52 protein-coding genes and 1 pseudogene (2 of these 53 cut by a window edge) are annotated in these 57,671 nt (G+C 28.6%); 4 read left to right on the top strand and 49 right to left on the bottom strand.

Features of this window, described 5'->3' with window-relative positions:
- The 4 genes from NQ543_RS00500 to NQ543_RS00485 all read right to left on the bottom strand — a co-directional run.
- A protein-coding gene (locus tag NQ543_RS00500; RefSeq protein WP_050752831.1) for a discoidin domain-containing protein crosses the window boundary here: on the bottom strand, nucleotides 1-203 show its beginning. Its footprint begins 6,280 nt before the window's first position; the window shows 203 of its 6,483 coding nt (coding positions 1-203); the start codon lies at nucleotides 201-203; its stop codon lies off the left edge, out of view.
- A gap of 658 nt (nucleotides 204-861) precedes the next feature.
- Nucleotides 862-1,227: a group II intron maturase-specific domain-containing protein gene (locus NQ543_RS00495; protein ID WP_259935716.1), complete on the bottom strand. Its 366-nt coding sequence runs from the start codon at nucleotides 1,225-1,227 to the stop codon at nucleotides 862-864.
- A 56-nt stretch (nucleotides 1,228-1,283) separates the two neighbouring features.
- Entirely contained in the window at nucleotides 1,284-2,153 is an 870-nt protein-coding gene (locus tag NQ543_RS00490) for an IS3 family transposase (protein ID WP_004610770.1), read from the bottom strand.
- A gap of 17 nt (nucleotides 2,154-2,170) precedes the next feature.
- Nucleotides 2,171-2,473, bottom strand: a complete 303-nt coding sequence (locus tag NQ543_RS00485) for a transposase (protein ID WP_004610048.1) — start codon at nucleotides 2,471-2,473, stop codon at nucleotides 2,171-2,173.
- 172 nt (nucleotides 2,474-2,645) lie between these two features.
- Between NQ543_RS00485 and NQ543_RS00480 the strand changes: the two genes are divergently transcribed.
- Nucleotides 2,646-2,987 (top strand): transposase, encoded by a 342-nt coding sequence (locus tag NQ543_RS00480; protein ID WP_004609083.1) that lies wholly within the window; start codon nucleotides 2,646-2,648, stop codon nucleotides 2,985-2,987.
- On the top strand, nucleotides 2,912-3,871 hold the full coding sequence (locus NQ543_RS00475; RefSeq protein WP_333790947.1) for an IS3 family transposase: 960 nt from the start codon (nucleotides 2,912-2,914) through the stop codon (nucleotides 3,869-3,871). The genes NQ543_RS00480 and NQ543_RS00475 overlap by 76 nt, the downstream gene beginning before the upstream one ends.
- 356 nt (nucleotides 3,872-4,227) lie before the next feature.
- Here the strand turns inward: NQ543_RS00475 and NQ543_RS00470 are convergent, their stop codons facing one another.
- The 28 genes from NQ543_RS00470 to NQ543_RS00335 all read right to left on the bottom strand — a co-directional run bounded on the left by NQ543_RS00470 (nucleotide 4,228) and on the right by NQ543_RS00335 (nucleotide 35,265).
- Complete coding sequence (locus NQ543_RS00470; RefSeq protein WP_004610772.1) at nucleotides 4,228-4,698, bottom strand: hypothetical protein; 471 nt, start codon at nucleotides 4,696-4,698, stop codon at nucleotides 4,228-4,230.
- A gap of 357 nt (nucleotides 4,699-5,055) precedes the next feature.
- Complete coding sequence (locus tag NQ543_RS00465; protein WP_004610773.1) at nucleotides 5,056-9,000, bottom strand: leucine-rich repeat protein; 3,945 nt, start codon at nucleotides 8,998-9,000, stop codon at nucleotides 5,056-5,058.
- Nucleotides 9,001-9,263: 263 nt separating this feature from the next.
- Complete coding sequence (locus tag NQ543_RS00460; RefSeq protein WP_039904779.1) at nucleotides 9,264-9,746, bottom strand: hypothetical protein; 483 nt, start codon at nucleotides 9,744-9,746, stop codon at nucleotides 9,264-9,266.
- 130 nt (nucleotides 9,747-9,876) lie between these two features.
- Nucleotides 9,877-10,353: a hypothetical protein gene (locus NQ543_RS00455; RefSeq protein ID WP_039904780.1), complete on the bottom strand. Its 477-nt coding sequence runs from the start codon at nucleotides 10,351-10,353 to the stop codon at nucleotides 9,877-9,879.
- Nucleotides 10,354-10,425: 72 nt separating this feature from the next.
- Nucleotides 10,426-11,535, bottom strand: a complete 1,110-nt coding sequence (gene nspC / locus NQ543_RS00450) for a carboxynorspermidine decarboxylase (RefSeq protein WP_004610776.1) — start codon at nucleotides 11,533-11,535, stop codon at nucleotides 10,426-10,428.
- Nucleotides 11,535-12,737, bottom strand: a complete 1,203-nt coding sequence (locus NQ543_RS00445; protein ID WP_004610777.1) for a saccharopine dehydrogenase family protein — start codon at nucleotides 12,735-12,737, stop codon at nucleotides 11,535-11,537. Before NQ543_RS00445 ends, nspC begins: the two co-directional genes overlap by 1 nt.
- Complete coding sequence (gene speB, locus NQ543_RS00440) at nucleotides 12,738-13,598, bottom strand: agmatinase (RefSeq protein ID WP_004610778.1); 861 nt, start codon at nucleotides 13,596-13,598, stop codon at nucleotides 12,738-12,740.
- On the bottom strand, nucleotides 13,588-14,439 hold the full coding sequence (gene speE / locus NQ543_RS00435; RefSeq protein ID WP_004610779.1) for a polyamine aminopropyltransferase: 852 nt from the start codon (nucleotides 14,437-14,439) through the stop codon (nucleotides 13,588-13,590). Before speE ends, speB begins: the two co-directional genes overlap by 11 nt.
- Nucleotides 14,439-15,896, bottom strand: a complete 1,458-nt coding sequence (locus tag NQ543_RS00430) for an aminotransferase class I/II-fold pyridoxal phosphate-dependent enzyme (protein ID WP_004610780.1) — start codon at nucleotides 15,894-15,896, stop codon at nucleotides 14,439-14,441. The genes speE and NQ543_RS00430 overlap by 1 nt, the downstream gene beginning before the upstream one ends.
- A gap of 9 nt (nucleotides 15,897-15,905) precedes the next feature.
- The gene (speD, locus tag NQ543_RS00425; protein WP_004610781.1) at nucleotides 15,906-16,691 is read right to left on the bottom strand and encodes an adenosylmethionine decarboxylase; all 786 of its coding nucleotides are present in this window, start codon (nucleotides 16,689-16,691) and stop codon (nucleotides 15,906-15,908) included.
- Between the two features lie 537 nt (nucleotides 16,692-17,228).
- On the bottom strand, nucleotides 17,229-20,048 hold the full coding sequence (locus NQ543_RS00420) for a LamG-like jellyroll fold domain-containing protein (RefSeq protein ID WP_004610782.1): 2,820 nt from the start codon (nucleotides 20,046-20,048) through the stop codon (nucleotides 17,229-17,231).
- Nucleotides 20,049-20,223: 175 nt separating this feature from the next.
- Nucleotides 20,224-21,540 carry an FIVAR domain-containing protein gene (locus NQ543_RS12085; protein WP_004610783.1) on the bottom strand — a complete coding sequence of 439 codons (1,317 nt, stop codon included), beginning with the start codon at nucleotides 21,538-21,540 and terminating at the stop codon, nucleotides 20,224-20,226.
- Nucleotides 21,541-21,558: 18 nt separating this feature from the next.
- Nucleotides 21,559-22,044 (bottom strand): hypothetical protein, encoded by a 486-nt coding sequence (locus NQ543_RS00410; RefSeq protein WP_004610784.1) that lies wholly within the window; start codon nucleotides 22,042-22,044, stop codon nucleotides 21,559-21,561.
- Nucleotides 22,045-22,062: 18 nt separating this feature from the next.
- Nucleotides 22,063-25,257 carry a glycoside hydrolase family 88 protein gene (locus NQ543_RS00405; RefSeq protein WP_004610785.1) on the bottom strand — a complete coding sequence of 1,065 codons (3,195 nt, stop codon included), beginning with the start codon at nucleotides 25,255-25,257 and terminating at the stop codon, nucleotides 22,063-22,065.
- Nucleotides 25,258-25,505: 248 nt separating this feature from the next.
- Nucleotides 25,506-25,904, bottom strand: a complete 399-nt coding sequence (gene atpC, locus NQ543_RS00400; protein WP_004610786.1) for an ATP synthase F1 subunit epsilon — start codon at nucleotides 25,902-25,904, stop codon at nucleotides 25,506-25,508.
- Nucleotides 25,897-27,303, bottom strand: a complete 1,407-nt coding sequence (atpD, locus tag NQ543_RS00395; protein ID WP_004610787.1) for a F0F1 ATP synthase subunit beta — start codon at nucleotides 27,301-27,303, stop codon at nucleotides 25,897-25,899. Before atpD ends, atpC begins: the two co-directional genes overlap by 8 nt.
- Before the next feature lie 11 nt (nucleotides 27,304-27,314).
- Nucleotides 27,315-28,172, bottom strand: coding sequence for an ATP synthase F1 subunit gamma (gene atpG, locus NQ543_RS00390; RefSeq protein ID WP_004610788.1), 858 nt, complete (start codon nucleotides 28,170-28,172; stop codon nucleotides 27,315-27,317).
- A 6-nt stretch (nucleotides 28,173-28,178) separates the two neighbouring features.
- Nucleotides 28,179-29,702 carry a F0F1 ATP synthase subunit alpha gene (gene atpA / locus NQ543_RS00385; RefSeq protein WP_083784307.1) on the bottom strand — a complete coding sequence of 508 codons (1,524 nt, stop codon included), beginning with the start codon at nucleotides 29,700-29,702 and terminating at the stop codon, nucleotides 28,179-28,181.
- 9 nt (nucleotides 29,703-29,711) lie between these two features.
- Nucleotides 29,712-30,245 carry a F0F1 ATP synthase subunit delta gene (locus NQ543_RS00380; protein ID WP_004610790.1) on the bottom strand — a complete coding sequence of 178 codons (534 nt, stop codon included), beginning with the start codon at nucleotides 30,243-30,245 and terminating at the stop codon, nucleotides 29,712-29,714.
- Nucleotides 30,245-30,748 (bottom strand): F0F1 ATP synthase subunit B, encoded by a 504-nt coding sequence (gene atpF, locus NQ543_RS00375; RefSeq protein WP_004610791.1) that lies wholly within the window; start codon nucleotides 30,746-30,748, stop codon nucleotides 30,245-30,247. The genes NQ543_RS00380 and atpF overlap by 1 nt, the downstream gene beginning before the upstream one ends.
- Nucleotides 30,749-30,778: 30 nt before the next feature.
- On the bottom strand, nucleotides 30,779-31,012 hold the full coding sequence (gene atpE, locus NQ543_RS00370) for an ATP synthase F0 subunit C (RefSeq protein ID WP_004610792.1): 234 nt from the start codon (nucleotides 31,010-31,012) through the stop codon (nucleotides 30,779-30,781).
- 49 nt (nucleotides 31,013-31,061) lie between these two features.
- Entirely contained in the window at nucleotides 31,062-31,733 is a 672-nt protein-coding gene (locus NQ543_RS00365; protein ID WP_004610793.1) for a F0F1 ATP synthase subunit A, read from the bottom strand.
- 22 nt (nucleotides 31,734-31,755) lie between these two features.
- On the bottom strand, nucleotides 31,756-32,133 hold the full coding sequence (locus NQ543_RS00360) for a hypothetical protein (protein WP_004610794.1): 378 nt from the start codon (nucleotides 32,131-32,133) through the stop codon (nucleotides 31,756-31,758).
- Nucleotides 32,126-32,335, bottom strand: coding sequence for a hypothetical protein (locus tag NQ543_RS00355; protein WP_004610795.1), 210 nt, complete (start codon nucleotides 32,333-32,335; stop codon nucleotides 32,126-32,128). Before NQ543_RS00355 ends, NQ543_RS00360 begins: the two co-directional genes overlap by 8 nt.
- A gap of 8 nt (nucleotides 32,336-32,343) precedes the next feature.
- Nucleotides 32,344-32,967: a uracil phosphoribosyltransferase gene (gene upp / locus NQ543_RS00350; RefSeq protein ID WP_004610796.1), complete on the bottom strand. Its 624-nt coding sequence runs from the start codon at nucleotides 32,965-32,967 to the stop codon at nucleotides 32,344-32,346.
- 13 nt (nucleotides 32,968-32,980) lie between these two features.
- Nucleotides 32,981-34,219, bottom strand: a complete 1,239-nt coding sequence (locus tag NQ543_RS00345) for a serine hydroxymethyltransferase (RefSeq protein ID WP_004610797.1) — start codon at nucleotides 34,217-34,219, stop codon at nucleotides 32,981-32,983.
- Nucleotides 34,220-34,663: a ribose 5-phosphate isomerase B gene (gene rpiB / locus NQ543_RS00340; protein WP_004610798.1), complete on the bottom strand. Its 444-nt coding sequence runs from the start codon at nucleotides 34,661-34,663 to the stop codon at nucleotides 34,220-34,222. It abuts the gene before it with no gap.
- Entirely contained in the window at nucleotides 34,663-35,265 is a 603-nt protein-coding gene (locus NQ543_RS00335; protein ID WP_004610799.1) for an L-threonylcarbamoyladenylate synthase, read from the bottom strand. The genes rpiB and NQ543_RS00335 overlap by 1 nt, the downstream gene beginning before the upstream one ends.
- Before the next feature lie 276 nt (nucleotides 35,266-35,541).
- Between NQ543_RS00335 and NQ543_RS00330 the strand changes: the two genes are divergently transcribed.
- Complete coding sequence (locus NQ543_RS00330) at nucleotides 35,542-35,985, top strand: hypothetical protein (protein WP_039904784.1); 444 nt, start codon at nucleotides 35,542-35,544, stop codon at nucleotides 35,983-35,985.
- A 126-nt stretch (nucleotides 35,986-36,111) separates the two neighbouring features.
- Here the strand turns inward: NQ543_RS00330 and tnpA are convergent, their stop codons facing one another.
- The 9 genes and pseudogenes from tnpA to NQ543_RS00285 all read right to left on the bottom strand — a co-directional run bounded on the left by tnpA (nucleotide 36,112) and on the right by NQ543_RS00285 (nucleotide 46,097).
- Entirely contained in the window at nucleotides 36,112-36,624 is a 513-nt protein-coding gene (tnpA, locus tag NQ543_RS00325; protein ID WP_004610801.1) for an IS200/IS605 family transposase, read from the bottom strand.
- 172 nt (nucleotides 36,625-36,796) lie between these two features.
- Nucleotides 36,797-37,603: pseudogene (locus NQ543_RS00320) on the bottom strand (aldo/keto reductase).
- A 137-nt stretch (nucleotides 37,604-37,740) separates the two neighbouring features.
- Nucleotides 37,741-39,231 carry an LTA synthase family protein gene (locus NQ543_RS00315; protein ID WP_004610804.1) on the bottom strand — a complete coding sequence of 497 codons (1,491 nt, stop codon included), beginning with the start codon at nucleotides 39,229-39,231 and terminating at the stop codon, nucleotides 37,741-37,743.
- 242 nt (nucleotides 39,232-39,473) lie between these two features.
- On the bottom strand, nucleotides 39,474-40,892 hold the full coding sequence (ltrA, locus tag NQ543_RS00310) for a group II intron reverse transcriptase/maturase (protein WP_004608658.1): 1,419 nt from the start codon (nucleotides 40,890-40,892) through the stop codon (nucleotides 39,474-39,476).
- A gap of 433 nt (nucleotides 40,893-41,325) precedes the next feature.
- Complete coding sequence (gene cps2T / locus NQ543_RS00305; RefSeq protein WP_039904786.1) at nucleotides 41,326-42,486, bottom strand: beta 1-4 rhamnosyltransferase Cps2T; 1,161 nt, start codon at nucleotides 42,484-42,486, stop codon at nucleotides 41,326-41,328.
- Nucleotides 42,487-42,542: 56 nt separating this feature from the next.
- The gene (locus NQ543_RS00300; RefSeq protein WP_050752832.1) at nucleotides 42,543-43,253 is read right to left on the bottom strand and encodes a hypothetical protein; all 711 of its coding nucleotides are present in this window, start codon (nucleotides 43,251-43,253) and stop codon (nucleotides 42,543-42,545) included.
- 69 nt (nucleotides 43,254-43,322) lie between these two features.
- Nucleotides 43,323-44,171, bottom strand: coding sequence for a glycosyltransferase family 2 protein (locus tag NQ543_RS00295; RefSeq protein WP_004610807.1), 849 nt, complete (start codon nucleotides 44,169-44,171; stop codon nucleotides 43,323-43,325).
- A 1-nt stretch (nucleotide 44,172) separates the two neighbouring features.
- The gene (locus NQ543_RS00290) at nucleotides 44,173-45,123 is read right to left on the bottom strand and encodes a glycosyltransferase (protein WP_004610808.1); all 951 of its coding nucleotides are present in this window, start codon (nucleotides 45,121-45,123) and stop codon (nucleotides 44,173-44,175) included.
- Between the two features lie 14 nt (nucleotides 45,124-45,137).
- Nucleotides 45,138-46,097: a glycosyltransferase gene (locus tag NQ543_RS00285; protein ID WP_050752833.1), complete on the bottom strand. Its 960-nt coding sequence runs from the start codon at nucleotides 46,095-46,097 to the stop codon at nucleotides 45,138-45,140.
- A gap of 341 nt (nucleotides 46,098-46,438) precedes the next feature.
- On the opposite strand from NQ543_RS00285, the gene NQ543_RS00280 reads away from it, so the two are divergent.
- Nucleotides 46,439-47,260 carry a LicD family protein gene (locus NQ543_RS00280; protein ID WP_004610810.1) on the top strand — a complete coding sequence of 274 codons (822 nt, stop codon included), beginning with the start codon at nucleotides 46,439-46,441 and terminating at the stop codon, nucleotides 47,258-47,260.
- A 105-nt stretch (nucleotides 47,261-47,365) separates the two neighbouring features.
- On the opposite strand, the gene rfbD is transcribed toward NQ543_RS00280, so the two are convergent.
- The 8 genes from rfbD to NQ543_RS00240 all read right to left on the bottom strand — a co-directional run.
- A complete protein-coding gene (gene rfbD / locus NQ543_RS00275) occupies nucleotides 47,366-48,208 on the bottom strand; it encodes a dTDP-4-dehydrorhamnose reductase (protein ID WP_004610811.1) in 843 nt (280 codons plus the stop codon).
- Between the two features lie 14 nt (nucleotides 48,209-48,222).
- Nucleotides 48,223-50,385, bottom strand: coding sequence for a glycosyltransferase family 2 protein (locus tag NQ543_RS00270; RefSeq protein WP_230197322.1), 2,163 nt, complete (start codon nucleotides 50,383-50,385; stop codon nucleotides 48,223-48,225).
- 16 nt (nucleotides 50,386-50,401) lie between these two features.
- Nucleotides 50,402-51,175 carry an ABC transporter permease gene (locus NQ543_RS00265; RefSeq protein ID WP_004610813.1) on the bottom strand — a complete coding sequence of 258 codons (774 nt, stop codon included), beginning with the start codon at nucleotides 51,173-51,175 and terminating at the stop codon, nucleotides 50,402-50,404.
- 10 nt (nucleotides 51,176-51,185) lie between these two features.
- Entirely contained in the window at nucleotides 51,186-52,316 is a 1,131-nt protein-coding gene (locus tag NQ543_RS00260) for an ABC transporter ATP-binding protein (RefSeq protein ID WP_004610814.1), read from the bottom strand.
- Between the two features lie 198 nt (nucleotides 52,317-52,514).
- On the bottom strand, nucleotides 52,515-54,467 hold the full coding sequence (locus NQ543_RS00255; RefSeq protein ID WP_230197326.1) for a DUF6077 domain-containing protein: 1,953 nt from the start codon (nucleotides 54,465-54,467) through the stop codon (nucleotides 52,515-52,517).
- 343 nt (nucleotides 54,468-54,810) lie between these two features.
- Nucleotides 54,811-55,941, bottom strand: coding sequence for a glycosyltransferase (locus NQ543_RS00250; RefSeq protein WP_004610816.1), 1,131 nt, complete (start codon nucleotides 55,939-55,941; stop codon nucleotides 54,811-54,813).
- Complete coding sequence (locus NQ543_RS00245) at nucleotides 55,941-57,359, bottom strand: flippase (protein WP_004610817.1); 1,419 nt, start codon at nucleotides 57,357-57,359, stop codon at nucleotides 55,941-55,943. Before NQ543_RS00245 ends, NQ543_RS00250 begins: the two co-directional genes overlap by 1 nt.
- Before the next feature lies 1 nt (nucleotide 57,360).
- Nucleotides 57,361-57,671 carry the 3' end of a glycosyltransferase family 2 protein gene (locus tag NQ543_RS00240; RefSeq protein WP_004610818.1) on the bottom strand. The gene runs 682 nt beyond the window's last position, so 311 of the gene's 993 nt are visible here — the last part of the coding sequence; its start codon lies off the right edge, out of view; the stop codon is at nucleotides 57,361-57,363.

Below are 57,671 nucleotides of genomic sequence, written 5' to 3'. Positions count from 1 at the left end.
AAATCAACTTTATTGCCATCAACCACAGCAGATGTAACCGCACCTAACACATTATAACCAGCTTCATCAACCTCTAATGTACTGATTTGATCATTTAGTGCATTTTTAGCCGATAAACCAATAGTAGTTGTACTAATTGTTGAAAGTGACATCATCGCAGCTAATGACCAAACACTAATTTTGTGAAATGTCTTTTTATTCATCTTATATCCCCTTTCTCTAAATCCCATGAATTTACATTTCTCTTATAACATAGCTTTATAATAAATTTTAGTTTTTAACATCTCCTTTCTTATAATAGATTTAAGTATAGTATAAATACTTATTACATAAACTTTTATCAATAGAAAAGTGATACTTCAGTCACTGCGTTATCTTAACAGCAAACTGATGCGATAATTGCATACCTCAAATGTAATGGGTTTCATTATCCTCTATAATAATATATCAAAACTAGTGAATAGTATTTAAAATTTTTAAAAATAAATTTGCACTTTTACACAATTTAGTAAAAACGCTCAAATAATTTAACATAATTTAAATTTTTTCGATTTTTACATACATTCATTCCCATCAAAATAGTAAAATATCCTGAATATATCGTATAAAATTAGATTTAACCTATATATGAACTAATATATTATAAACATCTTGCAGTGTACATTATTTATTTACTTAATCACCTATTAATCATGCACTATTTAAGATAATAAGTATTTTCATTTATTAACTATTTAAATAAATGTAAATGATTACATTTATTTATTAAAAAATACAAATTTTTACAATTGAATAGGGGCTAAGAATTATAATCTTTCGCCCCTTTCACAACACCGTGCGTAGGGTTCCCTACACGGCGTTTCATAAGTTTATAGAGTTGTAATAATCTAGTGTACTTATAAATCCGTATATTTTTAATACCTCATTTGTTAGTGTTCTAGAGAGTATGAAGCTATTGGCTATGTGCCAGTAGCTTTTTCTTGTGTTTGCCCATTCCCATGCCTTACTTTTATTGATACCTAGCTTTTGTATATTCCTATACTTCGTTCTTACCAATTTCCATCTTTTCCAATATATCATTCTTATTCTTCGTCTTATCCATGAGTCAACTTCTTTAAGATATTTCTTCATATCAGCTATCTTATAATAATTGACCCATCCGCTTATAAACATTTCAAGTTCTTTTACAAGTTGTTTACTTGTTATTGGTCTATTTCTTTTGGTAATTTCCCTTATTGGTACTATGTCAAGAAAAAGTACCAGTTAAATAGAAATTTTTCTATTTAACTTCTACATTTGAAAAATTCTGATTCATAATTATTTGGACTCATATAACCGCAATGATTATGAATTCTTACTGTGTTATAAAATGTCTCAATATACTCAAATACTAATTGATATGTTTGTCTATAATCCATTATTTTGAATCGATTTAGCCATTCTCTTTTTATCAGTGAATGAAACGATTCTATACACGCATTATCCCATGGAGTTCCCTTTTCTGAATAGCTTCTTTCCATTTTCATCGTTATTTTTTGATATTCTTCACTTGTAAACTGCACTCCACGATCGCTATGGATCACAAGCGGTTTTTCAATATTTCTTCGTGCTTTTGCAATATTTATTGCTTCTATTACCGATTCGGCTTTCATATCTTTAGTTAATACCCAGGATATGATTTTTCTTGAATATAAATCCATTACACTTGTTAAATAAACAAAACCCTCATCATAGGTCCAGATATAGGTTATGTCTGTACACCAGAAAGCATTTGGCCTGTCTGGATTGAATTCTCTTTTAAGCAGATTTTTTAAATCTGCAGTGTAATTTTTAGAAATCGTTGTTTTTGTCCAGTGTTTTATATAGCAGGCTTTTATTCCCATCTCACGCATATAATTACTGACTGTTTTCATGCTTATCTTTATTCCTTTTTGCCGCAGGATATAGATGATTTTTGGTGCTCCATAAATTTCTTTGTTTTCATGATAAATAGTTAGAATCATTTCTTTGATTCGTTCTTTGTGCAATTGCTGATGGGATTTTTTACGATGCTTCCATGATTTAAAACCGCTTCTGGAAATATTTAATATTCTGGTTACTGCTCTAATCGAAACCTTATTAGAATCAGCATCTTTATCAATATATTCGTCCAATGCTCTATAAAGAATACTTACTGGCTGTTGAGAATGTTCATAGCTTTTTTTAATATTTCAACAGCATCTCTTAAATCCCTGTTTTCTTTTTTTAATCTTGCTAGTTCTTTTGCATCATCACTGGAATAATTACCAGAACCTCTAAATACCTTGCTTTCATCATCGCTGTTTGATGAATATTCTTTGATCCAGCGATGAATAGAACTTAATGAGATTCCAAGATTATTAGCTACTTCAGCCATGGTAAGTTCAGGATGATGCTTCCTATAATTAACAGCATCAATTTTAAATTGTTTATCGATTTGTTTCTTTTTAGCCATATAACTCTACCCCTTATTTATAATTTGATTATTGATTAATATAGGTTACATCTATTATCCGTATTAATCAATACTGTTGTTATTTTACTGACATTTCTCTATTTAACTGGACCTAAATATATTGATGCTAGAATAAAAACTGTACCAGTTAAATGGAAGAACTAGCTAGTATATGATACAATGTCATAAGCTTAAATCAAAAATAGAAAAGGGGTATATGATGATGACTAAACCAACATTTACAGATGAATTTAAACAGGGAGTTGTTCAATATGTTTTAGAACATCCTGATGAATCTAAAGTAGCTATAGCTAAACAGTTTGGTATTGCTGATAGCACTGTTCATAAATGGCTTAAAGATGCCAGTAGTAATGACGGCGTAATTAATTCAAGAGGAAGCGGTAATTATTCAAGTGACGAAGCTAAAGAAATTGCCAGATTAAAAAAAGAACTGAAAGATACACAGGATGCTTTAGAAGTCCTAAAAAAGGCTATTGGCATACTGGGCAATTAACTAAGCAGGATCTTTATAAAAGGATAAAAGAAAAATCTAAAAAAGATAAACAGACTTCAGTTACCGGTATGCTAAAAAAATTACAACTGAGTAAATCAGGATATTATGAATATTTGAAAAGAAAACCATGTAAACAAAAAATCAGAAAAGCTAGAATCACAGAAAGAATCAAGAAAATCTATAAGGATTCAAAAGAAATATATGGAGCTCCTAAAATAACTGAAATACTAAAAAAAGAGGGAGAAAAAATAAGTGAAAAATATGTAGGAAACATAATGAGGGAAAACAATATTAAAGCTCATTATATCAAACCATATACAATAACAACAAAAGACTGTGATTTTTCAAATAAACTAAAAAATATTCTAAACCGAGATTTTAATCCAAAAGCACCAAATCAGGCATGGTGTACTGATATAACATATATCTGGACAGCAGATGAAGGATTTGTATATTTAACCAGTATAATGGATCTCTATTCAAGAAAAATAATAGCATGGACATTAAGCAAAACATTAGAAGTAGATGAAGTATTAAAATGTCTGGAAACAGCTAAAAAAAGAAGAAAAAGCGCAAAACCAATAGTAATCCATGCAGATCGCGGAGTGCACTATACATCGAAGAAATACAAAAGATTAACTAAGCAGATGAAAAGAAGCTATTCACAAAAAGGAACACCGTGGGATAATGCGTGTATAGAATCATATCATGCATTGATAAAAAGGGAATGGCTGAACAGATTTAAGATTATAAATTATAATCATGCATATAAGCTGGTATTTGAATACATAGAAGGATTTTATAATACAATAAGAGTACATTCACATTGTGATTATAAATCACCTAATGAATATGAGCATGATTATTTAATTAGTATCAATTAATTAAATTTCTTACATTTATGTGGTCCGAAATCTTGACATAGTACCAACATAACACTTTCATCCCATGTACCCACTATCTTTACACCGCTTATTCCGTCGTACTATTGGACTTTGATTTGTAAAGCAATCTCATCCGATAAGCATATGCCTAAAATAGTTCGTGTTCCTTGGGTCAGGACTTTGCCTCCGACTTCCTCCCGTTCACACCTTACGGTGGATACCTTGTCTTTAGCTAGTGGTTGGTAGTACGAAACCCCCACAGTGGACTTTCACCACCTAGTCTTATGCCATGCGTGGCACACTTTTAAGAGCTAACAAACAATGATATTTGTTAGCTCTTATTTCATATCAATATTTTATTTTACAGGTATTTTATAATATGTTGTACACAACTGTGTATCTCCACCTACAGGAGCAAGAGCAAACTTTAAATATATATATCCATCATCAGAAACTGTATCTGCTCTAAGATTTGTTTCATAACTATGAGGAGATAATTCATAGGTATAGAAAGGTGTATTTCTATTTGGTAAAAAATATTTTCCTGTACTATCAGTAGCTAAATGTTCATAATAACCTCTTACTGAATGGAAAGTTTCATTAATTTTAAGATTAACTCTCCCATCATCTAGTCTAGTTGCAGAAAAATTATGCTCAATATACGATACCGAAACACCAACATAATTACTGTCTCCCTCAGACATAATAACGAATTTAGAAGAATCGATCGGTACAGATGGTTCATCTGGTTCTAAAGCTTTTGCACTAATACATGTACAACAAATCATTGCTAGCGATAAAATACACGCCATTATTTTTTTTATCATTTTTAATTTCCCCTTTTCTTTATTTTATTTAACAAATATAGCGTAGCATTAAATCTTTTTTGATATGTTGTGGTATTAGATTCCATTCTGTAATATGTTCGTAATACTTTGCCTCTCCCCTTTCTTGAATAATAGATTAAAAATAATACTTAAACATTCAAGACCAAAGTATACGCTTATATTTTGTTAACTTTGATAAATCTTTTATCAATTCTAACTTTAATTAAATTATATCATTTCTTATCAGATATGTTAATAGTTCACCAGAAATCTGGCGACTAGTTTACTTTACATTTATTATATCAATTATTTAATGAAAAAAGAGCAGAAAATAAATTCTCTGCCCCTTAATCTTAATTATTTACTTGGATCTAATCTTGCATTTAAAATTGCAATAACTAACTCTTCAGTAATTTTATTGATTTCATCTTGAGTTGCTGTTGCACTATTATTTACATCTTTAGCTCTTTGTAATAATTCTTCAAATCCTTCAACTGTTGCAGGACGATAATTATTAATATTTTCAATCATGCGATCACCAAGAGCTATTGCAGATTTTAATGATGATTTATTTACATCTGTTGTAATTTCTTTAAGATTATCAATTGCAGCTTTTAAATCTTCATTAGCTTGTTTTATTAGCTCAATATTTTTGCTTCCAGCATTTATTAAATCTTCTGCAGTTTGTAATGCATTCTTTAATGCTGTTACACTTGCTTCAGTATATTCACTTAAATCACCATTTAATATTTTTTTAGCCTCTTCAACTGTAATACCTAATTCTTTTAACGCAGAGCTTAAATATAATGCATCACTTGCTTCAGTTAATTTTTCTAAAGCTGCTAGCGCATCAGTAGCAGCTATATTATTTGGATCAGTTTTCAATAATGCTTCTACTTCAACAATGATAGCTTTTAATTGTGCAAATTCTTCTGAAGTATAGTTATCTTCCATTGCTTTACATTCATCAAGTTTAGCTGTTAATGAAGCTAATAAATCTTGAGATGCTTTTTCAATTAAGTTATCAATTGCTGTTACAATTGCTCCAGTTGCTAAATCAATATCATCTTGAGTTGCTGTTGCACTTTCAAGAACAGCTTTTCCACTTACAATTACAGTTTGTAAAGCACTGTAGCTATCTACTGTATATGTACTTCCATCAATAGCTTCTGCTCTATCAATTGCATCTTCTAAGGCAGTTGCATTTAAAACTGTAACTTTACATGTTGCTTCTTTTCCGTTTACTGTTGTTACAGTAATTGTTGCTACACCTTCTTTTACAGCTGTTACTTTTCCTTGTGAATCTACTGTTGCCACTTCTTCATTACTTGATTTCCATGTTAATGTTTTATCATCAGTTGTTTCACTTGGATTAATTGTTGCTACTAATGTTTCAGCCACACCAGTTTTTAAAGTTAAAGTTGTTTTATTTAAACTTACACTTTCGATTGGTACTGGTTTTTTTGTTACTGTAACTTTACATGTTGCTTCTTTTCCATTTGTTGTTGTTACAGTAATTGTTGCTACACCTTCTTTTACAGCTGTTACTTTTCCTTGTGAATCTACTGTTGCTACTTCTTCATTACTTGATTTCCATGTTAATGTTTTATCATCAGTTGTTTCACTTGGATTAATTGTTGCTACCAGTGTTTCAGCTTGTTGTTCTTCTAGTGTTAATGCTTCTTTGTTTAAACTTACACTTTCGATTGGTACTGGTTTTTTTGTTACTGTAACTTTACATGTTGCTTCTTTTCCATTTGTTGTTGTTACAGTAATTGTTGCTACACCTTCTTTTACAGCTGTTACTTTTCCTTGTGAATCTACTGTTGCTACTTCTTCATTACTTGATTTCCATGTTAATGTTTTATCATCAGTTGTTTCACTTGGATTAATTGTTGCTACCAGTGTTTCAGCTTGTTGTTCTTCTAGTGTTAATGCTTCTTTGTTTAAACTTACACTTTCGATTGGTACTGGTTTTTTTGTTACTGTAACTTTACATGTTGCTTCTTTTCCATTTGTTGTTGTTACAGTAATTGTTGCTACACCTTCTTTTACAGCTGTTACTTTTCCTTGTGAATCTACTGCTGCTACTTCTTCATTACTTGATTTCCATGTTAATGTTTTATCATCAGTTGTTTCACTTGGATTAATTGTTGCTACCAGTGTTTCAGCTTGTTGTTCTTCTAGTGTTAATGTTTCTTTGTTTAAACCTACACTTATAATTGGAACGTTTTCACTTGGTTTATTTACTGTTATTTTACATTCCGCTCTTCTTCCATTTACTGCCGTTACAGTAATTGTTGCAAAACCATTTTTAACTGCTGTTACTTTTCCTTCTTGATCTACTGTTGCTACTGATTCATTACTTGATTTCCATGTTAATGTTTTAGCATCAGTTGTATCGCTTGGATTAATTGTTGCTCTTAATGTTTGAGAAACTCCTTCATCCAAGGTAATTGCAGTAAGATTTAAATGAACTGATGTAATTTGACTAACTACTGTTACATTACATGTGTCAGTTAATCCATTGCTAGTTCTAACAGTAATTGTAGCATTTCCAGGCTTTCTTGCTGTTACTACTCCAGTTGAACTTACTGTTGCCACTTCGGGATTATTTGACTCCCATGTTAATGTTTTATCATCAGTTGTTTCTTTAGGCGTAATTGTTGCTCTTAGTCCTTGTGAACTATTTTTTCTAAGTTCTAAATTACTGTAATTTAATGATACATTAGTTATTGGTGCACTAATGTTTGTAACAGTTACTTCACTACTTGCACTAAGTCCATTCCCACTTTTTACAGTAATTGTTGCTTTACCTTCAGTAATACCTGTTACCACACCATTTGCATCTACAGAAGCTATACCTGGATTATTTGATTGCCATGTTAATGATGTATTATCAACAACTTTATATGGTGATAAAATTACTACATATTTAGATGCATCATTAACATTTAATTTTAATTCTGGTTTATCTAAGTTTATTCCAGTTGTAATTAGTGTAAATTTATAACCATTTCTTCTCATATAAGTATGCGCTACAGAGCCTTCAATTACTGAAGCTACTACTTTAGGGGAATTTGAGAAAACACGGCTACCAATACCATTACCTTCATTTTCTGAAGCTTTAATTGTATTTGGGAAAGTTACACTTTTTAAATTCATACAATCTGCAAATGCTGTATCATCAACAGCAATTACACCATTTGGTACTACTACTGTTTCAATACTATCACAATATCTAAATAAATTTGCACTGATACGATTGAGATTTTGTGGTAATTTTACATCTACTAAGTTACTACAATTACTAAATGTAGATGCTCCAATTTCTGTTACAGAATCTGGAATTACAATGTTCTTTAAACTAACACATCCACTAAATACATTTTCTCCTAATGAAGTAATTGTACTAGGAATATTTATTTCTTCTAGAGATGAACATCCACTAAAAGTCGCATTTCTAATACTAGTAACCTGACTTGGAATATTTACATCAGTTAATGATGAACATCCAGTAAATGCAGCATATCCAATACCGGTAACACTCTCTGGTATAACGATACTTTGTAAACTAATACAATCTTGGAATGCACTTTGTCCAATTCCAACTAATGTATTAGGTAAATTAATTTCACTTAAATTTAAACATCCTTGGAAAATTCCTGATCCAAGAGATGTTACACCTTCTGATACAGTAATACTTTTTAATCCTGTACAATTTAAAAACGCATTTCCCCCAATTGAAGTTAATGTAGTAGGAAAGTTAATATCAGCTAAAGCTCGACAATTTCCAAATACCATTCCTCCAATTGTCTTTATTCCTTCTGGAATTACAACATCTGTTAAATTAGTACAATCAAAGAATGTTGCATAAGATATCGCACTTATACCGTTAGGAATTTCTACACTTGTTAAACTACTACATCCAGCTAACGAATATTGACCTAAAGCAACTACAGAATCTGGAATAGTTATTTTAGATAATTGACTACATTGTGAAAATGCATAATCGCCTATTGTTATAATAGTTTCTGGAATCACAAGTGTTTCTATACTTTTGCATTCTGCAAAAGCACCATAACCAATTTTTTTAACTGTTTTTCCATCGATTTTACTTGGAATAGTTAAGTTTTTTTCATCACCACCATAGTTTATAATGGTAACTGAATTATCATCAATTAACTCATAAGCATAATCACCACTTATTAGCGCAGAAACTGGATTATTATCTGCAGTTCCAAAAACTATAACTGGTAAAGAAATAACTAACACTAACAGTATTTTTAATAGCTTTTTCATATGTCCTCCTTCTTCCTAAAAATCTATAGTATTTTAACTAATCAAGCATTATATCTCCCCTTAATTTTACAAAACTCAATTAGAAAATACCTATAGTCAATATCAATATACCCTCCCTTTATATTTTTGTAAACCTTTTCATTACTTTTTATAAATTATTAATTAAAAATGAAAAAATATATTTTAACATCTTTTCACATTATATTAACAAAAAAAGATAAAACAACAAATTAGACGTCATTTTATCTTAATTACTCAATAACCTATTTTAAATCCTTTTCCTTACAAGTATATCCTTGCTTTTCATAATATTCTTTAATTTTATCTAAAGAATATTCACCATTTTCTACAAAATTTTTCTGTTGTTCATCTGCTCTTAAAGCTTCTTGAATATTAACAATATTATAATCCCATTCTTCTTCAAAGCCAAAGCTTGTTTCTGTAGCATCACCTGATGCTTTCACACCTTCTAACTGCTCAATAATTGTATAGCGATTATTAAGCTCTGTTAAAATATTACCGTTTGTTTCTGTCTTAGCAATATTTTCATATTTTACTGAAAATTTACCTTTTGCTACTTTTTTGCTATCACTATCATACTCTATTATAACTTCTGATTTGAAAATTTGATCATCTACTGTACTTTCTTGATTTAAAATCATTTTTTTATCAGGGACTACTTTTGATGAACCACATCCTGTAAGTAATAGCATTAAACATAATAACAAATAAACTGTCTTTTTCACTTTACTTTCTATATCATCAATCGATGACTTTTCCTTTCATTTTTTTAAACTATATTTAATATAGCATATTTAAAATATATAAAACAACGATATTCTAAGTAAAGAATCGTAATAAATATTACGATTCTTATTATTTTTCAACAATTCCATTTTTAATTAAGAATTTTTTATAGTTTTCTAAGTTCACTTTTTCTTTATCAGAACATAGCGAATCTTTTACTTTCCCCTTTTCAACATAGTAAATAGATGGTGTTGCTGAAAAATGTCCAAATTTTTCATTAGTTATTTTTAAGTTTTCTTCTTCACTAGTGGATTCATCATCTAAAATAATATCCCATAATGTTAAACCAATTTCTTTAGTGTAATCATCTGTTTCCATAAAGAAACTTAAACATGCATTGCAATATGTTTGTGATAACATAACTACAAATGTTTCTTTGCTTTCCATTTTATCTAAAACATCTTGCATTGGTATTTTCTTTACTGCTCCTTTATTAGGATTTAATTCTACAATTGCAGCTTTATCTTTTTTTTCTTTATTTGTATTTGTTGATGTACATCCACATATTAAAAACAACGCCATTATTATAATTGTTATTTTTTTCATAAACATCCTCCTAGCATATAATTATACTTTAGTTTATTTACAAAACAATCTTTTTTTAAACAATTAGATAAATTACGACAATCTATTTTTAAAATCATCATAACCAAATTCTCTAATTACCTTTAATTTATCACCTTGTTTTAAAACAATGCTAGGTAAATTCATTCCATTAAAAGTATTATTTTTTACCATTGAATATATTGCCATATCTTTAAACCATAATTGTTGACCAATTTTTAATGGCTGATCAAAAGAATAATCACTAATAACATCACCAGCTAAACAAGTTGGACCGCCCAAACGATATGTATACTTTTTAACTCTTGGCTTATCACTATCAATAATATCAGGACGATATGGCATTTCTAAAACGTCAGGCATATGACAAGCAGCTGACGTATCCATAATTGCAATAACGATACCATTATTAATAATATCTAAAACGCTTGATACTAAAAATCCCGCATTTAATGCAACTGCTTCACCTGGCTCTAAATATACTTGTACCTGATATTTTTCTTTAATTTCATTAATTACATTAATCAATGTTTCAAGATCGTAATCATCACGAGTAATATGGTGCCCACCACCAAAATTAAGCCATTTCATCTGATATAAATATTTTCCAAATTTCTCTTCAACCGCTTTTATTGTTGTAACTAAATCATCGCTATTTTGTTCACACAAAGTATGAAAATGTAAACCTTCGATTCCATCTAATAAATCTTCTTGGAAGTTTTCTAAAGTTACACCCATTCTTGAATATTTTGCACACGGATCATAAATTTCATGACCTACTTGAGTAGAACATTCTGGATTAATTCTAATTCCGCATGAAGTGTTCGTCTTTTTAGCAAGTTCTTTATATTTAGCCCATTGATTAAATGAATTAAAAACAACATGATCACATATATTCATAATTTCTTCAATTTCATCATCACGATAAGCAGCACTATAAACATGATTTTCTTTTTTCATTTCCTCATATCCTAATTTTGCTTCAAATAAACCACTTGCTGTTGTTCCATCTAAATATTTTCTAATTAAAGGATAAACACTAAACATTGAAAAACATTTTTGAGCTAACAAAATTTTACATCCTGTTTTTTCTTTTACATAATGAAGAACTTTTAGATTTTTTTTCAAAAGTTCTTCATCAATTAAATAATACGGCGTTTTCATTAGTCCACCAATACTGGATTACGATCTTCAATCCATGGTAATCCCCATTTATTTAAAGCATCCATGAATGGATCTGGATCAAATTCTTCAACATTATAAACACCCTTTTTTTTCCATTTACCTTGTAACAATAACATAGCTCCAATCATCGCTGGTACACCGGTTGTATAACTAACTGCTTGTGAACCAACTTCTTTATAACATTCTTGATGATCACATACGTTATATAAATAATATTTTTTATATTCACCATCTTTTTTACCTTGGAAAATACATCCGATATTTGTTTTACCAACAGTACGTGGTCCTAAACTAGCCGGATCTGGTAAAACTGCTTTTAAAAATTGTAATGGAATTATTTGTTTTCCTTCAAATTCAATTGGTTCAATTGATGTCATTCCAACATTTTCTAAGCATTTTAAATGTGTTAAATAGCTTTGGCCAAATGTCATGAAGAAACGAATTCTTTTAATTCCTGGAATATTAAGACCAAGTGATTCTAATTCTTCGTGGTGTAATAAATACATATCTTTTTTACCAACTTGAGCAAAATCATATTCACGTTTAATTTCCATTGGTTTTGTTTCAACCCAATGACCATCTTCAAAGTAACTTCCATTAGCTGAAACTTCACGAATGTTAATTTCTGGGTTGAAGTTTGTAGCAAATGGATAACCATGATCACCACCATTACAATCTAAAATATCAATATAATTAATTTCATCAAACTCATGTTTTAAAGCATACGCACTAAACACACCAGTAACCCCTGGATCAAATCCACACCCCAAAATCGCAGTTAATCCTGCTCTTTCAAATTTTTCACGATATGCCCATTGCCAGCTATATTCAAATTTAGCAGTATCTTCTGGTTCATAATTTGCAGTATCAATATAATGACATCCAGCAATTAAACAAGCATCCATAATTTTTAAGTCTTGATATGGTAATGCTAGATTTAAAACTACTTCTGGTTTAAAGTCTTGCATTAATGCTACTAATTCATCAACGTTATTAGCATCAACCTTAGCTGTATGAATAATTGTTTTTGTTTTATCTTGTAATTCTTCTTTTAATTTATCGCATTTACTTTTTGTTCTTGAAGCAATCATAATTTCTTCAAATACTTCGCTATTTTGACAACATTTGTGAATTGCAACTGAGGCAACTCCACCACAACCAATAATTAATGTTCTTTTCATTTATTTCTCTCCTTTATTCATTGCTAATAATAATTCTCTTAATACTTTACAAGCTATCGCTGTTGAAGCGCCACTTGAATCATAAATTGGTGATAGTTCATTAATATCCATCGCTACTACATTTAATGAACTTACTTTAATGATTGCATCTAATAACTCATGAAAATTAACACCACCTGCTTCTGGTGTTCCAGTTCCTGGAAAAACACTAGGATCTAATACATCAAGATCAATTGTAAAATAGACTGGATACCCTTGACTTTCTTTAATTGCTAGTTCTAAATTATTAAAATTAAATTTATTTAAAAATGTATGTTCTTTAGCCCAATAAAACTCAGTTCGTTCACCGCTACGAATACCAAATTGATAAATTCTATGATCACCAACTAAATCATAAGCTCTTCTAATTACTGAAGCATGAGATAATTTTTCTCCAAGATATTCATCACGTAAATCAGTATGGGCATCAAAGTGAATAATTCGTAAATCAGGATATTTTTCGTATACAGCTTCAATAGCCCCTAAACTAACTAAATGTTCACCACCAATCATACATGGCAGTTTATTAGCATCGATAATTTTTTTAGTTGTCTCTTTAATCATATCTAAGGCTTTACGAGGATTTCCAAATGGCAATTCTAAATCACCACCATCGAAAACACTAATATCTTCTAAATCTTTATCTTGATAAGGACTATAGGTTTCGATACCAAAAGATTCCTTACGGATCGCACTTGAAGCAAATCTGGTTCCTGGGCGATAGGATGTAGTACTATCCATTGGAGCCCCAAAAATTACACAACTTGCTTCTTCAAAAGAAGCGTCTAAACCAATAAAAGTTTCAATATTTTTATTCCACATCTCTAAGTAACTCCTCAACATAATTTGGCAAAGCAAATGCTCCTACATGTATTCCGGTATTATAATATCTAGTTTGCATTCCCCGAGCATTCCATTTTGTCTTTTGAAAATCCTTGATTGGATGATATTTTTTGGAAGCAAAACCAAATAACCAATGTCCTGAAGGATAAGTTGGAATATGCGCTTGATATACTCTAGAAATTGGGAAACTTTCAACAATTCGTTTATGAGCACGTTGCATTGCAACAGCATCATCTTGATAAAATGGACTTTCATGCTGATTTACCATAATTCCCGTTTCATTTAATGCTTTAAAGCAGTTCCCATAAAATTCTTTTGTAAAAAGTCCTTCACCTGGTCCAAATGGATCTGTTGAATCAACAATAATTAAATCATATTCATTTTCTTTAGTACGAACAAATTTTAAGCCATCTTGATAATATATATTTAATCGCGGATCATCAAAACAACATGCTGTAGTTGGTAAATATTTTTTACTTACCTCAACAACTAATTCATCAATTTCTACCATATCAATTGTTTCAATTGTTTCATAACGGCATAATTCACGAATCACACCACCATCACCGGCACCTATAACTAAAACTTTTTTTACATTAGGATGTACTGCCATAGGAACATGAACAATCATTTCATGATAAATGAATTCATCTTTTTCTGTTAACATCATATAACCATCTAATGCTAAAAAACGTCCAAACTCTTTAGAATCAAATATATCAATTCTTTGAAATTCACTATGACCACTAAACAACTGACGATCAACTTTAATCGAAAACTTAACACCTTTAGTATGTCTTTCACTAAACCACAATTCCATTATTTCACCTCTTCCTTTAAAACATTAAGATTATTTATTTCCATATCTTCTGGTCCGGTCATAAAACAACCTTTATCTTTAGCATATTGAATATAATCTAAAATTTCTTTAGTTATTTTTTCTCCTGGTGCTAAAATTGGAATCCCTGGCGGATAACACATCACAAATTCACTACAAACTCGATCAACACTTTGCATTAATGGCAATGATTCTTTTTCACCATAAAAAGCAGCTTGTGGCGAAATAACTACTTCCGGATTAATATATTCATGATCAAGCATCCCACTACGGTCTTTTTTAAATCTTCTACGAATTTCTGAAAGTGCTCCAACTAAACGCTCAATATTAGCTTCACTATCTCCAACTGAAATATAAGCTAATACATTTCCAATATCACCAAATTCAATTTGGATACCATATTCATCACGCAATAAGTCATATACTTCAATACCCGCTAATCCAACATCTAAAGTAAAAATAGACAATTTAGTAACATCAAAATCATAAACACTATCACCATTGATTAATTCTTTGCAATAAGCATAATAATCACCAATCTGATTGATTTCTTCACGAGCATAATGTGCTAAACGTTTTACTTTACTAAAAATTTCTTTACCATTTAAAGCTAGATTTTTACGTGACATATCTAAACTTGCCATTAATAAATAAGAACCACTAGTTGTTTGGGTTAAATTAATAACCTGACGAACATAATCAGCATTTACATTAGGTCCCAATAACAAGAATGAACTTTGAGTTAAACTACCACCTGATTTATGCATACTAACACTTGCCATATCAGCTCCTGCTTCCATTGCTGACATTGGTAAATCATCACTAAAATAAAAATGGGTTCCGTGAGCTTCATCAACTAACGCCAACATGTTATGTTCATGAGCTAATCTAACAATTTCTTTTAAATTTGAACAAATCCCATAATAAGTTGGATTATTAACTAAAATTGCTTTAGCATCAGGATTATCAATAATTGCCTGTTTTACTTGATCAATTGACATACCTAATGAAATTACTAAACGCTTATCAACTTCAGGATTTACATAAATAGGAATCGCACCAGTTAGAATCATCGCATTAATTGCACTACGATGAACATTTCGTGGCATAATAATTTTTTCTCCGGCTTTAACACTGGCCATGATCATACTTTGTACTGATGATGTCGTTCCTCCAACCATAAAGAATGCATGGGCTGCATTAAAGGCATCAGCTGCTAATTGCTCAGCTTCTTTAATTACTGAAACTGGATGACATAAATTATCTAATGGTTTCATTGAATTAACATCAACACTCATGCATTTTTCACCTAAAAAATTAGTTAATTCAGGATTTCCTTTACCATGTTTATGTCCTGGAACATCAAAAGGTACTAAACGATCTCGTTTCATTTGCTGTAATGCCTCATAGATGGGCATTCTACTTTGATCTAATTTCATTGTAGCCTCCTAAAAAATATTACTTCCACTATAAATTTCAATCATTTCTTGACGTAAGTTATTAGTTATCTCCAACCTCACTTTTGGAGGTAATTCATATATATCTGTTTTAAATAAATAATTTTGTAAGTCAATTTCTTTAATCAACATCTTTGTATGAAATAAATTGGCTTGATACATGTTAATATCAGTTGCGTCATACTTATTTAATATTTTTGGATCAATAAATTGTTGTATTGAAGACATCGGATTATCCATAAATAATTTTTTCCCCTTAATATCTCGAGTAAAGCCACGTACTCGATAATCCATCGTAATAATATCTGAATCAAAACTACCAATTAAAAAATCTAATGTTGATAACGGTGAAATTTCTCCACAAGTAGAGACATCAATATCTACGCGAAAAGTCGCAATACTAGTTTCGGGATGATATTCTGGGTATGTGTGTACTGTAATATGACTTTTATCTAAATGAGCTAAAATAATTCGATCATCTACTTCTTCCATTTCATCCTGACGACTTTCTAACATATTATTTTCAGCTAAAAGCATGGTAACACTTGCACCTTGAGGATCATAATCTTGCTTCGATACATTTAATACATGAGCACCAATCATCTTGGCTACTTCATATAATATATCAGTCAAACGTTTGGAGTTATATTGTTCATCAATATAAGCAATATAATCTTTTTGCTCACGTTGACTTTTAGCATAACAAACATCATAGATATTAAAGCTTAAAGATTTAGTTAAATTATTGAAACCATACAATTTTAACTTCTCATTCATTTTATTTTCCCTTCTTTACAAAAAAACTCAAGCAGGTGCTCCCACTTGAGTATCAATACAATATAACAGACTAATTAAAAATATTTTTAATTCTAGAGTCTATATAGCAAGAATTACTTTTACTACTCTTATTGATTGTTTCACAAGTGTGATGCGCCTTAGCACACGGTTGTATAGTTACCAACTCAATATTTATTTCTAAATATCAACTTATAAAATTTGAACTTTCGTTCTATCAATAAGGCAACAAAGTTGCCAATCCGGCATTTGACCCAGCTGTCCGTATGGCTTTGGCTCATTTAATGAGTGGTCAAAAATTCTTGCAAAAAAATAACCTTTTGCATAACTAGATTATATATAATAAATATTTAAAAATCAATCAAAATTTTAATAAATTAAATTATTTGTTTATTTAATTAAACTTTTTTATAATGAAATCAAAATAAAAAGTATAGATTTAAAATGAGCCTCCATTATTTAGAGATCCAAATAACAGAGCTCATTTTACAATTTACACTCTTCTTTTAAGATAATTTTTTAATCCTCTTTTCGTTTTTTGCTTACAGCTAAGTATGCTAGCGCTACTACAGAAGCACCTAAGGTTGTTACACAAGTAAAATCAGTTGCATCGCCTGTTTTAACACTTGTAGTATCTCCATTATTTAATGGAGTTTTTACTGTGTTATCTACTGTTGTATTTGCTTCTAAGCTATCGATTGCTTTTTCTAATGTAGCTTTTGCACTAGCTACTTCTTCTTGAGTTGCATTTGGATTTTCATATACTACTTTTGCTTCATCTAATGCTTTTGTATAATTTGCAACATTTAATCCATTTGCTTGATTAATCAAGTCTTCTAATAGACTCTTATCTGGAACTAATCTTAAGTTCAAGAATGCTGTTACTAAATTTGTATATGCTTCATTTACTTCTGGTTGCATTGCATTTACATCTTCATATACACCATTTGCCACTACTAATGCATCATTAAATTGTGCCCATGTAGTTTCTGTATATTTAGTTAAATCTAATCCTGTAACATCATCAATAAATGCTTTTAATGCTGTTTTATTTCCTTTAAAGAATTCTAATTTTTGCATTGCACTTGCAAGTCTGTCAAATGCCACGTTTACTTCTTCTTGAGTGGCACTTGCATTATTGTAAACTTCATTAGCTTCATCTCTTGTTGCTTTGAATTCATCAACTACAACAGGAATAACATTTTCTAAATCTTTATCAGTAACTGTATTAGCTAAATCAATTGCAATCTTTAAAGCAGTTTTATTTGTTATTGGTATTAATGATAAACGTGCTTCTTCGAGTGTTTTACATGCCTGGTCAACTATTTCTTGAGTAAGTAAACTATCTTGTTCATCTAAATCTTTTTGAATATTTTTTGCATTTGATAATGCATTAATAAAATTATCTTTTTCATTACCATCTTGATATTGTGATAAATCATAATTATTTGATAAACTGATTTCTTTATCCAAATTTTCTCTATTAATTGGTTCTACTTTATCAAGGTTTTTAAATCTTTCTGTAAAATCAAATTCAAAAGTTATATTATCACTAGGATCTTGAGTAATATTTAACTTATCAAAAGGAAATAATTTTTTCTCATCATCATTTAAAATTCCATCATTTTCTATTTTATTATCTAATATATCCATTTTCTTTTGTACCCATGGTGAATAAGACTGAAAAGATATTTCTTTATTTAATTCATCAAACTGCATCAAACGAATTATTCCATTACCACCATAAGGCTCAAATTGATAATTAACTATTGTATTTAAAACAGGATGTCCATAATCATTATTAATAATCTTTGCATCACGATATGTTACATGCCCTTCTATAAACATAAATACTTGATCATATTTTTTTACAAAATCATTTGTGATATTTTTATTATTATCATCAAAGTGAGTAATTATTACTGTTGGCAAATTATCAAATGTTGTTAAAATATTATTAATCCATTCACGATCTTGATCTATTTGTTCACTATTATAAGGAATTGTAAGAAATAGATAATTGTATGATCCACCTTTAGTAATCGCATATTTTGAATATCCTGATGGTCCTGCTCCTTGATATGCTGGATTATTTTCATATCTTTGTGCCCCAAAGTATTTTAAATATATACTTGAATCATGATTCCCATCAGTTAATAAATATGATATATTGTTTTTATCAAAAATTGAATATGATTCACTAGCACGTTTAAATTCTGCTTCCGTACCATCTTGTGTTATATCTCCTACACCAAGTGTCATAGCGATATTATAATCATTGGCATTTTCTGCAATCCATTCATTTTGAGCGTCTAAAACTGCTGGCTTGTATTGCGTTGTATATTGTGGGTCTGGAATAATTGCAAAATTATAGTTTTTCTTTGTTTCTAGAAAATTTGTTTCATTATTATTTCCCACAATATTATAAGCATCATCAACAATATGCTCAGTTACTAAATAGTCGTCTGGAGCTACCAAACCTGATGATAATCGAATTTCTTGGATTTGTCCTTTAAAAATACTATCACCACAAGTTTTTTCATCAAATGTTTCACCATCACTCCAATATGCTGTTCCTACGACCCAACCTAATCCTAAATCAGCTAATCCACGTTGGTTTTGTGTAGTATTACAACGTAATACCACTATCCCATCAACAATCATAGTAGTAACATTACTATCATTTTTTACTACAATATGATGAAACTTATTTCGTTGAATTCCACCGGCATCTGACCATGTAGTTGGATTATTTTTTATCTCTGGATTATTTGTATAAAAATTCCATTGTAGCTCACCAGAACTAGATACATTCAATCCCCCATTAACTTCTGGTTCACCTCCAGTTAATTCATTTTGTTTTGCGATACCACGCTTACCAAAAATACTACTCCATCCACTAATATCATCACTTAATTTAATAATAAATTCAAACGTATATCCTTCATCAAATGTTTCGTGAGTAATAGGTGCATTTTCAACAGTTTGAAAAAATGCTCCTATTTTTTTATCATTTCCACTTGTTCCTTTAGGACTCATTAATAAACTTTCACTTTCACCATCAATGCTATCATCTACAAATTCCATGTAGTCACTTGCTGACTTTCCTGATTCAACTCTTTCAGTATTAACAATTAAATCATTTCCGTTACCACTTGCATCTTTTAAAATTAAGTTATTCTGTTCAAATGATGTTCCTTCTTGAACATAACTACTATCAAACTGCCAGTCTGATATAACTTTAGCGTTGTTATTTTTTGCAAGTACTATCAAATTACTTGACATTGCAATTGTAACTAATGCTACAATTGCAGAATTAAATATTTTCTTTAAATTCATCTACTATCCCTCCAATTAACACCCCCATTATGCCATATTGCAATTAAACTTAATTACATTATTTATTTAAATTTATGTAAAAAATTTGAAAACATATTTTGTTTAAATATAAAAAGTATAGATTATCAAACATATCTTTATCAGACATACCTGATTTTCTATACCTTTTATTTAATTATTTAATTTTACTTATTTTTTTCTTTTTTAAAAATACTATAACACTTAATGATGAAATTAATCCAAGTGTTCCTAACACACTAATATCATCACCTGTTTTAACACTTACTGTTGTATCACCATTATTTACTGATGCACTTACTGTGTTATCTGCTGGTGTATTTACATTAGCTTCTAAGCTATTGATCGCTTTTTCTAATACATCTTTTGCATTATCAACTTCTTTTTGTGATGCATTATCATCTGCTAATATGTTTTTAGCATTTGCTAAAGCATCATTTACAACTTGAACTGTTGCCTTAGTATAGCTAGCTAAGTTTAATCCTTCAGCTTTATTAATTAAGTCTTCTAATAAGCTCTTATCTGGAATTAATCTTAAATTCAAGAATGCTGTTACTAATTCTTTATATGCATTATTTACTTCTTCTTGCATTGCATTTTCATCGTTATATACAACATTAGCTTCATTTAATTCTTTTTCAAATGCTGCCCATGTATCCGTTGAATATTTACTTGAATCTAAGCCACTCACTTTATTGATAAATGCTTTTAATGCTGTTTTATCACCTTTTACAAAGTCTAACATATGCATTGCACTTGCAAGTCGATCAAATGCATTATTTATTTTTTCTTGAGTTGCACTAGTATCATTATAAACAACATTAGCTTCATCTCTTGCTGCAATAAATTCATCTGCTACTACTGGTATTACGTCTTTTAAATCTTCATCAGTAATTCCATTAGCTAGATCAAGTGCAATCTTTAATGCAACTTTATCTGTTTCTTTTGCTTCTAAATAAATATCTTCTAACCAATATTTTCCTGCTTGTTGATCATTGTTGAATAAATAAATCTTTCCGATATCCTCAGGTACTTTTGCTGTTGATCTAAATGCATAATTTACAGCTATTTGAATCTCTTCTTGTTGTGGTGGAGTTACGTATACATCATAAGTCTTTTCTTCTAGGTTTATTGATACTCGAATATGATACTTTTTATTCTTTTCAAATTCTACATTACTTTGAACATATCCTTTACCATTATACACTCCTATTTTTCCATCTTTATACATTCTAATAATAATTGGTACTTGTGAATATCCTGTATAGTTTGAATCACTGCTTCCTATTCCCACTATTACATTTGTTTGTGATGGTGATAAAACCGTTACCATATCAAATTCTACATTCACTGGATCTTTTGTACCTGGTCCAATTAATCGACTTGCTGAAATTGCTCCTGATGTATTTGCTTCTACTGAAATTAAAGCATCTTTTGATGGTTTTAAATATTCTCCTAAATAAATATCCTCCAACCAATATTTCCCAGCTTGTTAATCATTGTTGAATAAATAAATCTTTCCAATATCCTCAGGTACCTTTGCTGTTGATCTAAATGCATAATCTGTAGCTATTTGAATCTCTTCTTGTTGTGGTGGAGTTACGTATACATCATAAGTCTTTTCTTCTAGATTTATTGATACTCTAAGATGATACTTTTTATTCTTTTCAAATTCTACATTACTTTGAACATATCCTTTACCATTATATACTCCTATTTTTCCATCTTTATACATTCTAATAATAATTGGTACTTGTGAATATCCTGTATAGTTTGAATCACTGCTTCCTATTCCCACTATTACATTTGTTTGTGATGGTGATAAAACCGTTACCATATCAAATTCTACATTCACTGGATCTTTTGTACCTGGTCCAATTAATCGACTTGCTGAAATTGCTCCTGATGTATTTGCTTCTACTGAAATTAAAGCATCTTTTGATGGTTTTAAATATTCTCCTAAATAAATATCCTCCAACCAATATTTCCCAGCTTGTTAATCATTGTTGAATAAATAAACCTTTCCAATATCCTCAGGTACTTTTGCTGTTGATCTAAATGCATAATTTACAGCTATTTGAATCTCTTCTTGTTGTGGTGGAGTTACGTATACATCATAAGTCTTTTCTTCTAGATTTATTGATACTCTAAGATGATACTTTTTATTCTTTTCAAATTCTACATTACTTTGAACATATCCTTTACCATTATATACTCCTATTTTTCCATCTTTATACATTCTAATAATAATTGGTACTTGTGAATATCCTGTATAGTTTGAATCACTGCTTCCTATTCCCACTATTACATTTGTTTGTGATGGTGATAAAACCGTTACCATATCAAATTCTACATTCACTGGATCTTTTGTACTTGGTCCAATTAATCGACTTGCTGAAATTGCTCCTGATGTATTTGCTTCTACTGAAATTAAGGCATCTTTTGATGGCTTTAATTCATCTTCTGGTTTTGTATAATCAAAACGAATCGGATATTCTGGACGTTTAGGATATTTTCCTTCTGTTAATCCAATATCTAGTAAATCAATTAGTTTTGAATCTATACTAGAATTAAATAAATTTGTTTTATAACTAATGACAGTTATATTATTTTTTACAGATAATAATTTTAACTTCCCTGTTACTTGACTAAGTTCATTCATTGATAAGTAAGTTATATTTTCATAGATTATCTTATCTGTCATCTTATCAATAATATCTTGTCCATATACTTCTTCAATAAATTGCTGTGGCACATAAATTTTATTATCATTTTTTATTGTTTTTAATTCTGTACCAGTAACTAATTCTCTTATTTCAGAATTAACTACCGCATATTTTGAATCTTCTTTTACAGCTACTGCGCTAATCATCTTTTTATTTAATGCTGGTTCAACATCATCTGTTACATAACCTTGTTCAACTAATTTAGATAATTCTGATAAAAACATTACTGTTGCTGCTGGAGCATAACTTTGAGAAGATCCTATTCCCAAAGAACATTTTGGATTTGGATAAGCGCTAATTAATTCTGAACGTCCTACTAAACCATCAGGTCTAATCGCATTTGCATTTAGTCCTAAAAAAGCCTTTTTTACTGCTGGATAATAAGTTTCCTTATCCAAAAGTCCATTATTAATTCCCCAAGTTAAACCGTATGCAAAGAAAACTGTACCACTAGTTTCTGAACGAATATCATGATCATAATCATCTAAATTCATTCGCCAAAAACCATCATCTCCTTGTACTTCAATTAATGTTGCAGCCATTTTTTTAAAAACTGCTTCATATTCTTTACGGTCATCTTGACGACTATCTGGTAAGTCCTGTAAAACTTTTGTAAGTGCAGCCATTGCCCAGCCATTACCTCTAGACCAAAAAATTTTTTTACCATTTGGACTAATTTTTTGGTTATTTCCATCTCCATTTGGATCATATTGAGCATTAGGATCAAAAATATAGTTTTTATCTCGATAAAATAATCCAGTTTCTTTATCATAAAGCTCTGCTTTACGATCATCATATAATTCTCGTAACTTATCCAACCATTTTTCCTCTCCGGTTAAAAGATACATTTTTGTCCAGTTTGGTAATTCCATATAAAAGAAATCAATTCTATCCCAATATCCTTTTTCTGTTTTTAAATCATTAATATCCATTTGCTCCATTTCATTCATGATAGAAACTACGTTTTTAATTTTTTCATCATTAGGATCAAATTTCTTATCAGAGGTTATTGAAAACATATCTAGATATGTTTGAAAACTAGTATGATTATCGGGAAAATATTTACCAATTCTACTATTATCAGCTTTCGTATTCCATGCACTACCATTATAAATATTATTACTTCCCCATCGGTTTGCATAATCAGTATAGTTTTCATCACCAGTTAAATAATATGCTTCCATATTACCTGTATAAAATACAGATGGTGCCCAAAACTCACTTGTTATTGAATGACCATGATTATAATTACTCGCATCGTTTCCAGTATTACCACCTGTTTTAATCCAATAGTCATTTACTTTTTGAGCTAAATTTACTAAGTTTTTTGCCGATGGTAAAGTTGCTTGTTCATAACTAGCTTCTTTCCCCCATACTTTAAATTCAGTTAATGCAGAAAATTTTCTTCTTCCATCGACTGGTATAGTTTCTTCACTAATAGGTAAGTCTTTTAATCTTACCCATGATACTATTTTCTTTTCTGGTAATTTAATTGTTTGTGGAGAAGCTAATTTCTTCAATGTAATTGGTAACTCTGTTCCATCAGAAAATTCTAAAGTAGCACTTGACCAATTAATATCATGATCATTTGCATTATTAGGCTGAGGTAGGTTCCATTGTGCTCTTAATGTAATATCAATTTGATCAATTTCTACATATCTTCCAAATAAAACTGAAAATTCAGAATCTATTTCTTCATTTCCACACCCCCAAGACTGATATGGAAATGATACATGTGATGCATTATATTCATATCCATCAATCGCATTTCTTGGTTCAAATTCACGTTTATTATCAGTTACACGATTTGCATATGCATGTGGAAAAACATTACTATCACTTTTTTTATTTGCACCTGAAAGAGAATTATCATTTCCACGTAAGTCAAATGGGTTTAATGCTAAATTTCTTCTTGCGTTTATTTCTTCTTGTGTTGCGACTCTTGCTGTAATCACTTTTTCAGTATTACCAGATGTTGAAAATGCTCTTGAATCATAGGGCCAACTTCCACCACATAATGTAGTTCCATTAGCATCAGTTCCGCTTGTTCCTGGAATAACAAAGCGAAATTCATCATTCATTAAATAAACTAATGTTTCTCCATATTCAAGTGATGACATGTCAATTGGTCTAACTGTCCCTTCTACTTGTTCTTGTACAGCCATACCTGTTGATTTAGGTGTACCACAATATTTATCTAATTGTACCATTAAATAATGAACACCTTCTGGTGCTGTAATTACAATTTCATCCCCATTTGTTCTTGTACTTGATCTTTTATAATTTCTTGTATGTGTTAATTTATTGTATCCAGTTTCTACTGTCTTTCCATCTTGAATTAATTCAATTTTTACATCTTCACTTGATGATGATAAATTATTTGCATAAATATTAATACTAGATGTACCTATCAACATAGATACAATTAAAGTAAATAAAAATATTTTCTTTATCATTCTTCTCATAATCCTTTCCCTTTTTTTAATTTCAATTTATTAAATATTTATTTTTATATATTCTATCTTTTCCTCCCTTCTATATTACCAATTAGTAACTAATAAAATACACGCCATCAAATGTATGCGTTTACATTTATTGTAACATATATAATATACTTTTAAAATATACTCAAATATATTTAATTAAAATTTATTAAATTGATTATGATTAAATATTTTTAGAAATTAAAAAACCTAACTCTAAGAGTTAGATTTTATGAGTTTTTTACATTTATTCTTGTAATTGCTTTTTTAAGAGCAATTTCAGCTCTTTGTAAGTCAGTTGATTCACTTGAGTTTTTTATTCTTTCTTCAGCTCTTTTTTTAGCTTCTTTAGCACGATTTAAATCAATTTCTTCTTTAGATTCAATTGAATTAGCAATGATTTTTGTTTCATCATCATTAACATACATAAATCCACCACCTACAGCGAATTCATGACATTGTTTGTCAATAATATAATTCATCATCGAAATTTCAATTCCACATGCAAGTGGCATATGATGAGCTAAAATTCCAATTTGTCCAGCTGTAGATCGAATATTTAACTGATCAATTTCCACATCTTGGTAGATACCACTTGGTGTAACTATTTTAAGCTTGAATTTAGCCATTTATTAATGTCTTCGCTTTTTCTATAGCTTCTTCAATTGTACCTACATTGTGGAATGCTTGTTCTGGTAAATCATCATGTTTACCTTCAAGAATTTCTTTAAATCCTTTAATTGTATCTTTAATATGAACATATTTACCATCTAATCCCGTAAATTGGCTGGCTACAGTAAATGGCTGTGATAAATAATTACGAACTCTACGCGCACGTGCTACGGTTAATTTATCTTCTTCACCTAATTCATCCATTCCCAAAATTGCAATAATATCTTGTAATTCTTGGAATCTTTGTAAGATTTGTTGTACTCCATGAGCAACTTCATAATGTTCTTTTCCTACAACTAATGGATCAAGTGCTCTTGATGAAGAATTAAGTGGATCAACGGCAGGATAAATTCCTAATGCAGCAATTGAACGATCTAATACAACTTTAGCATCTAGATGAGCAAAAGTTGTTGCAGGAGCTGGATCGGTTAAATCATCTGCTGGTACATATACTGCTTGTACTGATGTAATTGATCCTTTTTTAGTAGAAGTAATTCGTTCTTGTAATGCTCCCATTTCTGTAGCTAGAGTTGGTTGATATCCAGCTTGTGAAGGAACACGTCCAAGCAATGCCGATACTTCTGAACCTGCTTGAGTAAAACGGAAGATATTATCAATAAATAATAATACATCTTGACCCTGTTCATCACGGAATTCTTCAGCCATTGTAAGTCCTGTTAAAGCTACTCTTAAACGAGCTCCAGGTGGTTCATTCATTTGACCAAAAACCAATGTTGTTTTTGATAAAACGCCACTTTCTTTCATTTCATAATACAAATCATTACCTTCACGGCTACGTTCTCCAACACCAGCAAAAACAGATAAACCACCATGTTGTGTTGCAATGTTGTTGATAAACTCTTGAATTAATACAGTTTTTCCAACACCTGCTCCACCGAATAATCCAATTTTACCACCTTTAATAAATGGACAAATTAAGTCAACTACTTTAATCCCTGTTTCTAAGATTTCTGTTTCTGTTCTTTGTTGTGCATATGTTGGCGCACTTCGATGAATTGGCATTTTTTTAACATCATCACCTAGTGCTTCTTTTCCATCGATTGGTTGTCCTAAAACGTTGAACATTCTTCCTAGTGTAGCATTACCTACTGGTACTGAAATCGGCTGTCTTGTATCAATAGCTTCCATCCCTCTTTTAACACCATCAGTAGGACCCATAGCAACACAGCGAACAATATCATCACCAATATGTTGTGCTACTTCTACTACTAGTAATTCTTCTCCGTTTTGGATTTCAATCGCCGTATTTAATGCCGGTAAATTATTATCACTATTAAACTGGATATCAATTACCGGCCCCTTAGCACTAATTATTTTACCAATATTTTGTGACATACGGCACCTCCTTATTGTGCATTAGCTCCAGCCACAATTTCACTAATTTCATTAGTAATTGCAGTTTGACGAGCTTGATTATATTTTAATAATAATTGTTCTGTTAGTTCATCAGCATTATCAGTCGCATTTTCCATTGATATTCTTCTTGCAGCATTTTCACTTGTTGATGATTCTATAACATAGCCATAAATTACTGCTTGTAAATACATTGGAATTAAATTATCTAATACTTCCTGTGAACTTGGTTCAAACAATGTTGCTTTTTTTGAAATTTCGATATGATCAAAATCATAAGGATCAATAGGTAATAAAGTAACAATTCTTGGTTTAAATGTTAAATTATTAACAAATTCTGTATAAACAATTTTAATCTTTCTAATTTCTTTTTCGCGGTACATTCTAGTTAACTCATTTACTAGATTAATAATATCTTTAAAATTGAAAGTTGTACTAAGACTTTCATATTTAGAATCCGTAATCCCTTGATGATTTTTAGTTAAATAACTTGTTGCTTTAGAACCAATACTATATACATAATCATCTGGTTTAATCACATTTTTAATTTCTTTAAAAACGTTAGCATTATAACCACCACAAAGACCTAAACTTGAAGCAATAACAATATATACATCTTTTTTTACATCATTATTTTCAATCAAATAAACACTATCATTATCACCTTTACAGTTTGCTAAAATTTCTGCAGTCATCAAAGCAACATTAGTATAATAGGGCTTTGATTGTTCTAATTGATTTCTAGTTTTACGAAGTTTAGATGTTGCAACTAATTCCATTGCTTTAGTAATTTTTTTAGTTGATTCAACTGATCTAATTCTTCGCTTAATTTCTTGCATTCCTCCAGGCATAGTTTACTACCCCTTTGCTTGAGTTTTTTCAAATTGACTTACAAATGCACCAATAACATCTTTCATTTCTTTTTCTAAATCAGATGTAATTTCTTTTTTATCATTTATCTCATCAATGATATTCTTTTGAGTCATTTCAATATGTTCTACTAGTTGATTCATAAAATTAGATACTTGTTCCACTGCTAATGTTTTTGTAAATCCATATTTTAATGCAAATAATGTAATTACTTGTGTTGCTACACTACGTGGAGAATATTGTGCTTGTTTCAATACTTCACGTACTTTTGCTCCATGATCTAATGTTGCTTTAGTAGCTGCATCCAAATCAGAACCAAATTGAGCAAATGCTTGCATTTCTGCATATTGAGCTAATTCTAGTTTCAATGAACCAGATACTTGCTTCATTGCCTTAATTTGTGCAGATGAACCAACACGGCTTACTGAAAGCCCAGTATCAATTGCTGGTCTAAACCCAGCATTGAACAATTCTTGTTGTAAGAAAATTTGTCCGTCTGTAATTGAGATTACATTTGTTGGAATATATGCTGAAATATCACCAGCTTGTGTTTCAATAATTGGTAAAGCAGTTATTGATCCACCACCATTTTCTTCATTTAATCGACATGCTCTTTCTAATAATCTTGAATGTAAATAGAAGACATCTCCAGGATATGCTTCACGTCCTGGTGGTCTTTTTAATAATAGAGATACAGTACGATAAGCAACCGCATGTTTTGATAAATCATCATAAACGATTAAAACATCCTTACCTTGCTCTAACCATTCTTCAGCAATTGCACAACCTGCATATGGTGCAATATATTGAACAGGAGCAAGTTCACTAGCTGAAGCACACACTACTGTTGTATATTCCATTGCACCACCTTGACGTAATTTTTCTACTATTTGGGCAACAGTTGAATTTTTTTGTCCAATAGCAACATATATACAATAAATATTTTGCCCCTTTTGATTTAAAATTGTATCAATAGCGATTGCTGTTTTACCAGTTTGTCGATCACCAATAATCAACTCACGTTGTCCACGACCAATTGGAATAATTGCATCAATTGAAGTAATTCCTGTTTGTAATGGTTGATCTACTGATTTTCTAGTCATAACACCACTAGCAACTCTTTCAATTGGACGAGTATGTGAAGTAATAATTTCTCCATTTCCGTCAATTGCTTGTCCTAAAGGATTAACAACACGTCCTAACATTTCATCTCCAACAGGAACTTCCATGATCTTTCCAGTACGTTTAACTTCATCGCCTTCTTTAATCGTACTTTCTGAACCAAGCAATACAGCACCAACACTATCTTCATCTAAATTCATAACCATTCCATAAACATCATTTGGAAAAGCTAAAAGCTCACCTAACATGGCATCATCTAAGCCGTGGATTACACTTACACCGTCACCAACAGTCATAACGGTTCCTACATCTTTTTGTTCAATCACTTCATCAAAATGTTTGATTTGCTCTTTGATTAAACTGCTAATTTCATCTGGTCTAAGCCCCACTATTTTCACCTACTTTCTTAATAGTTCTTTTTTCAATAATGAAACTTTATTTTTGATTGTTCCATCAAAAACCCGATTATTTACTTCCACTTTAATTCCACCAATTAAAGTTGGATCTTTAACAACATTAAGTTTAACAAGTTTATTTTCTACTTTTCCGATTGCTTGTTCAACTTGTTTTAAAGATTCCTGTGAAATATCATAAGAAGTATATAAAATACCTTCTTCAATTCCAAAATAATCATTACATAATTTTTTAAATTCTTTAATTATTTCTTGAAGATAGCGAATTCTTCTTTTTTTGATCAATAACTTTAAAAAATTAACTATATAAATATTAACTGTTCCTTTAAAGCTTTGATCAATTAAATTACATTTAACTTCATCATCAATTAAAACATGACTAAAAAAAGTTAAGAATTCCGGCTCGTTACTAAAGATTTCATTTATCAATAGCATATCTTTTTGATAACTATCAACTGCATTTTCATCTTTAGCTAAAGAAAACAATGAAACAGCATAACAATGTGCTACAGTCTCCATTATTTATCAATTTCCTTAATAAACTCATCTACTAACTTTTCATTAGTTTTTTGATTCATTTCCTGATTCATTATTTTACTAGCCACATCAATTGCAATATTAACAATTTCACTCTTTACTTCTGCTTTAGCTGCAAGCTTTTCTGCTTCAATTTCTTTTGATACTCGATCTAGTTTTTCTTTCGCTTCTTCATTTGCTTTTTCAATGATACTATCTCTTGTCTTACCAGCATCAATCTTTGCTTTTTCAACAATATTACGATATTCTTTAGCGGCAGCTCGTGATTGTTCTTCACTTGCTTCCATTAAAGCTTTAGCTTTTTGTTGCATGTTTTTAGCATCATTTACAGTTCCTTCTATGTAATCAGCACGCTTTGCAAAATAATTTTGCATTGGCTTCCATAAAAACTTTTTAAAAATGTATAACATTACTGCTGTTGCCAACAACTGCACTATCAAAGTCGTAATATTGGGGAATAATTTTGAGGCAATATCAATATCCATTCTTATTCCTCCTCTTAATTATTTTTGTTTTTATCCACCATATACGAATAATAATAGGAATGAAATTAATAATCCATAAATAGCAACTGTTTCTGTTAAGGCAATACCTAAAATCATTGTTGTACGAATTTTTCCTTCAGCTTCAGGATTTCTACCAATAGCTTCTACTGCTTTACTAGCACAAATCCCTTCACCAATACCAGTTCCTAACCCGGCACATACTGCAATACCTGCTGCAATAGCAATTAATCCTACGTCTGTCATATTTTTTCCTCCAATTTTTCACTTAATAATTAATATATCTTTAACTAGTCTAATCTTCACTTGCTTCTAACGAGATTAAAATACTAGATAAAGTCACGAATACTAAAGTTTGAATAAATCCTGCAAAAACATCAAAATATGCATGGAATATTGGGGCAATAACTGGTCCCAAAAAGTTAAAGTTTATAACATATTGAGATAAATACCCCGTAAAACTATAAATTAAAGATAATAAAATTGACCCTGCTACAATATTTCCAAATAAACGCATTGATAAAGAAATAAGTGGCGCCAATGTTCCTAAAATATTTGTTGGTGGCCAAATAATATCTTTAATATAAGTAAAGATACCTTTTGTTTTTAAAGCATTATATTGAATTAGCGTAAAAGTGATTATAGTAATCGCCAACGTAATTGAATAATTTGAAGTTGGTGCTTCAAATCCAAATAACCCACTTATATTTGATATAAATATATATATAAACATCATTGCAAAATAAGGATAATAGTTCTTAGAAAACTTACTTGGCATCAAAGTCTCCATATAATCTTGAATCATTTTTACTCCAGTTTCACAAACAAGAACAACACCCCTAGGTCTTTTTGTTGGATCTGCAACTTTAACCTTTCTTCCAACCAAAACAAAAAAGATTGATAAAATTGTCATAATAATTAATGAAAAAACTAGTTCTGGTTGAATGACAATATGTATATTTTCCATCACTTTCACCTCCTTTTCTAGATTAGTTATTTTTTATTTTATCTAACCTATCTTGTCGATATGTATCAATATAAATAGTTATCTTAATTATAAAATAACCAAGAAATACAGTTATAATATTAATCCAAGATACCTTTATTGCAATAAAAAAGCCTAATCCATAAATTAATAATTTTGTTAAAAATAGAATAATAACTAGACTGATTGTATTTGATGATATTGCCAAAATAAGATCACTCATTTTAATTATTATCTGAAATATAATCATACTAACAATATATCCAACGATTATTCCTAAAAAATATGAAATATCCATCAAAAGTAAACTAACTAAACCTGCTATTGCAAGAGCTACTAAAAATATATATTTAGAATGGCTCAATACTGTGTTTTCATTCATTTTTTCCTACTCCTAACAATAACTTTATTACATAAATAAAAGCTAGAATCAATAACCCAAATATCCATAAAGGACGAGAATTAAAATAATCATCTAACCATAAACCAGCTATTACAGCCAGTAAAAATACACCAATTACTTCAAATCCCAACCATAAGCAAAATATAATATCTTTTAAAAGTTTTCTTTTAACCTGTTTCATATTTAAAATCAATCAGTACCAAATAAACGATCTCCGGCATCACCTAAACCAGGAACAATATATCCTCGATCATTTAATTTTTCATCAAGCGCTGCTAATACCAATTCTACATCTGGATGATTTTCTTCAATTACTTTAACACCTTCTGGTGCACCAACTAAGCATACTAAACGAATATCTTTTGCTCCACGTTCTTTTATGTTTGTAATTGCTGCACTTGCACTACCACCGGTTGCTAACATTGGATCTACAATGATAACAATTGAATCTTCTAGACCACTTGGAAATTTAGCATAATATTCTTCAGGCATTAATGTCTCTTCATTTCTTGCCATTCCAATATGTCCAACTTTAGCACTTGGAATAATTCTTCTAAAGCCATCAACTAATCCAATTCCTGCTCTTAAAATAGGTACTAAAACAATTGGTTTTTGTAATTTTTTTCCTATCATTGAGCAAATTGGAGTTTCAATATGTTTATCTTCTAAAGGTAAATCCTTTGTTACTTCATAAGCCATCAACATAGCTATTTCATCTAAATTATCTTTAAATACAACATTATTTGTATTTTTATCACGCATAATTGTTAATTTATGATTAATTAATGCATGATTAAGGATAGTAGTCGCCATACAATTTCACTCCTTAAATGTATTTAATATCACGATACATTTCTACTTTATCAGTTAACGTTTTAACACGTCTTAAACATGCTTCTTTAATTTCTTCGGTTTCTTCATTTTTAAGACGATAAGCAATAATTTTACCTACTTCAATAAAATCTTCTTCTTTAAATCCCTTAGTTGTCATTGCTGGAGTCCCAACTCTAATTCCACTAGCTTTAAATGGTTTTTCACTGTCAAAAGGAATTGCATTTTTATTAGCAGTAATATTGATTTCATCTAATAAACGTTCAGCTTTTTTGCCTGAAATACCACAACTTGTTTTTACATCAATTAAAAGTAAATGATTATCAGTTCCACCTGCTACTAATCTAAATCCTTCTTCTTTTAATGAATTTTCTAATGCTTTAGCATTTTTAATAACTTGATTAGCATATTCTTTAAATTCAGGTTGCATTGCTTCATAAAAACACGCTGCTTTTGCTGCAATAATATGCATTAATGGTCCTCCTTGCATTCCTGGAAAAACCGCACGATCAATATCCGCTGCAAATTCTTTTTTACACATAATTGCTCCACCACGTGGCCCACGTAATGTTTTATGCGTTGTTGTTGTCACAATATCTGCATGAGGAAATGGTGAAGGATGCACTCCAGCTGCAACTAATCCAGCAATATGAGCCATGTCTACCATAAATAATGCACCTACTTCATGAGCACATTTAGCCATATATTCAAAGTCAATTATTCTTGAATATGCACTTGCTCCAGCCACTACTAACTTAGGTTTGATTTCTTGACATTTCTTTTTAAAATCTTCATAATCAATTGTTTCACTGTCTTTAGTTACTCCATAACTATAAAATTCATAATTAATTCCTGAAAAATTTAATGGATGTCCATGAGTTAAATGTCCTCCATCAGCTAAAGACATTCCTAATACTTTATCACCATGATTTAATAAAGCCATATATACAGCTGTATTTGCTTGTGCTCCACTATGTGGTTGAACATTTGCATACTCGGCTCCATAAATTTCACAAAGTCTTTCCTTAGCTAATGTTTCTACCTCATCTACAAACTTACATCCACCATAATATCTTTTCCCAGGATATCCTTCAGCATATTTATTTGTTAAAACACTTCCTGCCAATTCCATAATTTCTGGTGATACAAAATTTTCTGAAGCAATTAATTCAATATTATTTCTTTGACGATTTAATTCCCTTTCCACACTTTCAAATACAGCAAGATCTTTCATCTAATTTTCCCCCTCATATGCCATCATTTTTGCAATTCGTTGATCATGTCTTCCACCTTCATATTGACCATCTAACCATGCTTTTACAATTTCTAAAGCTAAACCTTCACCAATCACTCTTTGGCCCATAGCAAGCATATTTGTATCATTATGTGCTCGTGTTGCTTTAGCGCTAAATACATCATGGCATAATGCACAACGAATACCTTTTACTTTATTAGCTGTAATACTTACACCTATTCCTGTTCCACATACAACAATTCCTTTATCGCATGTTCCTTTAGCTACTGCTAAAGCTGCTTTTCCAGCATAATCAGGATAATCACAACTTTCTTCATTATAACAACCAAAATCTTCTACTTCATAACCAGTATCTTTTAAATATTCAACTAAAACATTTTTTAATCTAAATCCACCATGATCGCACGCTACTGCAATTTTCATTAAATTACCTCCAATATTTGTTTTTCAGAAATATCACCTACTCGTAATATTTCTACTTTTCCCTTGCTTAAATCAATAATCGTACTTGCTTTTTTACTAACACTTTCACCTTTTACAATTAATGGAATTTTACCAGAAAATACTTTCATTACTGCTTTATCATCAACAAGAGTATCTTCACCAGAAAGATTGGCACTAGTTACCAACATCGGTCCAGTTTTCTCTAATAAAGATAAAACAAATTTATCATCAGGAATTCTAATTCCAATAGTATCCAAAGATGCTGTAAAATAGTCATCAATAAATTCTCTTTTTTTTAAAATGATAGTGACCATTCCTGGCATAAAAGATTTTATAATTTTTCTAGCTTGATCATTGACATATGCGTATTTTTCAATATCCTTAGGATTATTTATCATCATTGAAATTGCTTTATGTCTATCTCGATGTTTTAATTCATATAAAGAATTTAAAGCCTCGTATGATCCAAATTTAATTCCCAAACCAAAAACAGTTTCAGTTGGAAAAGCTACAACCTGATTATCACTAACTAACTTAGCCACTTCTTCAATTGCATTCTTTTCAACTAAAACTGTATTCATGAAATCACCTCATTTGCACCCATTATACAATAAATATTTGAAAATTTGTAGACATTTTATATATTTTTATAAGATACACTTTAATAACAATCTTAACCTAATCTTTATATTATCATAACATAATCTTTAAATTATACATTTGCCATATTATTAAAAAAATAATTTTCTATCTATATTATTTCCATTAAGCAATAGTTTGAAAAAGTCAATAATTTACTTTTTATATTGTTTACTATATAATTAAATCATAATAATTGTTTAAGGATGGTTTTATTTATGAAAAAAATAGGGAAATTATTGTTAATGCTAATACTATGTTTTGGATTTGTAGGTTGTTCAAATAATAAAAATGTTGCTAATATTACTGAAAAATTTGAAGAGAAAAATTATAATATCAGCTATAATAGTGGAGATGAGCCTACAGTTACAATAAGCGAATCTAAAAATGGTAAAGATGTAAGTCAATTTATTGCTTATATCAAAGATAAAAAGGTTGAATCTATTGCATATATCAAATTACCTGATGATTCTCAAAATTATGATGATATGTTGATTGGCTTTATTTATGCTGATGAAAAAAGTGATTCAGAAGTTAATGAGAATACTAAAACAGCTGCTGTTTCTGTTTTAAAAGAATTTAATCTTACTATTGATGATTTGGTTGATTATGTTTCAGAAATTAATGAAACTGAAGGAAAAGCACTAACTAATAAATCTTAACAATCTCACTAAGGTAAAATTGTTATTTTTTATCATAACCACGCCTAAAAGACGTGGTATGCACCCGCCTGCTGTTGCGCTAGTCATTCGACCACTGAACGCCTTGACAGCCGCAACGTCATTTACTCACTGACCCTCAAAGGGTCTTTTACTTTTTTTCTTTTTCTTGTACCCTTCCACTGGTTCTCCTGTGAACGGGTCAATAAATTCTTCCATACTCATTTGATCACTCAACTTATCTTCCGCTAACTGATTTTGAATATATTCTCTCACTGTCTTCTCGTTCTTTCCTACTGTATCTACAAAATAGCCTCTTGCCCAAAATTTTCGATTTCCATATTTATATTTCATACTTGCATGACGATCAAATATCATAAGCGTTGACTTGCTTTTCAGGTATCCCATAAACTCCGCCACAGAATACTTTGGTGGTATTTCTAATAGAAGATGAATATGATCAGGACATAACTCTCCTTCTATCAGCTCTACTCCCGGTTTTCTTTCAATTAAGGTCTTTATAATTAATCTTATATCATGTCTTAATTTATTGTATATTACCATCCTTCTAAATTTTGGTACTATTACAATATGATATTTACATCTATATGATGTATGTGATAAACTTTTTGTGTCTTTCATAGACTAACCTCCTCGTTATTTTATTTGCAGCTGCCAGGCTACAATTATTATATCACGAGGAGGTTTTTTACCCAGACGCTAAAGCTTTATTGTTACCACGCGCATAGCACGTGGTTTTTGTTTCACAATAAAAAAAGAAATGATAATTAGTTGTTTATCATTTCTTTTTGTTTTAAAAGTCAAATTCTAAGGGATTATAACTAGTTCTCATATTTTGGTTCATTTGATTTAATTCATGTATATCATCTAATGAAATATCAAAATCAAATACAGAAATATTTTCTAATAATCTTGATGGATTTTTAGATTTAGGAATTGGTATAATTCCTTGTTGAATATTCCAGCGAATTAATAATTGGGCGGGACTTTTTTGATATTTTGAAGCAATTTTCATAATTCTTGGATCTTCCATGTCTCCTCGAAGTAAAGGTCCCCAGGCTATAATTTGAATATTATTTTTCTTACAAAATGAAATTAAAGTTTCATCATGCATAAATGGAGTATGTTCAATTTGATTTATCATTGGTGCTATTTCACAATTGTTTAATAAAAATTCTAATTGACTCTTTTCAAAATTACAGACACCGATTGATTTAGCTAAACCCTCTTTATATAAATATTCCAATGCTTTTCATGTATTTAACATTCTTTCTTTATTTAAACCAGGCCAATGAATTAAAAAAGAATCTAAATATTGTGTTTTTAGCTTTTTTAAAGAATCGTAAAAACTAGAAATAGTATTATCATAACCTTGATTACAATTATCTACCTTACTTATAAGAAAAATATCTTCTCTTAATATTTTATTCTTTTTTAATGCTTCGCCAAGAGCAGTTTCATTTTTATACATTTGAGCAGTATCAAATAATTTATATCCATCTTGATATGCCAAAAATATTACATCATTCATCTCTTTTTCACTTATTTTATATACACCTAAGCCAATGTCTGGTATTTCTAGATTATTCGCTAACTTCATCATCCTGCGTACCTTTCATGATTAATTTATAATAATATTATAATGTTGTTATATGCTAGTTACAAGTTACTACTCAATAATATCATCGCCTTATTATTTTAATATAAAAAGGTTCTCTATAAGAACCTTAAAAATAACTATTCTTTTAACTTAAGTATTTTTTGATTATAAAATTTTGAAGATTTTTGGACTTCATCATTCAATTTTTCAAAACCAATCTCTTCCATTAATGTTGGTTTATTAGAAAATAAGTTAGTTCCTAAACCCAATTTATCTCCTTCTATTTTTGCCCCCATTGAAGCTAAAATTGTTGGATACAAATCCATTGTACTGAATTCTCTGTTTTTATCATTTATTGGTTGTACAACACTATTTATAATGCAATTATATGGTGTTCTAATATAATTATCATCAAGTTCAGTGAAAAATTTCTCTGACATGCTATTGTGATCTCCAGTAATTACTATCGTTGTATTTTCATACCATGGTTGGCTTTTACACCATTCAATAAAATTATTTACTTGTCTAGATTGACATTCAATAACATTAGCATATTGATTTTTATGATCTTTTTTGCATAAATTACACAAATATCCATCTGGTGTATGAGTATCAATTGTTGCAATCTCCATATTAAATGGTTTTTCTTGTTTTGCTAAAAGTGTTAAATCTTTTTTTGCTAAATCAAATAATTTAGCATCTTCAATACCCCAAAATACAAAATAATCCTCAGGAATTTCACCATTTTCAACAAAACTATCATAATCGCGAATAATATAATTTCCATGCTGTTTATAGAAATTTGAAGTACCTCCAAAATCAGCTTTAGAACCACACATAAATTCATTTACATATCCATTATTTTCTAAAATCTCACCAATAGAGTAACCTCCAGGTAAAAAAGCTGTATCATTATCATAGTTATGACTTGTTAAAGGCAAAGTTAAGGGAATTCCCATATTTTGTGATACTTGTGAAGCAATAGTCCATTGCGTTCCATCAATAGTTCTGCTTCCTCCTAAATCATTACTATTTGAAAAACTAACATTTTCTTTAGCTAAATTAGTTAATTCTGGAATATAATTAGTTGTTTTTTCATCATCTATCTTAATATTTGAGTAAGTATTTTCTACAGATTCTAAATATAAATGTATCAAATTACGTTTCCCATTATTAAAACTAACGTTTACTTCACTTGGATCAACATAATATTTTTCATATAAATTAGTTTCTTCAAATATATTAAATAGATATTGAATAAGATTATAGTTATTAATTGTAAATATTAGTGAGCCCGCAATTCCTAATATTGCTATTTTAATATAATTTTTTCTTATAAATAAAAAGATTTTTTCTTTTGTTTTTTTAAAAACATGATGTAAATTAAAAATTAACAATGTTATTATACTAACAATTAATATACTAAGCGGTATTGTTGAAACAAACCAATCTAAATAAATTCCATTATCTGTCCCTTCCATCGGTACTTTTAAATGAAAAACAATTTGACTTAATGTTTTTACTGAAAATGTTCTATTTCCCCATATAACTGATGCAATTATCAGTACACTAATAAATAATAGTACTGTTGCAATTATATATTTTTTTTCTATTTTTTTATTTTTCATTTTTTAAAACCTCTTTAAATTTATTTTATTTAGATATTATATTATCACAGAGACAATATGAACATATTTTATATATCAAATATTACCAAAAAATGTATTATTAATTAAAAATTAAATTTTTATTCTAAAATATTGATACAAAGATTATTCTTTTTAAATAAAGTTAAAATTGAATAGGGGCTAAGAATTAAAATCTTTCGCCCCTTTCACAACACCGTGCGTAGGGTTCCCTACACGGCGTTTCATAAGTTTATAGAGTTGTAATAATCTAGTGCACTTATAAATCCGTATATTTTTAATACTTCATTTGTAAGTGTCCTTTTTAGTATGAAGCTATTGGCGATGTGCCAGTAGCTTTTTCTTGTGTTTGCCCATTCCCATGCCTTACTTTTATTAATACCTAGTTTTTGTAAATTTCTATACCTTGTTCTTACTAACTTCCATCTTTTCCAATATATCATTCGTATTCTTCTTCTCATCCATGAGTCTATTTCCCTTAGATGTTTACTCATATTCGCTATCCTATAGTAATTCACCCAACCTGTAATGTATTCTTTTAACTCTTTAGCTAATTCCTTACTTGATATTGGTCGGTTCCTTTTGGTGATTTCCTTTATTCTCTTTTTCATCTTTTCTTTAGATTTCTTGTGAACAGTGATTCGTACATTACCACTCTTCTCTATATAAAATCCAAAGCCCAAGAATTTTATATCAGTAATATAGGCTACCTTTGTCTTCTCTTGGTTCACTTTTACAAATAATTTCTCTTCTAAATATCTTGTCACTGTTTCTTTGACTCTCATTGCACTTCTTTTACTTTTGAATAGTATGACACAGTCATCTGCGTACCTTACAAATCGATTTCCTCTTCTTTCCATTTCTTTATCAAATTCATTAAGATATATATTTGATAATAATGGGCTGAGTGGCCCACCTTGGGGTACTCCTTTTGTAGTTTCTTCAAACTTATGTTTTACTATGACTCCTGCATTGAGATATTTATGTATGAGTGATATAACTCTTCCGTCTTTAATAGTTTGTGACAATATCTGTATAAGTCTTGAATGGTTGACTGTATCAAAGTACTTCTCTAAATCTAGGTCTACTGTATATCGATATCCTTCATTGGCGTATTCGACTACTTTTCTTACTGCTTGATGGGCATTTCTTCTTGGTCGGAACCCATAACTATTGTCACTGAATTGGGGTTCAAATATTGGTGTCAGTACCTGTACTATCGCCTGTTGTATGACCCTATCCGTCACTGTTGGAATTCCTAACTCTCTTTTCTTTCCGTTATCTTTTGGTATTTCTACTCTTTTAACGGCTTGTGGACTATAATGTCCCTCCATGATAAGTTTCTTTAGATAAGACCAGTGTTGTGCGAAATGCGTACGAACTTCTGCGACTTGCATTTTATCTACACCACCACTTCCCTTATTACTCATAACCCTTTGGATTGCCTTTTCTATATTGGCATCCTCCATAATTGTTTCAAGTAACTTCTCATGTACTACAAATCTATTGGTGTTCTTCGTATGTGATATCTCTTGTTTTGATGTAGGATACACTTCTCCACTATTGTCGTATTCCGTACTATCTTCATAGAGTAAGCCTAATGATAGTTGACAGTATCCTATTTTATCTTGAGTATCTTTCATTTCCAGTTCACCTCCTTATGTTCGGTCCTTCGCTAGATAACCATTACAGTTATCATCATCACTACTATGACCTCGGCTGACTTCCTAGGACAAACGTTTCCACCATGATTACATTTTCATCATGTTCCTAGGACCTCCCACGGTAAGACATAACACTTTCATCCTATGTACCCACTATCTTTACACTGCTTATTCCGTCGTACTATTGGACTTCGATTTGTTTAGCAATCTCATCCGATAAGCTTCTGCCTAAAATAGTTCGTATTCCTTGGGTCAGGACTTTGCCTCCAACTTCCTCCCGTTCACACCTTACGATGGATACCTTGTCTTCGGCTAGTGGTTGGTAGTACGAAACCCCCACAGTGGACTTTCACCACCTAGTCTTATGTCATGCGTGGCACACTAAAAAAATAGGCTTTTAAAAAACCTATTTTTATTTGACTTTATTTAAAAACAAATTTTCATATTTATTTATAATTAAATCCCAAGAATACCTTTGTTTAATTATTTGTTTCGCTTCATTTCCTAATTTTTGAATATATTCATTTGAAAATGTTTCTACATTATTTATGATATCTGTCAAACTATTTAATTGTTTTCCCCAATAAATTGCTGTACTATCACCAACTTCAATATTAAAATCAACATTTAACAATAAATTAATATTTGTTGTTGCCATAGCTTCTAATAATGATGGGTTGGTTCCACCAACTGAATGTCCATGAATATATGCAAATGCATTTATTCTTATTGCTTTTAATAATTCTTGATCATACACAGTTCCAACAAATTTGATTCTTGTATCTTTTTCAAAATCAGTATTTTTTTTAAGATTATCATAATATTTATTATTTTCAAGATTGGTAATGATTACTAAATCTCTTTTTGAATTTGAATTCATAAATTCTCTAATCATTATTTCAAAATTATTTTCTGGAACAAATCTTCCTACTATTAAATAATAATTATTCTTTTCTAATTTATTAGTTTTATACCATTCATTTACTTTTTTTTCATCTATTTTTGAATTATCATCTATGTTAGCACCATAAGCAATATATGTAGTATTAGGCTTGTATTTCTTATAAGTTTCTTTTATATAATTTTCGATTCCCATAGAATCACATATTGCTAAATCACAATTTTTGATCATTAATCGTTCTGACAGTTTCCAATATTTTTTTATAAAAGCATTCCATTTAGCTCTTTTCCATTCATGACCATCTGGATTCACATATAATAAACAATCTAATTTATGCAATTGTTTTTTATAATGATTTATAAATGGTCCAATTCTACACGCCAATATGTATACAATAGAACCCTTTAAATTATTTGTTCTTATATAATTTATTACTTGCTTTAATGCATAAAGGTCATATAAAACTGCTTTTGCGGGACCTATATCAGGTACACTTACTTTAAAACATCTAGCATTATTATATTCAAATTCTTCATTATTTTCACCTATACAGGCTACATGATATTTTATCTTTTTACTTTTTTTGTTTTCAGTTAACTTTTCTACGAATGTTTCAAAACCGCCATATTTTGCAGGAATGCCTTTAGATCCAATTATAAATACATTCTTCATATTTACCTCCATTTAATAAAAAGATTTGGCAAAAAGCCAATCTTTTTATTTATGTTTTATTCAGTTGGTTGAGGATATTTAATAATAAATCCTCTAAAAATTCCTTTTCTATTTTCATTACAGCAATCAAATGTATATGTGTATCCTAATGAATCACTATAATCTAATCTTCCATCTGTTGCATGTTCAGGATCACCTAAGTTATTATAGAATTTATATAAATTTGTTTTTCCATCCATTTTAAATGTATAATCTTCAGTAACTACTTCAATTGAATCAAAAACTTTTTCATAATCAAATGTAGACAAATTATCATATTTTACTTCAATTTGAGTCACTCTTGCCTCTGCTACTGGAGCTTTTTTATTTGTATCATTTTCATATCTTACTGGGAAATGTTGTGACTGACCATCACTTGTTTCAACGTTAAGATAAGCAACCATAGAAGAAATGCCATTGGCATCAATTTCTTCATCATCTACTGAATTTCCAGTATCATTTAAAGTGACAGTTCCTAATTGGCTTAAATAATTTGCATATTCACCAACAGTTTCAGGAATAGAAAAGTTTTTATCTTCAATTGTAAAATATTTAATTAAACCTTGAGATTCTTGAAAATCATCTACCGTTTTAATATTAACGCTTGTTTCTTCAATCTTATTATCTTTACTATCTGTATTGTTTCCTTTTGTTTCAGTTTTACTACATGCAGTTAACCCAAAGATAAGTCCTGCAGAAATAAACAAAGTACACAGTTTTTTTAACATTTTATTTTCCTCCATAAAAAGTAACACATCTATATATTACACTAATTTTAATTATGCGACAATCTTTTTTTATTCTAACTTCATTTTAATCAAATAATAAGTAATATCCGGATAAAGTAGCATTGCGAGGATTTTTTTTGTTTTAGACTTATTTTCATATAATCTTCGCATATTTAAACGCCGTAAATATTTTTTCTTTTCACTTTCTGATACAAAATTTTTATCATATAAAAATTCAATTACTTCTTTTGAAGAGGTAACCATTTTATCAAAATCACTTGATACATTTTTACCCGAATATGTATGAATATACAAACTCTCATCATTTATAGTTATTTTACAATTATTTTTTAACATCATAATCCATAATAATAAATCATCTGCACCATTAGTTTTTACTCTATATTCCAACCATTCTTTTGCAATCGCATCTTTTTTTATAATACATTGTCCTGGTGAAACGATCATACATCCAATTTTAAAATAATACTTTAGATTCATGCTTTTTTCTTGATGTTTTTTACTATGATAAATCATTCCATAATTTAATGGATTTTCATCAAAGCCATTTGCAACAATCATGTCATTATCTTTAATTTTTGTAAATTGGGAAACCAATGTATTTTCCTTAATTAGATCATCTTGATCAATCATAAAAATATACTTCCCATTTGAATTTAAAATACCATTAACACGAGAACTATGAATACCCATATTTTTATGATTAGTTATGATCTTTATATTCAATGATTCAAATCCATGACAATTAACTTTACAATTAGGACTATCATTGACAATAATTATTTCTACTTTTATTTCACTAGCATATTTAATAGCAGTTTGTAAGTTCGATAATAACTTTGATAATTCATTATTCCCATTGTAAAAAGGGATTATTATTGATAAATCATATTGCATATTATTTCCACCTATCTATTTTTTTATATACAATTTTTAATAATGGTCGTAAATATAAATATAAATACAGAGCATATTTATTTTTCTTTCTAATATTTGGATCTTTTAATACATCCTTACCATATTTTTTAATTATTTTTTTTGCTTTTTCAATTGCTTCTTTATATTCTGGAGTATTTGGTGCATTTAAATAAACTCGTAAAGCACCTGTTACGTTGTATGATTTTGCTGCATTTTGTAAACTAATATCTTTATCACTGGCAAATTGATTTATTTTATCACAAATATCCAAAATTACATTGTCTTTTTTTGAATACTTTTTAGTTGTGATACTATTTTCGTGATGTACATACCCATATAATTCCATTTCTCCATATACAATTTTATTACATTGATAAAATAGTTTGTGCATTATATCTACATCTTCAAAAATGATTTCTTCTGTAAATTTAGTGTTTTTAAATAATTCTTTTTTATATAATTTTCCCCAAGGTCCTGGCAAAAAGCTTTTTTGATACCAAAGTTGACATATTGCTTCATCGCGACTATAACAATGAATTTCACCAGTTTTTTTAAAATCAAATCTATCATCAAAAATATGAGTTGCATTACAAATTGAGATATCTGCATTATTATTTTTCAACATTTCAAAAAGTACCTTACATAAATCATCAGATACAATATCATCACTATCGATAAACATTAAATATTCACCGTTAGCTTGTTCAATTGCAACATTTCTTGCATTTGATACACCACCATTACTTTTATGAATAACTTTGATTCTACTGTCTTTTTCTTGCCACTTATCACAAAGAATTCCACTATTATCACTAGAACCATCGTCAACTAAAATTATTTCAATATCCTGATATGTTTGATGTATTACACTTTGTAAACATTTGTCTAGATATTGTTCAACATTGTATACTGGTATTATTATACTAATCATATTTTTCTCCTATATTATTTTCTTACTACACTTACTATATCACCTAAAAATGTTTTTAGTCTTCCAAATTCTCGATAGTTTCCACTAATATAATATTTAACTAATTTAAATATTTTTTTTGCTTCGATATATTTAATTCGATCATTCAAATATTTCTTGTTTCTTAAGCACATATTATGGTCTTGACTTGTTAAATCTAAACCTAATGCATATTCAACATTTCCTAATTCAGATTTTAAGTAACTAATTCTATCTTTTGTGCGCTTGTCTTTATTTTCAAGGAATGTTTGATCAACTTCATCTAATCCAATTGTATTAGCATCATGAATTCGATAATCAATTAATTTTTCATCATAAAAATAGCAACCATTATGTATTGAAGCAATTAAATTCAAATCCCAATCATGTGGTAATTTACTTTTAGTAACTTGTAAGTATTCTTTTACTAATTCTTTTCTTACTGCCATTGTACATCCTTGAGCAATATTACTTTTCAAAAGATATTTTAAATCAATCTTTGTTAGTTTTTCTGTTATTTTAAAATCAATTATATTATTATTTGATTTATTTATATTTTGTTTTATTTGAAATTTTTGATCATCTTGGTTTATAAAATCAAAACTTGATGAGATTGCTAGTATATCATCATTCATTACTGTTAAAATTTTTTCAACTTTATCAAGATGCCAAATATCGTCTTGATCAGCTAAAAAAATTATATCTCCACTTACTAATGATAGTCCCTTTTTAAAGTTATTCTTATATCCTAAATTTTCATTATTTATAATTAATTTCCAATTATCTAATTGATTTTCTTTTATAAATTCTTCAACTATTTCAACTGATCTATCTTTAGAACAGTCATCGATTAAAATAACTTCATCTATTTTATTAGTTTGATTATTAATTGATTGAAGTTGTTTAATTAAATATTTTTCACCATTGTATACTGCCATGATCAATGATATTTTCATAAATTCACCACACTTTATTTTTTTATAATACTAATTATATCTAATACTAGCATTTTTATTTTTAATAATCAATTTCTTTTAATATTTAGATTTTTAAGCTTTGATTAAAAGACTTAATATCAATATAAATTTCATATTTAATATGAAACCATTGTAGTATGTAAAATTAATATATCATTGTATTTAAATATTATAGAATAATTTTTACATAAACTTATTTGAATAACTTAATTCTTAATTTTATCTTAAGATTTTATTAAGAAATCGTTAGGTTTATATTTAAAAATTCTACAAAATATGATAATATATCCAATAATAACTTTTAAAAAGGGGATGAAAAAATGAAAAGAATTTCTTCTCAAGAGATTCAATCATTAGAATTAAATATATTAAAATCATTTAAAACTTTTGCTCAAAAAAATAATATAATATATTATTTATGTGGAGGAACTTTATTAGGAGCAATACGTCATAAAGGATTTATACCTTGGGACGATGATATTGATATTTGTATTCCAAGAAATTCATACAATAAACTAATAAAATTAGTAAAAGAAAATCGATATATTGAAAATACTGCTTATAAATTCTGTCTTCCATTAGATGATAATTATATTTATCCATATATTAAAATTGTCGATACAAATACTATTGTATATGAAAAAGATATAAAAAAAGAATACTGTTTAGGAGTGTGGATTGATATATTCCCATTAGATGAATTTCCAAAAACTAATACTGAAATAAAAAAAGTAGTAAAAAAACATTCAATCTATAAATTTTTTAATAAAATCTATGTATCTGGAAATTTATCAACTACTACAAAGAAAGTAATTGCTTTTTTTGCTAAAATATTCTACTCAATAATTTGTTTTAATAAAGATAATAAATATTGGGTTACTAAAATATTGTTACTTGTTCAAAATTATGATTCTAATTATATTGGCAATTTAGTATGGCCCAATCAATATCGAGAGATATTTAATAAATCAATTTATTCCACTACATTAGAATGTCAATTTGAAGACGATTTGTTTCCTATTCCTTCTGGCTATGATGAGTATCTAACTAATATGTATGGAAACTATATGGAATTACCTAAACCTGCTGATCGTGTATTTCATGATTTTGAAGCGTATATTTTAAATGAAGACAAAAAATAATACATTGCCCCATTTAACTACACATAAAATATGCGGTATTTATTTAAAAAAGCAAATACAAACAATGTACTTGCTTTTTTATTCTTATTAACATCTTAACTATACTTATTTTTCAATTTCTTTTAAATATCTTCTTAAAGCATCCTGCCATGTAGGTAAACGATCAAAACCATTTTTATCTAACATCTCCTTTGACATTCTACTATTATTAGGTCTTTTAGCTTTAGCTGGAAAAGCATTTGAATCTACAGGTGTAACTTCTACATCTAATTTAGCTTGTTTAAATATTTCACATGCAAATTCATACCAAGAACACAACCCTTCATTAGTTGCATGATAAGTTCCATATTTATCAGTTTGAATCATATCAACTACTAACTTAGATAAATCATATGTATATGTAGGTGAACCAATTTGATCATTTACAACACTTACAGCTCCTCTTTCTTTTCCTAAACGAAGCATTGTTTTGATAAAATTATTACCATTAACACCGAACACCCAAGCAATACGAACAATGAAATGTTTTTCTAAAGCTTCTACTGCTAATTCACCTTCATATTTAGTTTGACCATATACATTTAATGGATATCTTTTGTCATATTCATGCCAAGGTTGATCACCTTGTCCATCAAATACATAATCTGTAGAAAAATACATCATTGGAATATTTAACTCTTTACATACATTTGCAATGTTTTTAGTTCCATCAACATTTACTTTAGTACATGCTTCTACTTCATCTTCTGCTTTGTCTACTGCTGTCCATGCTGCACAGTGAATTACAGCATCATAATTTCCAGATTTAATAACTTCATCTACTTTTTTAGCATCTGTAATATCCATTTCCTCAACATCGACACCTATTGCATCAATATCTCTTCTTTTACATTCATTAACAATATCATATCCTAATTGGCCTTTAACACCAGTTACTAATAATTTCATTGCCTGTTTTCCTCCTATTTTCTATCTAACACAAATGCTTTTTTTAAACTAAGATTTGGATTATAAAACTTATCATTGTATAAGATATTTGACCATTTATCTTTCATATAATCATGTTCGGAAACAAATCTTTTGTATTTTTCACTTGTAGTATCTAAACCTCTAGATTTTGATTCATGATGATATAACTCTACATGATTTAAACATACATTATAGTAACCTTTTTCTAATAATTTCAAATTGAAATCAATGTCATTGAAAGCTACTTGTAAATATTCTTCTAAACCACCAACTTCGTTAAATTTATCCTTTGCTACCATCAAACAAGCAGCAGTTACTGCACTATAATTGAATGGTACTGATAATCTTCCATAAAATCCGGGATCTTCTTTTGCACATCCAATAAATGTATGTTGCGCAATTCCACCAATTCCTAAAATTACTCCAGCATGTTGTACTGTGTTATCAGGATATAATAATTTAGCTCCTACTGCACCAATATGTGGTTGTATAGCATAACCTACCATTAATTCTAACCAATTAGGAGTAATAATTTCAGTGTCATTATTTAAAAGTACAATATATTCTCCATTAGCTTCTTTTACACCTTGATTATTTATTTTAGAATAGTTGAATTCGTAATTTGCATCAATTACTCTAAAGTTACTATGCATATTTTTGTATTTATCAAATAGAGCAAATGTTTCTGGTTTTTGACTGTTATTATTCATTACAATAACTTCGAAATTTGTATATGTTGTTTTTTCATATAAAGATTTTAAACATTGCTCAGTTACATCAGCATAATCTTTTGTTGGTATAATGATTGAAATCATTGGCTCAATTTCATATTTATACTCAACTATATAATATGGTACCCTTGGATGAACTTTTACATCAGCATTTATACCTCTACGTTCCATCGCGTCTGCAACAGCTTGGCGTCCTCTTTCAATTGCATAACCCTTGTTATCAATCTCTGCAGCTGTTGAACCTTCAATCATTCGCCAATGATAAAGTACTTTAGGAATATGATAGATTCTTTCTGGCGTTGTTTGTTCAAAAAAGCGTAAGAATATATCATAATCTTGAGCACCTTCTAATCCTACTCTAAATCCACCAATTTTATCAACAATGCTTTTTCGCATGATTTCAAAATGACATATATAATTACTTCCTAAAATACTATCAGGTGCAAAATCTGATTTAAAATGCGGATCTCTTCTTTTTCCTGCTAAATCAATTTTATCTTCATCACTGTAAATAAAATCTAAATTAGGATTTTCATTTAATACTTTTACACATTCATATAGTGCGTTTTTAGTAAGTAAATCATCATTATCCATTAAACCAATAAATTCACCAGATGCAATTGCTAGAGCATCATTGGTTGCTTTGGAAATATGGCCATTTTCTTTTCGATGAAATACTTTAATTCTGTTATCCTTTTTTTCATATTCTTCTAATGTATCTAATGTTTCTTTTAGTGTTGAACAATCATTAGATAAACAAATCTCAAAATTTTGATATGATTGTCCAAGAATAGAATCCAAACATTCAGATAAATATTTTCTTTCAACATTGTAAACAGGAATACAAATGCTAATTAATGGATTATAATCAAAAGATAATATCTCTTTGTCTTCTTTTTCATTAACTTCTAACCATTCTAAATAATCTTCTTGTTTCATAAAATTATAGAATGTTATTTCTAATTCTAAACGGCTTAAATTATACTTAATTCTTTTTATACTACCTTTAACCGTATGATTTTTTAATATAAACTTTAATTCATTAAATAATACACGAATTATATATTTTAATTTTCTAAGTCGATGTGCCATATTTCCAAATACTTTACGCAAAATTACTCGTATCTTAGATTTTATTCTTTTCATTCTCGTATTTTCTCTAATACAAACCAATTGTCTTTCATTATTAGCTATTAAATATACTTCTACAAGTTTATCGCTATTATTTAACGGAACAATTAATTCATAATTATCAGATGCTAAATCTGGTTTAAACTTAACCTTTCTTTTAATCCCATCAACTTCTACTTCAAAATCATATTTTTCTAAATCACAATTTCCATACATAATAAATGTTGGATTAATAATTCCATGTACATGGGCATCTCTAACATTTATATAATCTATATCAATAATTTTTTTCATAATCAATCCACCAAATTTAAATTTCTTCTGCAAATCCTTTTTCTAATTTTCTAAATATTTTTAAACCAATATAAAAACATATTCCAGCGATAACTAATACATAAATAATACTAGTAAGTGATGGCAGTGTATGGTACATAAACAAATCTCGATATGCATTTACAATTTGTGAAAAAGGATTTAAATTTAAAACCCATCTAATTACTTTTGGAAATTGTTCTGGAGGATATAATATTGGTGTAGCATAAAATAACATATTGATAATAAATTGAACAATATATTCAGTATCTTGAACATAAACATTGACTGCACTTAATCCTAATACTAAACCTGTTGTAATTAAAAATTGAATTATTGCAATAAACGGTACTAAAATTATATGCCAACTTATCCCTAAACCTCCAAAAACACAAAACAAAATAATAATAATGCATGCAATAAAGAAATTCACAAGTCCACTTAAAGATGCCGATATCGGTAAGATTTCTCTTGGAAAGTACACTTTATTAACTATACCAGCATTATTTTTAATACTTCCCATCCCTAATCCCATTACTGTTGTAAAGAAATTCCATGGGATAACCCCACAGATTAGATATTGTAAATAATTATCTACTTTAATTCTCATAATATATGGAAAGACAATTGCATATACAACAACCATTAATAAAGGGTTCAAAAAAGACCAAAGTACTCCTAAAAAAGAGCCTTTATATTTACCTCTAATATCCTTTTTTACATTTGTTTTTAGTAATTCACGATATTCATATAAATCTTTTATCAGTTTCATTTTTCTACCCCTATACGATATTTACCTTTAAATCTTTTTGAGAAATTATCTTACCTTTATTATCTATTAATTGTGCTACTATTAAATGTTCTCCTATTTTACAATCATCTATATCCACAACATAAGTAAAACCGCATTCATCTTCATTTGTTCCATAACCACCATATTTTTCTTGATATGCCATTAATACATCTTCACGCTTTACTAAGTGATGTAATGGTATTTCTTTATCATCAAAAAATACTTTTAATTTTCGATCAATGCAGTCGCTTAAACACCATCCTGAAATTGCAAATCTATGTGTTTTAGAATCTATTTCTTCAAACGATTTAGGAACATCTAAAACAATAATTCCATGATAATTACCATCATCCTTTTGTTTCTTTTTTGCTTCTTCTTTATGATCTATTTTAACCTGTTTTAAATATTCATCAATAACATAAACTGGATCTCCATCTAGCCTAAATTCACCCTTATAAATCCATACTGCTCGATTACATAAATCTTTTACCGTATCTAAGCTATGGGAAACAATTACAATTGTTTTTTCACTATCACGTAATTCTCTTAGCTTATCAAAACATTTATCTTGAAAATGTTGATCACCAACTGCTAAGATTTCATCAATTAATAATATCTCAGCATCTACGTTTATTGCAATTGAAAAAGCTAATCTCATATACATACCTGACGAATATGTACGGATTGGATTATCAATAAAATCGCCTAATTCAGAAAATTCAATAATATCATCTACACGCTTTTCTATTTCTTTTCTAGTTAATCCAAATACTGCCGCATTAAAATATATATTTTCTCTCCCAGTAAAATCCGGATGAAAACCTGCTCCTAATTCTAATAAAGACGTTAATTTTCCATTTGTTTCAATTGTACCTTCATTTGGATAAATAATTTTTGTCATCAATTTCAAAAGAGTTGATTTACCACTACCATTTGTTCCAATTAGGCAAACACTTTCTCCTTTTCTTATATCCAAATTAATATTTTTTAAAACAGTATGTACCTCTCTTTTATTCTTTCTAGAAGATACTAGTCTTTCTTTTAATGTATGTGCTTTATCATATTCCATTTTGAAATATTTGGTCATATTTCTAACTTCGATTGCATTATTCGTATTCATAAGTCCTCCACTTTTTATACGTTCGTATTATATCATAGTTGTATATAAAATCAAATTTATCAGTAATATTGTACCATAATAAAAGGCAAAAACCATTATTCTGTTACCCATTCTTTCAATATTATTCTAATATGCTTAAAAGAGTCAATTTTAGTACTTGACTCTTTTGATTTAAATATATTAAATAAAATTATTTTATTAATTCAATTTCATTAAATAATAATTATCTTGTTTATAAACCTGTTTTGATCCATTATTTTCTAATTCATCAGCTTGCTTTTTTGAAAAAGTTAAAACATAGCTATCCTGAAAATATTGTAATGCATCTTTTGCTTCGTTATACGATATCTCATTATTTAAATATTTATTTATAATATTATAATTTTGATTCATTTTTTCATCATCAAATCTATAAACTATTTGTATCCTATTTGATCCCATAACAAAACCAGGATATATCACCGTATGACCATTGATTGAAAATTCAGCAGGTGCTAATAATGTATAATTCCCATATGGTAAAGTATTAAAATATTCTCCTATATCATTATAAATATCTAAAATCAATGTCTCATTTTTAACAGCTTCTTGAATATCATACCCTTCTCTATTTATTCCCGAAGCCAAAAATTCATATTGAATAATAGAATAATAATTGATTACAATAAAACTCATTACTGCTATTATTGTTCCTAATGATATTAAATTATTAACTATATTTTTATTTAATTTTGAAAATAATATTATAATTATTAATCCTATTAAAAACATTACCATGAATTGAATTGCTGAGAAAAATCTTACTGTAACAAAAAAGAAATTAACCGATGTCAAACATAATAACTCTGAAAAATAACCAGTTAATACAATTAAGCCCAATAAACTTATAAACAAAGGAAATACAAACCATTTTGTTTTTAATAAAATTAAAAAACCTATTAATATAATTATCCAGCTATATTTAAAAATCATATCATTATTGACATAATATAATTTATATGGGTATATAGTTTCTTTCCAAGAATCTATTGTACTTGGATCTAATAAAAATGTACGATCTAATTTTTTTGTCATTAATAATAGCCCAACTATAAATAATAAACCTAATATATTTATACATATTTTTTTGATATTTTTTTCTAATATTGCATCTTTTACATTTAATATGAACTTTAAAATGTATAATACAAAAAATAATACTACTATTATCGGTATAGCTACTGATGAAAAGGATACCATCGTAATTGCAACAACGCTTATCATAAAAAATGGCTTTATTTTAATTTTATCTAATAGTAATGGTACACTATAAAGAAACATAATTGGTATTGTTAGTGTTCTTACAACTGATCCACCATACCACATTGCTGTTTGAAATTGCCATAAATCAAATGAACGTATATGATAATCAGCATTTCCTTCCATTAAGTATCCTGATGAAATCAAATAAATAAAAAAAGGTAATATTACATATTGACACTTATCTTTCTTTAAAAATAATGATGCTAAATTTTTAATAACAATTGTAAATATAATATAGTTATGTAAATTCATTACAAATCTACAAAATATAGATACTTTTATATGAAACAAACTTGCCCAAAAACCATAACTAATTTCATATGTATTTAATATTCTTCCTAAATCAATGGATCCTTGATTAAGTAGCATACCATTAAAATAATCTTCATTTTGTAGTGCTGGTGCTCCAATAGAATTTATAATTTTACTTATATAATAAGTATCATCATAATTCAATTGATATAGTACCATTACATTTGAAATCGATAAAAACATAAAAATTAATACAAAAACCAAACATACCCAGTTGTTTTTTATCCATTTCATAATGTAATTTTTATTAAATCTACTGCGCATAAATTCAAAAAAATTCTTAAGATTTTTAAATTTATATTTATTCACAAAAATAAATAAAATTATATTTATAATTAATAGACTCCAAAAAAATATGCTCCAATTCACCTTAAATAGTTGGCAAGGTAAACCTACAACAAACGATATAAAATAACAAAAAATAAAACCTGTTAGTATTCTAAAAGATCTAAATTTTGTATATTTTGCTCCAACTTTATCAAGGACAAAATCACCTAAAATATAGTAATAGAAAAATATAAAAATTAAAAAAAACATACCTAATATATAATCCATATTTTCCTCCATTTCTCCATATTTATATTTTATATCAAAATAATTTTTTACTAATTTACTTATAATAAATTATTTTTTTGAACTACAAAATATTAATGTTCTAATCTTTTTTGAATTCTTTCAATTTAAAATTCTTACAAAATAAAGAAAAAATATCTAATGTCTCATAATCCAATAAAATAATATATACTACTACTTAGATGTTTTAAAATTTATGGTAATAAACCAATAAAACAGTACTATAATTAATGTATTTTATGAAAAATATATTCAAATCATTTTAATAATTCTCAAAATACTAGTTTTATTTTTCTCTTACTATTCACTAACTGCAATAATTTTCAATATAATTAATGTATTTATCTTTAAAACTATCTGGTGAAAAATTATTATAATTATTCTTTGCTTTAATTGATATTTCTTTTAATAATTCCTGCTGTTTAGTTAATAAAATAATTTTATTGATAAACTCTTCATCGCTATCAACTATATATCCATCAATATCATTATTTACAACTTCATTTGTTGAATCTCCCCAACTAAAAGTAATGATTGGAACTCCGCAACGCTTTGCCTCTAATACTGTCAATGGCAATCCTTCATTAATTGATGCTGATAGAAGTGCTGTATATTGAGTGTATATTTCTTTATTTGTTGTAAATCCTTTTAAAGAAACAATTTTTTCTAGATTATGTGCATCAATATATTTTTCTAATTCTTTCTCTAATTCACCTGAACCATATATATCTAAATGTAATAAATATCCTTTTGATTTTATTTTCTCAAATATTTTAATTAGTCGTAGTGGATTTTTATTTTTATCTAATCTTCCCATAAATAAAAAATTATTCTTTCTTTGATTAAAATCATATTCAGGTTCAATTATATTTCCTGCAAAATTATAAATATAGTTTGCATTATATCCTTTATTCAATGCTTTTTTTGCATCCGCTTGACTTCTAAAAAGAATCAAACTAGGTCTTGTCATTAATTTTATTTGTAATCTTGCTCCAAAATTTCCACTCCAAAAATATTCATATTTTGTATGTATCTCTAAAATAAATTTATTTTTTTTACTCATAAATATTCCAGCAGCTGGAGATGTAACAATTATCCTTCGTTCATTTTTAAACATTTTTGCCATTTTATAACGACAAATTGGAATATATAAAAAGAATACTATAGCACTAATTACTGCTTTAAAAGTTTTTTTAATTTGTTTATCTCTTATATATTGAATAACTTTAAAAAAGCGATTATCAATATTAAATTTGTTCATAATCTTTATATTATAATTTTCAAATAATTTTAAATTATCCTTATCGCAATTATAAATACTCACAATTTCTATATCATAATCATATTTTAATATTTCACAAATATTCAAATACATTCCAATTAATCCCCCACTTTGAGCAGAAGGAATTTGATCAAAAACGAAATATAATTTTTTCATCACTTAGCTCCCTTTTTTGTAAAAATCATTAAAAGCTCATCTTTAGTGACAATTAATAAAAACATATAAATAATAATAGCTACAAAAACCTGTAATAGTGTAGTATATATATGTGTCCCTAAAGTAATAAAAATAAAATAACATGGTATTGTAGAAATTAATGCAAATAATAAATATTTTAATACTCCTTTAAATAATCCATTTAGTTCAATATCTTTTGCCATATAATAATATTGAATGATCGTCACACTAAACTCTGCAAAAATTGTTCCTAATGCTGCTCCATAAACTCCCCAAATTGGAATCGTTAAATAGTTTATAACTACATTTAAAATTGCTGAAAAGATACTGGAAATTGTAAGATATTTTGTATTTTTAGTTGGCACTAAATATTGTGTACTAGATATACTTGATAATCCCCTAGCAATAATAACAGGACATAATGAGATAATAATCGGTGCCACTTCATCATATCCAGGGCCATAAAACCATGGTACAAAACTATGAGCAATACTAATTAGTCCTAAAGTCATTGGAAAAACTAATAAAAGTGTATATTTTATTGTAATTCGAATACTTTCACTTAATTGATTTTTATCATTACTAGCAAATAAATTCGCACTTCTTGGTAACATCACTGCAGAAACTGCAGTTATTGCTGTAACAGGAATTTTTACAATTTTGTCAGATTGATCATAAAATGCAATAATAGCAGAGTCATGTGTAAAATATTCAATCATAATCTTATCCATTTGATAATATACTAAAATTACAATTTGAGGTAATGCTATCTTTGATGTTGCTAAAAGATGCGGAATAATTTTTATTTTTTTCCAATTAGGTTTACAAATTAGTTTAGTCATACTTGGATAGCAAATTAATACACCAAGTACTTGACAAAATCCCATAATCAAGATGTATTTAGTAATATCTTGTGGTGATTTTACTAATAAAAAGACTAATAAAACGTTAAATGTTTTAATTATACATGTTCTTAAAACAACTGTTTTAAAATCTTCTAAACCATTATAAAACCAAATTACATCTAAAAAACTTCCTATAAACCAAATTAATTGATACATTGAGTATTTTTCATACTGAGTTCCTATAAAAAACATATAATAAAGTATGAATGTAACTATTAAAAGGATAATTTTTAGAATCATAATCTCAAAAAATATTTGAGATCGTTTTTCTTTATCATCTTTCACATAAGCTATTTCACGTATACCATAATTAGTCAAACCTAAGGCCCCAATTACTGCAAATATTTGGGCAACTGAATCAATATAACTATAAATTCCTAAATTAGTAGGAAGTAAAACTCTAGAAATATATGGAGAAGTTATTAAAGGTACAATAATTGCTAATAATTGTGAAGCACAATTATAAAAAATATTACTAATTGTTTTTTTCATTTTATTTATCCCTCTTTGCTAATGCAATTGCTTTTATCAAATCCTTTAAAATTGCATTATTAACATTCCGATTATTTATTTGTTCTTTTTTTAACATCCCCTTAATTACAATCAATACATTTGTTATAATTCCTTGTTGTCCAAAATGTTCCCTTTTTCTCCAAAAATTTATTTTTTTTTCTAAGATTTTTTGATAACGAATATCTATTTTTTGCTCTTTAATAAATTTATTTAAGTAAATTAATTGCGGTAATCGCAATTCAGCATATTGATTTTCTCTATTATTTTCTTTGTTTTTAGAAAATAATTTTT

Source organism: Thomasclavelia spiroformis DSM 1552, from assembly GCF_025149465.1.
Lineage (GTDB): Bacteria > Bacillota_I > Bacilli_A > Erysipelotrichales > Coprobacillaceae > Thomasclavelia > Thomasclavelia spiroformis.
The sequence above is the reverse complement of the archived record's forward strand: the minus strand, read 5'-3'. Positions and strand labels throughout refer to the sequence as shown.

What these genes read in the sequence shown, in the direction of transcription:
- NQ543_RS00485 (WP_004610048.1), bottom strand. Translation starts at nt 2,473, where the DNA reads ATGGCTAAAAAGAAACAAATCGATAAACAATTTAAAATTGATGCTGTT.
- NQ543_RS00480 (WP_004609083.1), top strand. Translation starts at nt 2,646, where the DNA reads ATGATACAATGTCATAAGCTTAAATCAAAAATAGAAAAGGGGTATATG.
- NQ543_RS00470 (WP_004610772.1), bottom strand. Translation starts at nt 4,698, where the DNA reads ATGATAAAAAAAATAATGGCGTGTATTTTATCGCTAGCAATGATTTGT.
- NQ543_RS00465 (WP_004610773.1), bottom strand. Translation starts at nt 9,000, where the DNA reads ATGAAAAAGCTATTAAAAATACTGTTAGTGTTAGTTATTTCTTTACCA.
- NQ543_RS00455 (WP_039904780.1), bottom strand. Translation starts at nt 10,353, where the DNA reads ATGAAAAAAATAACAATTATAATAATGGCGTTGTTTTTAATATGTGGA.
- nspC (WP_004610776.1), bottom strand. Translation starts at nt 11,535, where the DNA reads ATGAAAACGCCGTATTATTTAATTGATGAAGAACTTTTGAAAAAAAAT.
- NQ543_RS00445 (WP_004610777.1), bottom strand. Translation starts at nt 12,737, where the DNA reads ATGAAAAGAACATTAATTATTGGTTGTGGTGGAGTTGCCTCAGTTGCA.
- speB (WP_004610778.1), bottom strand. Translation starts at nt 13,598, where the DNA reads ATGTGGAATAAAAATATTGAAACTTTTATTGGTTTAGACGCTTCTTTT.
- speE (WP_004610779.1), bottom strand. Translation starts at nt 14,439, where the DNA reads ATGGAATTGTGGTTTAGTGAAAGACATACTAAAGGTGTTAAGTTTTCG.
- NQ543_RS00430 (WP_004610780.1), bottom strand. Translation starts at nt 15,896, where the DNA reads ATGAAATTAGATCAAAGTAGAATGCCCATCTATGAGGCATTACAGCAA.
- speD (WP_004610781.1), bottom strand. Translation starts at nt 16,691, where the DNA reads ATGAATGAGAAGTTAAAATTGTATGGTTTCAATAATTTAACTAAATCT.
- NQ543_RS00420 (WP_004610782.1), bottom strand. Translation starts at nt 20,048, where the DNA reads ATGAATTTAAAGAAAATATTTAATTCTGCAATTGTAGCATTAGTTACA.
- NQ543_RS00405 (WP_004610785.1), bottom strand. Translation starts at nt 25,257, where the DNA reads ATGAGAAGAATGATAAAGAAAATATTTTTATTTACTTTAATTGTATCT.
- atpC (WP_004610786.1), bottom strand. Translation starts at nt 25,904, where the DNA reads ATGGCTAAATTCAAGCTTAAAATAGTTACACCAAGTGGTATCTACCAA.
- atpD (WP_004610787.1), bottom strand. Translation starts at nt 27,303, where the DNA reads ATGTCACAAAATATTGGTAAAATAATTAGTGCTAAGGGGCCGGTAATT.
- atpG (WP_004610788.1), bottom strand. Translation starts at nt 28,172, where the DNA reads ATGCCTGGAGGAATGCAAGAAATTAAGCGAAGAATTAGATCAGTTGAA.
- NQ543_RS00380 (WP_004610790.1), bottom strand. Translation starts at nt 30,245, where the DNA reads ATGGAGACTGTAGCACATTGTTATGCTGTTTCATTGTTTTCTTTAGCT.
- atpF (WP_004610791.1), bottom strand. Translation starts at nt 30,748, where the DNA reads ATGGATATTGATATTGCCTCAAAATTATTCCCCAATATTACGACTTTG.
- atpE (WP_004610792.1), bottom strand. Translation starts at nt 31,012, where the DNA reads ATGACAGACGTAGGATTAATTGCTATTGCAGCAGGTATTGCAGTATGT.
- NQ543_RS00365 (WP_004610793.1), bottom strand. Translation starts at nt 31,733, where the DNA reads ATGGAAAATATACATATTGTCATTCAACCAGAACTAGTTTTTTCATTA.
- NQ543_RS00360 (WP_004610794.1), bottom strand. Translation starts at nt 32,133, where the DNA reads ATGAATGAAAACACAGTATTGAGCCATTCTAAATATATATTTTTAGTA.
- NQ543_RS00355 (WP_004610795.1), bottom strand. Translation starts at nt 32,335, where the DNA reads ATGAAACAGGTTAAAAGAAAACTTTTAAAAGATATTATATTTTGCTTA.
- upp (WP_004610796.1), bottom strand. Translation starts at nt 32,967, where the DNA reads ATGGCGACTACTATCCTTAATCATGCATTAATTAATCATAAATTAACA.
- NQ543_RS00345 (WP_004610797.1), bottom strand. Translation starts at nt 34,219, where the DNA reads ATGAAAGATCTTGCTGTATTTGAAAGTGTGGAAAGGGAATTAAATCGT.
- rpiB (WP_004610798.1), bottom strand. Translation starts at nt 34,663, where the DNA reads ATGAAAATTGCAGTAGCGTGCGATCATGGTGGATTTAGATTAAAAAAT.
- NQ543_RS00335 (WP_004610799.1), bottom strand. Translation starts at nt 35,265, where the DNA reads ATGAATACAGTTTTAGTTGAAAAGAATGCAATTGAAGAAGTGGCTAAG.
- NQ543_RS00330 (WP_039904784.1), top strand. Translation starts at nt 35,542, where the DNA reads ATGAAAAAAATAGGGAAATTATTGTTAATGCTAATACTATGTTTTGGA.
- tnpA (WP_004610801.1), bottom strand. Translation starts at nt 36,624, where the DNA reads ATGAAAGACACAAAAAGTTTATCACATACATCATATAGATGTAAATAT.
- NQ543_RS00315 (WP_004610804.1), bottom strand. Translation starts at nt 39,231, where the DNA reads ATGAAAAATAAAAAAATAGAAAAAAAATATATAATTGCAACAGTACTA.
- ltrA (WP_004608658.1), bottom strand. Translation starts at nt 40,892, where the DNA reads ATGAAAGATACTCAAGATAAAATAGGATACTGTCAACTATCATTAGGC.
- cps2T (WP_039904786.1), bottom strand. Translation starts at nt 42,486, where the DNA reads ATGAAGAATGTATTTATAATTGGATCTAAAGGCATTCCTGCAAAATAT.
- NQ543_RS00300 (WP_050752832.1), bottom strand. Translation starts at nt 43,253, where the DNA reads ATGTTAAAAAAACTGTGTACTTTGTTTATTTCTGCAGGACTTATCTTT.
- NQ543_RS00295 (WP_004610807.1), bottom strand. Translation starts at nt 44,171, where the DNA reads ATGCAATATGATTTATCAATAATAATCCCTTTTTACAATGGGAATAAT.
- NQ543_RS00290 (WP_004610808.1), bottom strand. Translation starts at nt 45,123, where the DNA reads ATGATTAGTATAATAATACCAGTATACAATGTTGAACAATATCTAGAC.
- NQ543_RS00285 (WP_050752833.1), bottom strand. Translation starts at nt 46,097, where the DNA reads ATGAAAATATCATTGATCATGGCAGTATACAATGGTGAAAAATATTTA.
- NQ543_RS00280 (WP_004610810.1), top strand. Translation starts at nt 46,439, where the DNA reads ATGAAAAGAATTTCTTCTCAAGAGATTCAATCATTAGAATTAAATATA.
- rfbD (WP_004610811.1), bottom strand. Translation starts at nt 48,208, where the DNA reads ATGAAATTATTAGTAACTGGTGTTAAAGGCCAATTAGGATATGATATT.
- NQ543_RS00270 (WP_230197322.1), bottom strand. Translation starts at nt 50,385, where the DNA reads ATGAAAAAAATTATTGATATAGATTATATAAATGTTAGAGATGCCCAT.
- NQ543_RS00265 (WP_004610813.1), bottom strand. Translation starts at nt 51,175, where the DNA reads ATGAAACTGATAAAAGATTTATATGAATATCGTGAATTACTAAAAACA.
- NQ543_RS00260 (WP_004610814.1), bottom strand. Translation starts at nt 52,316, where the DNA reads ATGAATACGAATAATGCAATCGAAGTTAGAAATATGACCAAATATTTC.
- NQ543_RS00255 (WP_230197326.1), bottom strand. Translation starts at nt 54,467, where the DNA reads ATGTTTTTTTTAATTTTTATATTTTTCTATTACTATATTTTAGGTGAT.
- NQ543_RS00250 (WP_004610816.1), bottom strand. Translation starts at nt 55,941, where the DNA reads ATGAAAAAATTATATTTCGTTTTTGATCAAATTCCTTCTGCTCAAAGT.
- NQ543_RS00245 (WP_004610817.1), bottom strand. Translation starts at nt 57,359, where the DNA reads ATGAAAAAAACAATTAGTAATATTTTTTATAATTGTGCTTCACAATTA.